Annotated in this window: 57 protein-coding genes and 3 pseudogenes (1 of these 60 only partly in view); 30 read left to right on the top strand and 30 right to left on the bottom strand. The window is 70.1% G+C overall.

Annotation, left to right across the window (positions count from 1 at the left end; all coding sequences use genetic code 11):
- A protein-coding gene (locus tag ESO89_RS10885) for a sugar phosphate nucleotidyltransferase (protein ID WP_128905531.1) crosses the window boundary here: on the top strand, positions 1-775 show its 3' portion. 404 nt of this gene lie to the left of the window's left edge; the window shows 775 of its 1,179 coding nt (coding positions 405-1,179); the start codon falls outside the window, past its left edge; its stop codon occupies positions 773-775.
- Complete coding sequence (gene glmS, locus ESO89_RS10880) at positions 775-2,586, top strand: glutamine--fructose-6-phosphate transaminase (isomerizing) (RefSeq protein ID WP_128905530.1); 1,812 nt, start codon at positions 775-777, stop codon at positions 2,584-2,586. The genes ESO89_RS10885 and glmS overlap by 1 nt, the downstream gene beginning before the upstream one ends.
- Positions 2,587-2,601: 15 nt before the next feature.
- On the opposite strand, the gene ESO89_RS10875 is transcribed toward glmS, so the two are convergent.
- On the bottom strand, positions 2,602-3,072 hold the full coding sequence (locus tag ESO89_RS10875) for an FKBP-type peptidyl-prolyl cis-trans isomerase (protein ID WP_128905529.1): 471 nt from the start codon (positions 3,070-3,072) through the stop codon (positions 2,602-2,604).
- Positions 3,073-3,344: 272 nt separating this feature from the next.
- Between ESO89_RS10875 and ESO89_RS19005 the strand changes: the two are divergent.
- A pseudogene (locus tag ESO89_RS19005) lies at positions 3,345-3,536 on the top strand (DUF726 domain-containing protein); the annotation flags it as partial.
- A gap of 72 nt (positions 3,537-3,608) precedes the next feature.
- Here ESO89_RS19005 and ESO89_RS10865 read toward each other — a convergent pair.
- On the bottom strand, positions 3,609-4,550 hold the full coding sequence (locus ESO89_RS10865) for a carbohydrate kinase family protein (protein ID WP_128905528.1): 942 nt from the start codon (positions 4,548-4,550) through the stop codon (positions 3,609-3,611).
- A 454-nt stretch (positions 4,551-5,004) separates the two neighbouring features.
- On the opposite strand from ESO89_RS10865, the gene ESO89_RS10860 reads away from it, so the two are divergent.
- From ESO89_RS10860 to ESO89_RS10845, 3 genes are all read left to right on the top strand, one after another.
- Positions 5,005-5,904, top strand: a complete 900-nt coding sequence (locus ESO89_RS10860; protein ID WP_128905527.1) for an NAD-dependent epimerase/dehydratase family protein — start codon at positions 5,005-5,007, stop codon at positions 5,902-5,904.
- Positions 5,905-6,234: 330 nt separating this feature from the next.
- Entirely contained in the window at positions 6,235-7,497 is a 1,263-nt protein-coding gene (locus tag ESO89_RS10850) for a glycosyltransferase family 4 protein (RefSeq protein ID WP_128905526.1), read from the top strand.
- Complete coding sequence (locus tag ESO89_RS10845) at positions 7,494-9,524, top strand: alginate lyase family protein (protein ID WP_128905525.1); 2,031 nt, start codon at positions 7,494-7,496, stop codon at positions 9,522-9,524. Before ESO89_RS10850 ends, ESO89_RS10845 begins: the two co-directional genes overlap by 4 nt.
- Positions 9,525-9,568: 44 nt before the next feature.
- Here the strand turns inward: ESO89_RS10845 and ESO89_RS10840 are convergent, their stop codons facing one another.
- The 4 genes from ESO89_RS10840 to ESO89_RS10820 all read right to left on the bottom strand — a co-directional run bounded on the left by ESO89_RS10840 (position 9,569) and on the right by ESO89_RS10820 (position 11,297).
- Entirely contained in the window at positions 9,569-10,021 is a 453-nt protein-coding gene (locus ESO89_RS10840; RefSeq protein WP_128905524.1) for an RNA-binding protein, read from the bottom strand.
- A gap of 21 nt (positions 10,022-10,042) precedes the next feature.
- Positions 10,043-10,231: a hypothetical protein gene (locus tag ESO89_RS10835; protein ID WP_004050211.1), complete on the bottom strand. Its 189-nt coding sequence runs from the start codon at positions 10,229-10,231 to the stop codon at positions 10,043-10,045.
- 101 nt (positions 10,232-10,332) lie between these two features.
- Positions 10,333-10,914: a DUF7524 family protein gene (locus ESO89_RS10830; RefSeq protein ID WP_128905523.1), complete on the bottom strand. Its 582-nt coding sequence runs from the start codon at positions 10,912-10,914 to the stop codon at positions 10,333-10,335.
- Positions 10,915-11,102: 188 nt separating this feature from the next.
- The gene (locus tag ESO89_RS10820; RefSeq protein WP_128905522.1) at positions 11,103-11,297 is read right to left on the bottom strand and encodes a methytransferase partner Trm112; all 195 of its coding nucleotides are present in this window, start codon (positions 11,295-11,297) and stop codon (positions 11,103-11,105) included.
- 163 nt (positions 11,298-11,460) lie between these two features.
- Between ESO89_RS10820 and ESO89_RS10815 the strand changes: the two genes are divergently transcribed.
- The gene (locus ESO89_RS10815) at positions 11,461-11,739 is read left to right on the top strand and encodes a ribonuclease P protein component 4 (protein WP_128905521.1); all 279 of its coding nucleotides are present in this window, start codon (positions 11,461-11,463) and stop codon (positions 11,737-11,739) included.
- A 21-nt stretch (positions 11,740-11,760) separates the two neighbouring features.
- Here ESO89_RS10815 and ESO89_RS10810 read toward each other — a convergent pair whose 3' ends face one another.
- A complete protein-coding gene (locus ESO89_RS10810) occupies positions 11,761-12,426 on the bottom strand; it encodes an O-methyltransferase (protein ID WP_128905520.1) in 666 nt (221 codons plus the stop codon).
- 134 nt (positions 12,427-12,560) lie between these two features.
- Here ESO89_RS10810 and ESO89_RS10805 point away from each other — a divergent pair, with 134 nt between their 5' ends.
- Positions 12,561-14,237 carry an acyl-CoA mutase large subunit family protein gene (locus ESO89_RS10805; RefSeq protein ID WP_128905519.1) on the top strand — a complete coding sequence of 559 codons (1,677 nt, stop codon included), beginning with the start codon at positions 12,561-12,563 and terminating at the stop codon, positions 14,235-14,237.
- Positions 14,238-14,270: 33 nt separating this feature from the next.
- On the opposite strand, the gene ESO89_RS10800 is transcribed toward ESO89_RS10805, so the two are convergent.
- Both ESO89_RS10800 and ESO89_RS10795 read right to left on the bottom strand, forming a co-directional pair.
- Entirely contained in the window at positions 14,271-14,585 is a 315-nt protein-coding gene (locus ESO89_RS10800) for a YbjQ family protein (RefSeq protein ID WP_128905518.1), read from the bottom strand.
- A gap of 47 nt (positions 14,586-14,632) precedes the next feature.
- Positions 14,633-15,436, bottom strand: coding sequence for a formate/nitrite transporter family protein (locus ESO89_RS10795; protein WP_128905517.1), 804 nt, complete (start codon positions 15,434-15,436; stop codon positions 14,633-14,635).
- A gap of 120 nt (positions 15,437-15,556) precedes the next feature.
- On the opposite strand from ESO89_RS10795, the gene mce reads away from it, so the two are divergent.
- Positions 15,557-15,943, top strand: a complete 387-nt coding sequence (gene mce / locus ESO89_RS10790) for a methylmalonyl-CoA epimerase (protein WP_128905516.1) — start codon at positions 15,557-15,559, stop codon at positions 15,941-15,943.
- Positions 15,944-16,045: 102 nt separating this feature from the next.
- Here mce and ESO89_RS10785 read toward each other — a convergent pair whose 3' ends face one another.
- The 3 genes from ESO89_RS10785 to ESO89_RS10775 all read right to left on the bottom strand — a co-directional run bounded on the left by ESO89_RS10785 (position 16,046) and on the right by ESO89_RS10775 (position 20,165).
- A complete protein-coding gene (locus ESO89_RS10785) occupies positions 16,046-16,564 on the bottom strand; it encodes a hypothetical protein (RefSeq protein ID WP_128905515.1) in 519 nt (172 codons plus the stop codon).
- Positions 16,565-16,624: 60 nt separating this feature from the next.
- On the bottom strand, positions 16,625-17,320 hold the full coding sequence (locus ESO89_RS10780) for a hypothetical protein (protein WP_128905514.1): 696 nt from the start codon (positions 17,318-17,320) through the stop codon (positions 16,625-16,627).
- Between the two features lie 115 nt (positions 17,321-17,435).
- Complete coding sequence (locus tag ESO89_RS10775) at positions 17,436-20,165, bottom strand: alkaline phosphatase PhoX (protein WP_128905513.1); 2,730 nt, start codon at positions 20,163-20,165, stop codon at positions 17,436-17,438.
- A gap of 219 nt (positions 20,166-20,384) precedes the next feature.
- Between ESO89_RS10775 and ESO89_RS10770 the strand changes: the two genes are divergently transcribed.
- The 8 genes from ESO89_RS10770 (at position 20,385) to ESO89_RS10735 (ending at position 25,227) form a co-directional block, all read left to right on the top strand.
- Complete coding sequence (locus ESO89_RS10770) at positions 20,385-21,065, top strand: cyclase family protein (RefSeq protein WP_128905556.1); 681 nt, start codon at positions 20,385-20,387, stop codon at positions 21,063-21,065.
- Between the two features lie 102 nt (positions 21,066-21,167).
- On the top strand, positions 21,168-21,449 hold the full coding sequence (locus ESO89_RS10765; RefSeq protein WP_053771189.1) for a 50S ribosomal protein L44e: 282 nt from the start codon (positions 21,168-21,170) through the stop codon (positions 21,447-21,449).
- 2 nt (positions 21,450-21,451) lie between these two features.
- A complete protein-coding gene (locus ESO89_RS10760; RefSeq protein WP_128905512.1) occupies positions 21,452-21,625 on the top strand; it encodes a 30S ribosomal protein S27e in 174 nt (57 codons plus the stop codon).
- A gap of 18 nt (positions 21,626-21,643) precedes the next feature.
- Positions 21,644-22,444, top strand: coding sequence for a translation initiation factor IF-2 subunit alpha (locus ESO89_RS10755; RefSeq protein ID WP_128905511.1), 801 nt, complete (start codon positions 21,644-21,646; stop codon positions 22,442-22,444).
- A 37-nt stretch (positions 22,445-22,481) separates the two neighbouring features.
- Positions 22,482-22,664 (top strand): RNA-protein complex protein Nop10, encoded by a 183-nt coding sequence (locus ESO89_RS10750; protein WP_128905510.1) that lies wholly within the window; start codon positions 22,482-22,484, stop codon positions 22,662-22,664.
- Between the two features lie 112 nt (positions 22,665-22,776).
- On the top strand, positions 22,777-23,529 hold the full coding sequence (locus ESO89_RS10745; RefSeq protein WP_128905509.1) for a proteasome assembly chaperone family protein: 753 nt from the start codon (positions 22,777-22,779) through the stop codon (positions 23,527-23,529).
- Positions 23,530-23,656: 127 nt separating this feature from the next.
- On the top strand, positions 23,657-24,823 hold the full coding sequence (locus ESO89_RS10740; RefSeq protein WP_128905508.1) for a thiolase domain-containing protein: 1,167 nt from the start codon (positions 23,657-23,659) through the stop codon (positions 24,821-24,823).
- Entirely contained in the window at positions 24,820-25,227 is a 408-nt protein-coding gene (locus ESO89_RS10735; protein WP_128905507.1) for a Zn-ribbon domain-containing OB-fold protein, read from the top strand. The genes ESO89_RS10740 and ESO89_RS10735 overlap by 4 nt, the downstream gene beginning before the upstream one ends.
- Positions 25,228-25,317: 90 nt before the next feature.
- Here ESO89_RS10735 and ESO89_RS10730 read toward each other — a convergent pair whose 3' ends face one another.
- The 3 genes from ESO89_RS10730 to proS all read right to left on the bottom strand — a co-directional run bounded on the left by ESO89_RS10730 (position 25,318) and on the right by proS (position 29,495).
- Positions 25,318-26,520, bottom strand: a complete 1,203-nt coding sequence (locus ESO89_RS10730) for a helix-turn-helix transcriptional regulator (protein ID WP_128905506.1) — start codon at positions 26,518-26,520, stop codon at positions 25,318-25,320.
- 143 nt (positions 26,521-26,663) lie between these two features.
- Positions 26,664-27,878, bottom strand: coding sequence for a hypothetical protein (locus tag ESO89_RS19000; RefSeq protein ID WP_241686197.1), 1,215 nt, complete (start codon positions 27,876-27,878; stop codon positions 26,664-26,666).
- 141 nt (positions 27,879-28,019) lie between these two features.
- Positions 28,020-29,495 carry a proline--tRNA ligase gene (gene proS / locus ESO89_RS10720; protein ID WP_128905505.1) on the bottom strand — a complete coding sequence of 492 codons (1,476 nt, stop codon included), beginning with the start codon at positions 29,493-29,495 and terminating at the stop codon, positions 28,020-28,022.
- Positions 29,496-29,624: 129 nt separating this feature from the next.
- On the opposite strand from proS, the gene ESO89_RS10715 reads away from it, so the two are divergent.
- A complete protein-coding gene (locus tag ESO89_RS10715; protein ID WP_128905504.1) occupies positions 29,625-30,227 on the top strand; it encodes an NUDIX hydrolase in 603 nt (200 codons plus the stop codon).
- Positions 30,228-30,682: 455 nt separating this feature from the next.
- On the opposite strand, the gene ESO89_RS10710 is transcribed toward ESO89_RS10715, so the two are convergent.
- The 5 genes from ESO89_RS10710 to nth all read right to left on the bottom strand — a co-directional run bounded on the left by ESO89_RS10710 (position 30,683) and on the right by nth (position 34,935).
- Positions 30,683-31,210, bottom strand: a complete 528-nt coding sequence (locus tag ESO89_RS10710) for a DUF371 domain-containing protein (protein WP_128905503.1) — start codon at positions 31,208-31,210, stop codon at positions 30,683-30,685.
- Positions 31,211-31,250: 40 nt separating this feature from the next.
- Positions 31,251-32,081, bottom strand: a complete 831-nt coding sequence (locus ESO89_RS10705) for an amidohydrolase family protein (protein ID WP_128905502.1) — start codon at positions 32,079-32,081, stop codon at positions 31,251-31,253.
- 85 nt (positions 32,082-32,166) lie between these two features.
- Positions 32,167-33,354, bottom strand: a complete 1,188-nt coding sequence (locus ESO89_RS10700; protein WP_128905501.1) for a redox-regulated ATPase YchF — start codon at positions 33,352-33,354, stop codon at positions 32,167-32,169.
- 142 nt (positions 33,355-33,496) lie between these two features.
- On the bottom strand, positions 33,497-34,051 hold the full coding sequence (locus ESO89_RS10695; RefSeq protein WP_128905500.1) for a DoxX family protein: 555 nt from the start codon (positions 34,049-34,051) through the stop codon (positions 33,497-33,499).
- Between the two features lie 200 nt (positions 34,052-34,251).
- Positions 34,252-34,935, bottom strand: a complete 684-nt coding sequence (gene nth, locus ESO89_RS10690; protein WP_128905499.1) for an endonuclease III — start codon at positions 34,933-34,935, stop codon at positions 34,252-34,254.
- A gap of 122 nt (positions 34,936-35,057) precedes the next feature.
- Between nth and ESO89_RS10685 the strand changes: the two genes are divergently transcribed.
- From ESO89_RS10685 to ESO89_RS10665, 5 genes are all read left to right on the top strand, one after another.
- A complete protein-coding gene (locus ESO89_RS10685; RefSeq protein WP_128905498.1) occupies positions 35,058-35,423 on the top strand; it encodes a hypothetical protein in 366 nt (121 codons plus the stop codon).
- 130 nt (positions 35,424-35,553) lie between these two features.
- A complete protein-coding gene (locus tag ESO89_RS10680) occupies positions 35,554-36,624 on the top strand; it encodes a VOC family protein (protein WP_128905497.1) in 1,071 nt (356 codons plus the stop codon).
- Positions 36,621-37,337, top strand: coding sequence for an alpha/beta hydrolase (locus ESO89_RS10675; RefSeq protein ID WP_128905496.1), 717 nt, complete (start codon positions 36,621-36,623; stop codon positions 37,335-37,337). Before ESO89_RS10680 ends, ESO89_RS10675 begins: the two co-directional genes overlap by 4 nt.
- An 81-nt stretch (positions 37,338-37,418) precedes the next feature.
- Entirely contained in the window at positions 37,419-37,961 is a 543-nt protein-coding gene (locus ESO89_RS10670; RefSeq protein WP_128905495.1) for a DUF2249 domain-containing protein, read from the top strand.
- Positions 37,962-38,021: 60 nt separating this feature from the next.
- Positions 38,022-38,306, top strand: a complete 285-nt coding sequence (locus ESO89_RS10665) for a transcriptional regulator (RefSeq protein WP_128905494.1) — start codon at positions 38,022-38,024, stop codon at positions 38,304-38,306.
- 26 nt (positions 38,307-38,332) lie between these two features.
- Here the strand turns inward: ESO89_RS10665 and ESO89_RS10660 are convergent, their stop codons facing one another.
- The 4 genes from ESO89_RS10660 to ESO89_RS10645 all read right to left on the bottom strand — a co-directional run bounded on the left by ESO89_RS10660 (position 38,333) and on the right by ESO89_RS10645 (position 40,888).
- Entirely contained in the window at positions 38,333-39,010 is a 678-nt protein-coding gene (locus tag ESO89_RS10660; protein ID WP_128905493.1) for a DJ-1/PfpI family protein, read from the bottom strand.
- A gap of 107 nt (positions 39,011-39,117) precedes the next feature.
- Positions 39,118-39,687: a hypoxanthine/guanine phosphoribosyltransferase gene (hpt, locus tag ESO89_RS10655; protein ID WP_128905492.1), complete on the bottom strand. Its 570-nt coding sequence runs from the start codon at positions 39,685-39,687 to the stop codon at positions 39,118-39,120.
- 114 nt (positions 39,688-39,801) lie between these two features.
- A complete protein-coding gene (locus tag ESO89_RS10650; RefSeq protein ID WP_128905491.1) occupies positions 39,802-40,581 on the bottom strand; it encodes an enoyl-CoA hydratase/isomerase family protein in 780 nt (259 codons plus the stop codon).
- An 85-nt stretch (positions 40,582-40,666) separates the two neighbouring features.
- On the bottom strand, positions 40,667-40,888 hold the full coding sequence (locus ESO89_RS10645) for a hypothetical protein (protein WP_128905555.1): 222 nt from the start codon (positions 40,886-40,888) through the stop codon (positions 40,667-40,669).
- A gap of 122 nt (positions 40,889-41,010) precedes the next feature.
- Here ESO89_RS10645 and aroC point away from each other — a divergent pair, with 122 nt between their 5' ends.
- Together aroC and ESO89_RS10635 are read left to right on the top strand one after the other, a co-directional pair.
- The gene (aroC, locus tag ESO89_RS10640; protein WP_128905490.1) at positions 41,011-42,198 is read left to right on the top strand and encodes a chorismate synthase; all 1,188 of its coding nucleotides are present in this window, start codon (positions 41,011-41,013) and stop codon (positions 42,196-42,198) included.
- 57 nt (positions 42,199-42,255) lie between these two features.
- Positions 42,256-43,728, top strand: a complete 1,473-nt coding sequence (locus tag ESO89_RS10635; protein WP_128905489.1) for a sensor histidine kinase — start codon at positions 42,256-42,258, stop codon at positions 43,726-43,728.
- Between the two features lie 49 nt (positions 43,729-43,777).
- Here the strand turns inward: ESO89_RS10635 and ESO89_RS10630 are convergent, their stop codons facing one another.
- From ESO89_RS10630 to ESO89_RS10620, 3 genes and pseudogenes are all read right to left on the bottom strand, one after another.
- Positions 43,778-43,987, bottom strand: a complete 210-nt coding sequence (locus tag ESO89_RS10630; protein ID WP_128905488.1) for a hypothetical protein — start codon at positions 43,985-43,987, stop codon at positions 43,778-43,780.
- 51 nt (positions 43,988-44,038) lie between these two features.
- Positions 44,039-44,418: pseudogene (locus ESO89_RS10625) on the bottom strand (ZIP family metal transporter); the annotation flags it as partial.
- 103 nt (positions 44,419-44,521) lie between these two features.
- Positions 44,522-45,085, bottom strand: a complete 564-nt coding sequence (locus ESO89_RS10620; RefSeq protein ID WP_128905487.1) for a TIGR04206 family protein — start codon at positions 45,083-45,085, stop codon at positions 44,522-44,524.
- A 98-nt stretch (positions 45,086-45,183) separates the two neighbouring features.
- Here ESO89_RS10620 and aglM point away from each other — a divergent pair, with 98 nt between their 5' ends.
- Positions 45,184-46,524 carry a UDP-glucose 6-dehydrogenase AglM gene (gene aglM / locus ESO89_RS10615; protein WP_128905486.1) on the top strand — a complete coding sequence of 447 codons (1,341 nt, stop codon included), beginning with the start codon at positions 45,184-45,186 and terminating at the stop codon, positions 46,522-46,524.
- Between the two features lie 57 nt (positions 46,525-46,581).
- The gene (locus ESO89_RS10610) at positions 46,582-47,448 is read left to right on the top strand and encodes a DUF7847 domain-containing protein (protein ID WP_128905485.1); all 867 of its coding nucleotides are present in this window, start codon (positions 46,582-46,584) and stop codon (positions 47,446-47,448) included.
- A 66-nt stretch (positions 47,449-47,514) separates the two neighbouring features.
- Here the strand turns inward: ESO89_RS10610 and ESO89_RS10605 are convergent, their stop codons facing one another.
- Positions 47,515-48,861: an alkaline phosphatase family protein gene (locus tag ESO89_RS10605; RefSeq protein ID WP_128905484.1), complete on the bottom strand. Its 1,347-nt coding sequence runs from the start codon at positions 48,859-48,861 to the stop codon at positions 47,515-47,517.
- A 155-nt stretch (positions 48,862-49,016) separates the two neighbouring features.
- On the opposite strand from ESO89_RS10605, the gene ESO89_RS10600 reads away from it, so the two are divergent.
- From ESO89_RS10600 to ESO89_RS18995, 3 genes and pseudogenes are all read left to right on the top strand, one after another.
- A complete protein-coding gene (locus ESO89_RS10600; protein WP_128905483.1) occupies positions 49,017-49,988 on the top strand; it encodes a phosphoadenosine phosphosulfate reductase family protein in 972 nt (323 codons plus the stop codon).
- A 295-nt stretch (positions 49,989-50,283) separates the two neighbouring features.
- Complete coding sequence (locus tag ESO89_RS10595; RefSeq protein ID WP_128905482.1) at positions 50,284-52,755, top strand: DUF5059 domain-containing protein; 2,472 nt, start codon at positions 50,284-50,286, stop codon at positions 52,753-52,755.
- Positions 52,756-52,870: 115 nt separating this feature from the next.
- Positions 52,871-52,975: pseudogene (locus ESO89_RS18995) on the top strand (winged helix-turn-helix transcriptional regulator); the annotation flags it as partial.
- A gap of 193 nt (positions 52,976-53,168) precedes the next feature.
- On the opposite strand, the gene ESO89_RS10585 reads toward ESO89_RS18995, so the two are convergent.
- Positions 53,169-54,086, bottom strand: a complete 918-nt coding sequence (locus ESO89_RS10585) for an NAD-dependent epimerase/dehydratase family protein (protein ID WP_128905481.1) — start codon at positions 54,084-54,086, stop codon at positions 53,169-53,171.
- Between the two features lie 90 nt (positions 54,087-54,176).
- On the bottom strand, positions 54,177-54,747 hold a 571-nt coding region (locus tag ESO89_RS10580), incomplete at its 5' end, for a sugar phosphate nucleotidyltransferase (RefSeq protein WP_164932779.1).

Below are 54,747 nucleotides of genomic sequence, written 5' to 3'. Positions count from 1 at the left end.
GGCCTCGGCGACGGACGCGACCGAGTACGGCACGGTCGGCGTCCGCGACGGCCTCGTCGACCGGGTCGACGAGGGAGACGCCGCCGAGTCCGGGCGAGTCAACACCGGCGTGTACGCGTTCGACGAGTCGATCTTCGACGCGCTCGACCGGACCGGGTTCGAGAGCGGCGAGCGCCCCCTCACCGGGGCGATCGCCGAGCTGGAGGGACCGGTCGTCGCCGCCGCCCCGAACGGCGTCTGGTTCGACTCCTCGTACCCGTGGGACTTACTGGAGACCAACGAGACGCTGCTGTACGCCCATCCGGAACTCGTCGCCGCGGATCAGCCCGTGGACGACTCCGCGCGGGTCCACGAGTCGGCGGTGATCGGCGACCACGTCCTCGTCGGCCCCGACTGCAAGGTCTCGGCCGGCGCGGTCGTCCGGAGCGGGACGTGCCTTCACGCGAGCACGACCGTCGGCGAGAACGCCGTCTTGGAGGGCTCGATCGTCGGTCCGGACGCCCGGATCGGCGCGGGCGCGGTCCTGCGGGACACGATCGTCGGCGGCGGCGCGACGATCGGCGACGGGACGGTCTCGCCCGGCCGGTCGGCAACGCTCGTGTTGGACGGCGTCGAGTACACCGACCGCCGGCTCGGCGGTATCGTCGCGGACCGCGCGGCGGTCGGGGCGAACGTCACGGTCACGCCCGGCTGTCGGGTCGGCCCCCGCTCGACGGTCGGCTCCGGCGTCGCGCTCAAACACGACGTTCCCGAGGGCGCGGAGGTGATGGGCTGATGTGCGGCATCACCGCCCGCGTCGGGACCGGCGAGGCGGTCGGCGAGCTCCTCTCGGGGCTCCGCAACCTCGAATACCGCGGCTACGACTCCGCCGGGGTCGCCACCGTCACGCCGGACGGGCTCGACGTGATCAAGCGCTCCGGCGAGATAGACGCGCTGTGCGAGGCGGTCGAGGCGACCGCGGTGCGCGGCGCGACCGGGATCGGTCACACCCGGTGGTCGACCCACGGGCCGCCGACGGACGCGAACGCCCACCCCCACACCGACTGTCTGGGGCAGGTCGCGGTCGTCCACAACGGGATCATCGACAACTACACCGAGCTCAGAGACGAGCTCTCGACCCACGAGTTCACGAGCGACACGGACACCGAGGTCGTGCCGCACCTGATCGAGGAGCTCCTCTCGGCCGGCTACACCCCCGAGCAGGCGTTCCGGCGCGCGGTCGACAGGATCTCCGGGAGCTACGCGATCGCCGCGGTCTTCGAGGGGAGCGACGCCGTGTACGGCACCCGGTCCGGCTCCCCGCTGGTGCTCGGCCGGTCCGGCCACAGCTGCTACCTCGCGAGCGACGTGCCCGCCTTCCTGGAGTACACCGACGAGGTCGTCTATCTGGAGGACGGCGACATCGTCGACATGGACCCGGACGGGTACGAGATCACCGACACCGACGGCGTCGCCGTCGAACGCGCGGTGGAGACGGTCGACTGGGACCCCGACGACGCGGGGAAGGGCGGCTACAACCACTACATGCTCAAGGAGATCTACGAGCAGCCCACCGCGCTCCGGCAGTCGATCCGGGGGCGGAGCGACCCGCTGGCGGGGCGCGCCGAACTGGAGGAGCTCGCGGACGGCGCCTTCGAGGGGATCGAGTCGGTCCACCTCGTCGCGATGGGCACGTCGTACCACGCGGCGCTGTACGCGCAGGCGCTGCTCGCCAACCGGGGAATTCCCGCGCAGGCGTTCCTCTCCGGCGAGTACGGGTCGAGCCCGCCGCCGACCGACGACCGGACGCTCGTGATCGCGGTCACCCAGAGCGGGGAAACCGCCGACACGCTGTCGGCCGTCCGGAGCGTTCAGGGGACCGGCGTTCGCACGCTCTCGGTGACGAACGTCGTCGGATCGACGATCACCCGCGAGTGCAAGGACACCGTCTACATCCGCGCCGGCCCGGAGATCGGCGTGGCGGCGACCAAGTCGTTCTCCTCGCAGGTGGCGACGCTGGTCCTGTTGAGCGAGCGGCTGAGCCACGACATCGTGGGCGGGACCCCGCGGGCGACCGCGGAGCTGCTGGAGGCGCTGTCGGTGCTGCCGGACGACGTCCAGCGCATCCTCGACGAGTCGACGGCGGAGACCGTCGCCGCCGAGTACCACGACAGCGACTCGTACTTCTTCATCGGCCGGGGCGTCGGGCACCCGGTGGCGATGGAGGGGGCGCTGAAGTTCAAGGAGATCACCTACGACCACGCCGAGGGGTTCTCGGCGGCGGAGCTCAAGCACGGGCCGCTGGCGCTCGTCACCGAGAACACGCCGGTGTTCGCGGTGTTCGCCGGACGGGACGACACCAAGACGCTCCACAACGTCAAGGAGATCCGCGCCCGCGGCGCGCCGGTGGTCGCGGTGGCCGCCGAGGGGACCGACCGGATCGAGGAGTACGCCGACCACGTCCTCGAAATTCCGGACACGCACCCCGACGTGGCGGGCGTTCTCGCGAACGTCCAGCTCCAGCTCGTCTCGTACCTCGCCGCGGACGAGCTCTCGCGGCCGATCGACAAGCCGCGGAACCTCGCGAAGAGCGTCACCGTCGAGTGACGCGGCCCGCGGTATTCAGTTGACGTCGACGATCTCCACGTCGAACGTCAGCGTTTCGCCGGCGAGGCGAGGGTTGAAGTCCACCCGGACGACCTCCTCGTCGACGTGGACGACCTCGCCCTGGCTGCCGTTCTGGGCCTCGAGGTAGGTGCCCTCCTCGGGCGTCTGGCCGCCGAGCATCTCCCGGAGTTCCTCGGTTTCGAACTCCTGAATCTGTTCGTCGCTGGGCTCGCCGTAGGCCTTCTCCGGCGGGATAGTCAGGGTCTCCGTCTCCCCGGCCTCCAGCCCGATCAGCCCCTCCTCCATCCCCTCGATGACCTGTTCGTCGCCGATTTTGACCGTCAGCGGCGCGTACTCCCGGTCGGGCTGGGCCTCGGCGAGGCCGGTCTCCTCGGCGACGGACTTCCGGGAGGTGTCGAACACCGTTTCGTCGTCGAGTCGGCCAGTATACTCCAGCGTCACAGAATCGCCAGTAGCTATCGACATACGAACACGAGACGTGCCACACGGAAAGTCTGTTGCATCGAGAGACGTCATCGCCGCCGCGTCAGGTGTTTGATCGCTCAGATCGATGATCCGACATCTCACCGGACACCTCTGCGGGCGATCCCGATGGACCGGACGACCCCGATGGACCGGACGACCCCGATAGATCGGACGGCCCGGCGGGAGGAGCGGACTCGGACCGCGCCGCCGACGCCCCCGGCGGGCTCGTCACCCGCCGCCGGCTCCTCCTCGGGGTCGCGGGCGGCGTCGGCCTCCTCGGCTGGGTGTACCGCGCCTCGGACCGGACCCGCGCGGTCGGTCACGGGGGGATCGCCGACTCGGCGAGCGCGCCGGCCGGCTACGCGGACGTCGATGTCACCGATCTGGTCGCGGACCACTACTCGTACGTCCAGCCGGAGGAGGGATGTCTGCCGCGGGCGGTCGACCGGATCGGCGTCGAGTGAATCGGTCGTGGGAACCGACTCCGGCGGTCTTCGTCGCTTCGCTTCCGGACCTCCTTCGCTCACGGTTCCCGATCAAAACGGACGGCCCGTCGCCCCGAAGCCGTCGGTGTCGAACGGACCGACCGTCGAAACCGCCGCCGCGCCGGCCGCGTTCCCGATCCTCGCCAACTCCCCGAGCTCCGAGACGCCGCTTTGCCGCGCGGCGAGGACCGCCCCGGCGAACGCGTCGCCGGCGCCGGCCGTGGTCGCGACCGCGGCCGCCGGCGGAGTCGCAGTCGCCCGCTCGGCGATCTCACCGTCGTCCACGGTTACCGCGGTCGTCTCCGCCGCGCCGTCCGTGACGAACGCCGTCGTCGCGTCGTCCGACGGAAGCAGTTCGAGCAGCCCCGCCGGCGTGCGATCGACGCCTGCCACCGCGAGGTCGTCCGTCCCGGCGAAGATCAGGTCGCAGTGGCGAAGCACGTCCCGCAGCGCCCGCCGATAGGCGTCGGGGGCGGACCACTGGCTCTCGCGTCCGTTCAGGTCGAACGAGACGCGGGTGCCGCCCGCCGCGGCCGCCTCGGCGAGCCGTCGCACCGCAGTCCGGTTCACTTCGGCCGGTAGCGTGACGCCCTCCAGGTGGACCCACTCGGAGGAGGCCGCGAGCGTCGCCGGATCGGCGGGCGGGGTGAAGCCGTAACAGCTCCCCGCGATCCAGGCGTTCCAGCGCTCCCCGTCCTCCGTCGGGACGTACAGCGTGAGCGGTGACGTCGCGTCGACCCGGGTCACGTGCGTCGTGTCGACCGGACTCTCCGCGAGGCGCCGGGCGGCCAGATCCCCCATGGCGTCGGTCCCGACGTTCGTTACGAGGCCGGTCTCGCCTCCGAGCGAGGCCGCCCACCGTGCGACGTTCGCCGCCGTCCCGCCGACGTGCCACTCGAACCGACTCCCGGGCGCCATGGTCGTCCCGTCCGCGGGATAGAGGTCGATCGTCGTGTCGCCGACGACCAACACGTCCCGTTTGCCGTCGCTCATCGCCCCGATTCCGCTCGCTTGCCGGGGTCGCGTTCCCGACGAGCGTCGCCGTCCGTGTCGATCACCGGTTCCGACTGCCGTAATTCATCCATGTGGTCCCCGTCGTCCGGCGCGTACTCGCGGCACGTACCTGTGTCTTTTCACCAGACGACGTCGTCTCCGACGCCGATCGGTCCCGAGTCGACTTGACCTCTTCCGAACACGACGCGACCTTCCAGCAGCTTAATACCGCTAGCCGGCGAAGGTGACCGTGGGACTCCGGTCGCAAAAACCGCAAACCAGCTTGTGTGCCAGCACCTGTGTTTTGCAACGTCCGGGTCCCGCTTTTGGACGCCGAGCGACCGCCCCGTGGTTCGCCGCGATCGGTTGGGCGACTCGGACCTCGGCGATCACTCGCTTCGCCCCCGAAAGGCACCGCCTACTAAACCCGTGGTCGGGCCAACCGGGAGCCATCATGGACGCACAGCGCGTGCTCGTTACGGGAGGCGGCGGATTCATCGGCGGCGCGCTCGTCGACTCGCTCCGCGGTGACGCCGAGGTCAGCGTCCTCGACGTGGCGCCGGCGCCCGACGTGCCGGACGACGTTCTGGCGATCGAAGGCGACATCCGAGACCGGGAGGTCCTCGACGAGGCGGTCGCCGGGGTCGACGTGGTGTTCCACCAAGCCGCCCTCGTGAGCGTCGCCGACTCGGTGGAGCGCCCGCTGGAGAGCCACTCCGTCAACGCGACCGGCACGCTGCGCGTGCTGGAGGCCGCCCGGAGGCACGACGCGCGCGTCGTCTTGGCGTCGAGCGCCGCGATCTACGGCGACCCCGAGGGCGTCCCCGTCCCGGAGACGGCGACGTTCGCGCCCGCTTCGCCGTACGGGCTCCAGAAGCTCGCGGCCGACCACTACGCCCGCCTGTACCACGAGCTGTACGGCGTGGAGACGGTCTCGCTCCGGTACTTCAACGTGTACGGCCCCGGCCAGACCGGCGGCGACTACGCCGGAGTCATCGACGCGTTCCTCAAACAGGCGCGCAACGGCGACCCCCTGACGGTCCACGGGGACGGCGAGCAGACCCGCGACTTCGTCCACGTCGACGACGTGGTCCGGGCGAACCGCCTCGCGGCCGAGACCGACGCGGTGGGGTCCGGGTACAACGTCGGCACGGGCGAGTCGGTGACGATCACCGAACTCGCCGAGCGCGTGCGGGGGGCCGTCGGGAGCGACTCGGCGATCGTCCACACCGACGCCCGCGAGGGCGACGTCCGACACAGCAAGGCGGACATCTCGCGGGCGCGCGACCGGCTCGGCTACGAGCCGACCGTCGACCTCGCGGCGGGGCTCGACACGCTCACTCGAGGAGAGTAGGGCGGCGCCCGCGCCGGCTTAGCGACTCCGTAACAATACCCCCGAGCGCGGTACGCCGGGACAGTGACACGCCGCGTCCGATCGGGACGGGCGATCGCCCCGACCATGAATCTACGCCTCGCTCCGCTCCGCCGCCGACCGACGGATAAGCCGACCGACAATCCGACCGATCGTCTGGTCGGTCGAGGACAGCCCACCGAACGACGCCCGATCCGACGATCCTCACCGACCCGACGATCCTCACCGACCCGACGATCCTCACCGACCCGACGATCCTCACCGACCCGACGATCCTCACCGACCCGACGATCCTCACCGACCCGATAACGGATGACGGACGATTCCCCACGCGTCGTCGTCGTCTCCCAGCACTACCCGCCCGACCGGTCCGGCAACGCCTCGCGGGTGAGCGACACCTGTTCGCACCTCGCCGAGGGCGACTGGGGCGTCACGGTAGTCGCCCCGCCGCCGGCGTTCCCCCACGGCCAGTTCGACCGATCTTGGAAGCGCGAGACGACGGAGACGGTCGACGGCGTCACCGCCCACCGGCTCTGGTCGTGGCAGCCGGCCTCGGAGGACCCCGGCTTCCTCGCTCGGATGGCCTACTACCTCCTGTTCCCGCTGCACGCGCTCTGCTGGGTGCTGGTCCACCGCCGCGAGTACGACGCGATCGTCACCTCTTCCCCGCCGATCTTCACGGGGCTGGCCGGGCTCCCGTTCGGCCTGCTGACGGACACGCCGTGGATCGTCGACGTCCGCGACCTCTGGATCGACGCCGCCGTCGGGCTCGGATTCATCGACGAGGGAGGCGCGATCGAGCGCGCGAGCCGGTGGTACGAGGGGTTCGTCCTCCGGACCGCGGACCGCGTCACCGTCACGACCCGGGTGCTCGGCGAGGACCTCGTCGACCGGTACGGTCTCGACGAGGGGACCGTCCGCCACCTGCCGAACGGGGTCGACACCGAGACGTTTCGGCCGTCGGACGCGGACCGGGAGGCGACGACCGACGCGGACCGGGAGGCGACGACCGACGCGGACCGGGAGCCGACGATCGTCTACGCCGGCAACGTCGGCCACGCGCAGGATCTCGCCGCCTGCGTCCGCGCCATGTCGTCGGTCGCGTCGCCGGACGCGACGCTCCGGATCATCGGCGACGGCGACACGCGAGACCAGCTGGAGCGGCTTGTCGCCGAGGAGGGGCTCGGCGACCGCGTCGAGTTCGTCGGGCTCGTACCGCGGGAGACGATTCCGGAGCTCCTCGACGGCGCGATGATCGGCGTCGCCCCGCTGAAACGCGACGACACGCTGGAGTACGCGGTGCCGACGAAGGCGTACGAGTACATGGCCTGCGAGCTCCCGGTCGTCGCCACCGGCGTCGGGGAGATCGAGGCGCTGATCGACGAGTCCGGCGGAGGCCTGTTTGTCGACAACGACGCGGACCGACTCGCGACCGCCTTCGACGATCTCCTGTCGGACGCGGAGCGACGGGACGCGCTCGGCGCGAGCGGGCGGACGCACATGGTCGAGCGCTACGACCGCGGGGTCGTCGCTCGCGAGCTCGGCCGGGTCCTCGACGAGGTGGCCGGGCGATGAGCGACCCGTTCCGAACGCCCGCGGAGCGACGCGAGACCGGAGGGGAGGCGCCGGCGAAGTCGGAGGAAACGCGCGGCGGAGCGGAACGAAACCGCGGCGGCTCGGACGACGGACGAGGGCTGCTCCGGCGCCCCGGGGACTGGTCGGTCGCGGCCCACACGATCTCCAACATGAAGCCGGTGCAGCTCGCCGGCATCCTCGAACGCCGGCTCCGGCACGCCGTCGTCCCGCGGCTCCCGATCGACTTCGACGAGCGGTACGACCGACGCGTCCCGGACGACCTCTCGGTCTCGCCCGCCCCGATCCGCGCCAACCTCGATCGGCTCCGGGAGAGCCTCTCCGAGACCGAGCGCGCCGACTACCGCTCGGCTGCCGACGAGGCGGCCGACGGCCGGTACACGTTCCTCGACCGGACGATCGACTTCGGCGACCGCATCGACTGGGAGCGCGAGGAGATCGACGAGCAGCCGATCTTCTGGCGGCTGAAGCTCGCCTCGTTCGAGGGGTTCGAGCGGCTCGTGCTCGGTCACGAGTCGTCGTCCGGGCTCGACGACGTCCGGTCGCGGCTCGAAGCGCAGGCGTACGACTGGGACGCGTCGAACCCGATCGGCGAGGAGGCGTACCTGCGCCGGTCGTGGACCCCGCACTCGGTGTCGCTTCGAATACTCGGCTGGTCCCGCTACGTCGCGTGGTGTGACGGCGACGAGGAGGCCGAGGTCCCCGACCGGCTGGTGCGGATGACCTACCGGAACGCGCTGTTCCTCGCGAACCACGTCGAACGCGAGATCGGGGGGAACCACCTGATCGAGAACGCCGCGGCGCTGATCGCGGCGGGCGTGCTCTTCCGGGACCACGACACCGGGTGGGTGCGGTCGGGGCGGAACCTGCTCAAGCGCGCCGGCAGCGAGCAGTTCCTCGCCGACGGCGGGCACTTCGAGCGGAGCCCGATGTACCACGTCACGGTCCTCCGGCGGTACGCGACCGCGACCGACCTCCTGTCGGCGGTCGGGCTCCCGACGATCGCGGTCGGGACGGTCGCCGAACACGCCATGGGCTTTCTCTCGTCGCTCGTCGAGCCCTCGGGGGAGATCCCCCTGCTGAACGACTCGGTCCGCGGGGAGGCGATCCGCGCGGCCTCCTGTCTGGCGTACTGTCGTGTCTGCTCGCTGACGCCGACGGTTCGGTCGCGGCGCCACCCCGAGGGCTCCGGCTACCGGACGCTCTCGGCGGGCGACGGGACCCTCCTCTTCGACGTCGGCGACGTGGGGCCGCCGCACCTCCCGGCGCACTCGCACAACGATCAGCTCGGCGTCCTGTTGTGGATCGGCGGTCGACAGGTGCTCGCCGACACCGGCGTGTACGACTACGGGGCGAACGCGCGCCGGCAATACGCACGCAGCGCGGCGGCCCACAACACCGCGCAGTACGACGGGCTCGAACCGATCCGGACCGGCGGCAGCTACATGCTGGGCAAGCGCACGAGCGTCACGGTCGAGGTCGACGAGGGCGACCGGATCGCCGCCAGCCACGCCCGGAACTCGTTCCGCGGTCCCTCGTACGAACACCGGCGATCGGTGGCGACGAGGGCGACGGCGTCGGGGAAAGGTTCGGGGACGGCATCGAGGAGAGGTTCGGGGACGGCGTCGGGGAAAGGTTCGGGGTCGCCGTCGGGCTGGCGGATCATCGACCGGGTCACCGGCGCCCCGGACGCGACGTACACCGTCCGCTACCACTTCCACCCGGACGTCGACGTGTGCGGGTCGCCCGTGACGCCCCCCGACGCGGCGTCGGACGCCGATCCGGACCCCGCGAGCGAACCTCGGTCCGGGACGGACGGGCTCGCGATCCGCGCCGACGGGGAGCGGCTCGCGTCGATCCGGTTCCCCGGCACTGAGCGCGTGCGACTCACGGAATCCCCGTACTTCCCCGAGTACGGCCGGGAGCGGCTCCGTTCGATGATCGCGGTCACGAAGCCGACGGGCGAGGAGGTGCGGACGCTCCTGTCGGTGGACTCGGACGGCGGGTAGTCGAACCGGGAGGGAGAGGCCCCGTCGAAAGCCTCAGCCGGCGTTCACGGGTCTTCGCCGTCGCCGTCGTCCGCCAGCCGCCCGAGCGTCTCCCGGGCGTTCTCGACGGCCGCCTCCTTCTTCGCCGGGTACGCCTCGACCTTCGCCCGGACGGTGATCCCGGGGCCGAGGCGGACCTCACCGCGGAACGCGGCCTGCTTGTCGACGCGGAGGAACAGCGCGCAGTTGTCGTCGACCCGCTGGTCCAACTCGTCGATCACGCGGTCGACCTCGTCGAGCCCGGAGAGCCGGTCGAGGACGTGGCGCATCCCGTCGGCGTTCTCGATCCGAGCCGAGAGCACGACGATCCGGTCACCGTGGTGGCCGACGTTCTCGACGCGGTCCAGTTCGGCGTCCTCGGGGAGGAACGTCCGGAGGGCGTCCGCGACCCGCTTTTCGTCCTCGGTGGCGTACGCGAACGTCCGGAGGTCGACGTAGTGGAAGGGAACTTTGGCCATGCGGGTCGGGAAAAGGGGCGGTTACTCCTCGCTCTCGACGGCGTCGAGGGCGTCCTCGGGGACGCCGGTCTCCTGCCCGTCCTCGAAGCTGACCGTGTAGGTCGCGTCGCCGAACATCGTCTCCATCACCTGCGTGATCGTGCCCGTCTCGCCGTCGTACTCGCTGTGTTTGTCGTGGAGCACGACCTCGTCTTCCTTCTCGAAGCTCATGCGTCAACCTTCCGCTGGAACGTTTAAAAGCGCCCGGATTCGCGACGGTCGGCTGGCGGAGTCGCCGGCGAGAGAGACGCCGCCGCTCCCGCCCGTTCCCATCACCACGCCGCCAGAAGCGCCGCCCCGAGCGACACCGTCAGGACGACGGCGACGACCACCGAGACGACCGCGCTGTCCAGCGCGAGCGCGACGGCGACCCCCGCGGCCAGCGCGAGGAACGCGGCGATCGCCCCGGCCACGCCGCCCCGCTCGATCAGCCGGTCGACGGCGTTCGCCGCGCGCTGGGACGGCGCGGGCTCCGGCGGGCGTTCCGGCGGCTTCGTGAACGCCTCGTCGACGGTGACCTCGTCGGGGGTGGCGTCCTCGGGCGAATCGATCCGGAGGTCGACGTATTGGGTCTCGGACCCGTAGCCGGTGACGATCTTCAGCTTCCCGTGGGCCGGCTCCGTCACGTCCCCGACGGAGACGTGAACGCGTCTGGTGGCCTCGTCCTCGACGAAATGGTTCGTCTCGGCCACCGAGACGACCCGGTCGAGGTCGTCGTCGAAGTGCAGGTGGACGTGCGTGGAACGGCCCGCGTTCTCGAGGGCGACGGCGAACGGGCCGGTCGACTCGAACCGGTCCGGCGCCCGGATCGAGTGAACGGCGTCCCCGTTCAGTTCGACGGAGAGTGTCGACACATGCGGGTCGACGCACTCGCACTAAAAAAAGATGCAGTACGAAACGGGGGGCGGTCAGTACGGAACGGGGGGCGGTCAGTACGGAACGGGGGGCGGTCAGTACGGAACGGGGGGCGGTCAGTACGGAACGGGGGGCGGTCAGTACGGAACGGGGGGCGGTCAGTACGGGATTTGGAAGGTGACGCGTCCTACGCCGCCGCCTCCTCGCGCATGTCCGGCGGGAGGAGGTTTGGGATGCCGTCCTCGATCTGGTAGCCCTCGCCGCACTCCGTGCACGTGAGCGTCCCCGCGAGGATCTCCTCGCCGTCCCGCTCGTCGACGTCGAGTTCCAGATCGGCCTTGTCGAGCGGGCAGCAGATCACGTCCATCAGGGATTCCTTCATGCCGCGTCGTTCGCGCGGACAGCTAAAAAAGCGTGCGGGTTGGCTGGCGCGGTTGGAGCGGTGGATCGGCGAGAGGGGTTGAGCGCCGGGCGACGGGGAGGCGGCGATCTGGCGGCCACCGTCGATGGCAACGACTTTGCCGGTCCGTCACGCCCGACGAGGTATGGGGGTTCCGTCGGAACGGATCGACCGGCTGTTCGCGCTCGCCTGCGAGGCCGTCGTCGACGACGAGTACGACCGCGCGCGGGAGTACGTCGCGCTCGCGCGCCGGATCGCGGAGCGGAACCGCTCCGGCGTCCCCGCCGAGTTCTCCCGGAAGACCTGCGACGACTGCGGCGTCTATCTCCGCCCGGGGAAGACGAGCCGCGTCCGGCTCCGCCCCGGGCGGGTCGTCGTCCGGTGTCGCGAGTGCGGGTCGACCGCGCGGTACCCGTTCGACTGATCGGGGCGATCGACCGCGTCCTCACTTCACCTTCGTCGACACCGCGATCCCGGAGCCGACGGGCAGGATCGCGGTCTCGACCGCGTCGTCGGAGCGCACGGTGCCGACGTACTCGCCGATCCCCCGGGTCTCCCCGTCGACCTCGGGGTCGGGCAGCGGCGCGCCGTCCTCGAAGTGCGCGACGAGGTCGCCGAAGTCGATCGGTCCCCTTGTGATGTTGTCGGCGACGATCACGCCCCCCGTCCGGACCTTCGGGAGGACCGTGCGGTAGGCCTCGGCGTACCGGCTCTTCTGGTGGTCCACGAGGACGATGTCGAAGGGGCCGTCGTAGCGCTCGACCGTCTCCATCGCGTCGCCGACTTCGAAGGTGACGCTGTCGGCGTAGCCGCCGTCGGCGGCGAACTGAACGCCGCGTTTCGCCTCCTCCTCGTCGAACTCGGTGCAGACCACGGCGTCGGCGCCGCCGCGCAGGAACCACGTCGCGGAGTAGCCGAAGCCGGAGCCGAACTCGAAGACGCGCTCCGCGTCGGTCAGGCGGGCGAGCAGCCGGAGGACCGCGCCCGCCTCCGGCCCGATGATGGGAAAGCCCCAGTCGTCCGCGAGGGCGGCCATCTCCGCCTGCGTCGCGGTGTGCTCGGGCGCCGTCGCGGCGAGGAAGCGCTCGGTGGCGTCGGGGAGAACGTCCATGCCCCGCGTTCGACCGGACGGCACTTGAAACCGACCGTCGGCGGGGGTCCGGGGCGTTTGAGACGGATCGAGGCGAGCGACGTGAATCACGCCCCCGAAAAGTGTTAAGTCGCGCTCGCGCGACCCGTTTAGTAATGTACGATCCTGCGGAACTGGACGCGATCCGGGACGCCAAGGAGTCGTGGGAGGAGGGGACCTACGGCGAGACGGTGGACCGGTTCGGGGAACGCACGGAGTCGTTCACCACGGACACGGGCGGACAGGAGGTCGACCCGCTGTACACGCCCGCCGACGTGGGCGACCACGACTACCGCGAGGACGCCGGATTTCCGGGCGAGGAGCCGTACACGCGCGGCGTCTACTCGACGATGCACCGCGGGCGGCTCTGGACGATGCGTCAGTACGCGGGGATGGGCACCGCCGCGGAGACGAACGAGCGGTTCAACTACCTCATCGATCAGGGATCCTCCGGGCTCTCGATGGCGTTCGACCTCCCGACGCAGATGGGGTACGACTCCGACGCCGCGATGGCCGAGGGCGAGGTGGGGCGCTCTGGCGTCGCCATCGACACCTTGGACGACTTCGAGACCGTCTTCGACGGGATCCCCCTCGACGAGGTGTCCACGTCGATGACGATCAACGCCCCCGCCGCCGTCCTCCTCGCGATGTACGTCGCGATGGGGGACGAACAGGGAGTCCCCAGAGAGCAGCTCCGCGGGACGATCCAGAACGACATCATGAAGGAGTACGTCGCGCGGAACCTCTACATCTACCCGCCCGAGCCCTCGATGCGGCTCATCACGGATATCTTCGACTTCTGCGCCGCCGAGACCCCCAACTTCAACACCATCTCCATCTCGGGGTACCACATCCGCGAGGCGGGCTCGACGGCGGCCCAGGAGGTCGCGTTCACGCTCGGCAACGGGATCGAGTACGTGCAGGCCGCGATCGACGCCGGGCTCGACGTCGACGAGTTCGCCCCGCAGCTCTCCTTTTTCTTCAACGCCCACAACAACATCTTCGAGGAGGCCGCGAAGTTCCGCGCCGCCCGCCGGATGTGGGCGCAGATCATGGAGGAGCGATTTGATGCACAAAATCCCAAATCGAAACAACTCAAGTTCCACACCCAGACCGGCGGCTCCACCCTGACCGCCCAGCAGATCGAGAACAACGTCGTCAGGGTGTCGTACCAAGCGCTCGCGGCGGTGCTCGGCGGCACCCAGAGCCTCCACACCAACGGGAAAGACGAGGCGCTGGCGCTCCCGACGGAGAAGTCGGTCCGCACCGCGCTCCGCACCCAGCAGATCCTCGCCCACGAGTCGGGCGCCGCCGACACGATCGACCCGCTCGCGGGGTCGTACTACGTCGAGAACCTCACCGACGGGATCGAGGAGGACGCCTTCGAGATCATCGAAGAGGTCGACCGCCGCGGCGGCATGCTGGAGGCCGTCAAGAGCCAGTGGGTCCAGCGGCAGATCCAGGACGTGGCCTTCGAGCGCCAGCGCGAGATCGAGGACGGCGAGCGCGTCATCGTCGGCGTCAACGAGTACGCGGTGGACGAGGAGCCGGAGATGGACTTAGAGGAGGTCGACCCGGAACAGGAGCGGAACCAGCGCGAGCGCCTCGAAGCGGTGAAGGCCGACCGCGACGGCGACGCGGTCGACGACGCGCTGGCGGCGCTCCGGGACGCGGCCCGAGGCTCCGAGAACGTCATGCCGCACATCGTCGACGCCGTGAAGGCGTACGCGACGGTGCAAGAGGTCTCCGACGTGCTCCGCGACGAGTTCGGGGAGTACAAGCCGGGGAGGTAGGTCGGGTCGACGCGTCACCGGGCGTTGGCCCCGCTACCGCAGCCGCACCGCGGTCCCGTACGCGAGGATTTCGGCGCCGCTGTCGGCGATCGAGGAGGTCGTGAACCGGACGTTGACCACGCCGTCCGCTCCGAGTGCCTCCGCCTCCTCGATCATGCGCTCTTGCGCCTGATCGCGGGCGTCGGTCATCAGTTCGGAGTACCCTTTCAGCTCGCCGCCCGCGAGGTTGCGGAGTCCCTGCGTGATGTCGCGGCCGACGTTGCGGGCGCGGACCGTGTTCCCGCGGACGAGCCCGAGCGTCTCGACCACTTCCTCGCCGGCGATCGAATCCGTGTTGGAGAGGTCCATATCGCCCCGTTTCAGGGGGAGATCACTTAACTATCGACGAGAACCTCTCAGTTCGCGCCGCGGACGACGTGCCCGTACTTCAGCAGCGCGACGAACACCGCGCCGCCGAAGGCGTTGCCGAGCGTCGCCAGCACCAGGAAGCCGACGTAGTCGATCACGGTGATCGCGGGCGAGACGAACAGCCCGAACAACACTTCGACGTTGCCAGCGATCGAGTGCGGGAGGTGGAGGAGGCCGATCGTTCCGGCGACGATCAACACGAGGAGGATCCGGCTCGTCGTGTCTCGCGCCGCCGTCACGAGCCACGCCAGAAGCCCCATCAGCCACCCGGCGAAGACGCCGCCGACGAACAGCCACGGGAGGTCGTGGTTGACGAGCTTCAACGCGATCGTCTCGAACGACTGGGGGTCGACGACGCCGAGCCCCGGCATCAGCAGGATCACGAGCAGCGTGAACAGCAGGCCGCCGACGAGGTTCCCGACGTACACCAGCCCCCAGAGCCGGCCCAGATCGCGGATCGAGGCCTGTCTGTCGAGGACCGGGATCACCGCCAGCGTCGTGTGCTCGGTGAACAGCTCCGATCGGCCCAAGATCACGAACATGAAGCCGATGGAGTAGACGCTCGCCAACAGCAGCTCGGTCGCGAGGTCGCCGAATCCCGCCGGCGAAAGGGTCAACACGACCGCCATCATCAGCGGGCCGAACCCGATGTCGAGCCCCGCCGACAGCCCCGAGAGCAACAGTCCGGAACGCTCCCGGTTCATCTCGTGGAGCCCGCTCTCGAGCAGCGAGTCGAGGATGCTCCGCGAGGTCATCTGCTCCGTCGCGGTGTCAGTCTGTGAGTCGCTCACTGGTGTGGGTCTCTCTCGGCTACTCACGGGACGCATCCAAACCTTTGGATCCCGGTGGGGAAGTGGGGGAATCGACTCCCGCTCGGGCGTTATAAGTCGACGGCGGTCGATCCGGGACGCATGCGATTCGACCACGTCGGCGTCGCGACGCGCGACGCCGCCGACCTCGCCGACCTGTTCGACGGCCTGCTCGACGCCCCGATCGCCCACGAGGAGACGTTCGACGGGATGCACGCCGCTTTCCTTGAACTCGACGACGGGGGCTACGTCGAACTGCTCGAACCGACCGCGGGCGGCGCGATCGCCGACTACCTCGACCGCGAGGGGCCGGGGATCCACCACGTTGCGCTCGCGACCGACGACCTCTCGGCCGCGCTCGACCGCGCTCGAGACCTCGGGGTCGATCTCGTCGACGAGGAGCCGCGTCCGGGGGCGTGGGGCCACGAGGTCGCCTTTTTGCACCCGGGCTCGACGGGCGGCGTGCTCGTGGAGTTCGTCGAACACTGAGGTCGATGGGCCCGAACCGAACCGGGGCGTCTCACCGGGACACCGACCTCGCCGATCGGCGGGCGGTGAAAATGCATCCGGGCCGCGGAAGGCCGTCGGGTCTCAGCCCTTGCTTTCCGCCACGCCGCGCTCCGTGGCTCGCTCGCGTATCAGCCGCGCGCGCTTCCGAACGCGGGCGACGTAACGGTCGATCTTCTCGATCTTCTCGCCGTAGTACGAGGCAATCCAGTACCGATCCGTGTCCGGTTGCGTGAGAAGGTAGCCGACGAGCGTGTCACGGCCGGCTTGGATGATCGCCGGCGGGACGCCCCGGTCGCCGGTGCCGGCCTCCTGAAACCCGTTCACGTCGAAGTACACGTCGGCGTACAGCTCCGCGGTGTCGGGGTCGTCGAACGTGATTCCCTCGTGGTGCGGGGCCTCGAACCGGTAGATCGGATCGCCGTCCGGAGACGCCTCCTCGCGGATTCGCACACCGAAGGCGTAGGCGGCGTGTATCGATCCGGCCTCGTCTGCCGGGGCGTCACCGTTCGCTGGTGTGTCGCCGTCTTCCGGTGTGCCGCTATCCGTCGATACGTCGCTGTCCGTCGATGCGTCAGTGGGTGCGTGGTTCGTCTTTGACATCGTGGGTCTGATGGTTGCTTCGCGTCGGCTGCGGGCCGATCATCGCAGTCGAGGGGAACGCTACGAGCGGCGGCGCGCGACGAGGAAGGCCGCCGACACGGCGATTGCGCCGAGCAAGACGACGAGCCCGACCGCGAGGCCGCCATCGGTCCCGCCGAACTCGTCGACCGGGCTCGTCGAGGCCGCGTCCGCGCTCTCCGTGTCGGGCGACGACGACGCCTGACCGACGGTCAGTGTCCCGACCTGCGTCGTCGGCTGGATTCGGTCCCCGTCGTTGGAATCGACCTGGCGGGGTTCGACGGTCAGTTCGGCTTCGCCCGGCGCGTCGCCGGCGATCTCGACCGTCGCGAGGGTCACGTCCGACGCCCCGGGATCGATCGTCGACCCCATGTCGGCCGCTTCGAGCGTGACGGTTCGCCCCTCGTCGCCGATCGCGGGATCGGTCGTGAGATCGAACCGGTCGGGATAGCTCGCGGACTCGATGTGCGCCACGTCCGGGTCGGCGACGGTCAGATCGATGTTGTACCCCGCGAGGCCGTTCGGCGCCGTCGTGAGAACCACGTCGACCGTGGCGGTGCCGGACGCGGAGAGTTCCGCGTCGGTCACGCTGACCGCCGGGCCGTCGGTTTGAGCCGCCGCGAGTCCGGCTCCCGCGGTGAGGAGCGCGAGCGCGGCGAGGGCGACCACGAGGGTCGTCGACGTCGGGCGAAGGGGCGTTTCGGGGGATTCGGAGCGCGTCTGGGTGCGTTTCGTCATTGGTGTGTATGGGATGGGTGTCTCAGAGAGGGGCGCGAAGCGGCCCCGGGTGTGGAGCAGAGCCGAGCCGATCGAGGCGGGGACCGAAGCGATCCGCGGGAGCGCGTCGGTCCGACTAGTTGACCTCCGCGTAGAGGTTCACCACGTCGTCGAAGTCGAGCCGGTCGTTCTGGTTGAAGTCGAACGCCCGCGCGTTGGACGTGACACTGTCGCTTTCGAGGTTCTCGAACAGCAGTTCGATGTCCGCGTAGTCGACGCGGCCGTTGCCGTTGACATCCTCGTAGCGGCCGTCTCCGTCGGGGTCCGTCGGAGAGCCGCCGCCGGAGCCGATGTTCGCGGGGCCGGTGATCGCGAGCCCCGAGCGCGCTTCGACATCGACCGGCCCGCCGTCGTCGTCGTCGAGCGCTCCCGCGGTGTCGATGTCGGTGACTCCGGCGCCGCGCCCGGTGAGCGAGAGCGTCGCCAGCGTGAAGTCGGTGTCCGCCGGCTCCAGCGAGTCGTCGATGTCGGCGAACCGGAACGAGGCCGTCGCGCCGTCGTCCGTGATGGTCGGCGGCTCCGAGAGGCCGACCGAATCGGGGTAGCTCGCGCTCGTGATCCCGACGACCTCGGGGTCGGCGACGCTCACGGTGAACTCGCCGCCGGCGATGCCCTCGGGGATGTTCCGTGCGACGACCTCGGCCTCGACGGCGCCCCCTTGACCGACCGCGACGGAGCTGACGTCGAGGCGGACGTTCGGCTGGAAGACGTAGAGCCCGTCGTTCGGGTACGACCGGGCGGGGCCGCCGAACCCGTCCTCACAGCAGAGCACGCGTCCGTCGCGCATCGTGTACACGTTGTCGATGTTGCGGAGCGCGTCGTCCGCGTCCTCGGGCGAATCGGTGAAGTCCGGGCCGGCGATCACCGGTTCGAGCGTCGAGACGTCGTAGTCCGGCTCCAGCTCGGCGCGGTAGACGATCCCGCCGTCGACGCGATCGAGCTGCACGTCGCCCTCCTCGTCGGCGAGCCCGTCGTTGAACTCGGAGATGCCGAAGTAGACGAAGTCGCCGGGCTCGGAGTCGTCCACGCTGTCGACCCCCTCGGCTTTGTTGAACTCGATCGAAGCGCCGATCTCCTTGGCCGCCGCGCGCGTCTCTAAGAAGGGGACGCGACGGAGATCCTCGTCGACGCCCTCCGGACCGTTCTCCTCGTACTGGGTCGCCCACTCGACGATCTCCTCGCTGGTGATGTAACTCCGGTTCCCGTTGTGGATGACCTCGATGTCGGCCTCCCGGACGGCGGCGGTCGGGTCAGTCTGCCAGTCGGTGTCGGCGTGGGTCTCCAGGTAGTCGGCCTGCGTCACGTCGTCGTACTCGGCGATCCACGACTCGACCTCGCCGTTGGTGGCGCTCCCGAGCGGGAGCCACTCGACTTCGAGCGGCGTCTGGGCGGGGGAGTTCCGCTCACCGGCTTCCGAGGCGTCGGCGGCGTCGTTGGTGATCTTCGGGGCGAACAGCGTCCCCGCGATGTCGCCGGTGTCGTCGTACTCGTCGATCGGCTCGTCGGCGACGAACTTGTAGATACCCTTGCTGTCGCCGTCCGAACAGCCGTAGACGGTTTTGCGGTCGCCTTGGATGTCCGGCGCTTCCCACGCGGCGCGACCCATCACCCAGTACTTGATCGGGTTCGGCGGGTCGCCCGCCGGGTCGCGGATGTCGACGAAGTACCCGTACCGGTACGGGTTCGGGTACACGTCGGCGATCGGCGTCGTCGCGAGGTTGTTATCGCCGGCCTCGTCGACGGGGTTCGCGCCGAGGTGATACGCGAGCGCCTCGACGCCGAGTTCCGACCAAGCCCCCTGCGGGGCCCACGCCTCGGCGATGTCGCCGTTCTCCGCGTACGTGTTGATGGCGTCAACGATTCCGGTCGGGTTCGGTCGGTTCCAGAACTGACAGCCGCCGAGTAGCCCCTCGCCGCTCCCGGCCTCCACGATGTCACCCGCCGTCGCTCGGAGGTGGAGTCGCGGGTGACCGTAGTTCTCTTCGGCGGAGATCATGGTCCCCCAGGGGCTGAGATCACCGTAGCAGTTGGTCCGTGTTCCGCCGATCTCACGGAACGGCTCCGTGTTGACGAGGTTGATCGCCGAGCCTGTGGGGACCGCTGATGACACTCGGTGCCACCGTGGCTCCGTGTTGACGAGGTTGATCGCCGAGTCGGGGTCCGCGTTCCAGCCGCCGTTTTCGTCCTGACTCAGCGGCACGCGCGAGATGCTCCCCGGAACGTTCTCCCAGTTGGTGAACAGATAGCCCTCGGTCCCGTCCTCGTTCGTCGGGACGAACTGGTTGCAGTCCGGGCCCTGCCCGGCACCGCCCTTCGCGCCGGCGAAGTTCTCGGTCGTGATGTCGGTGCCGTCCGGCGTCTGGGGAACCCCTAGGCGCTCCTCGCCCCCGTTGATCGGTTCTCGTCCCTGTACGAGCACCTCGTAGTCGCCGGCCGCGGAGCGGACCTGTCGCTGTTTCTCCTCGGTGTCCGGGACACCGATCTCTTGGAAGTCGTCGTTGCTCCCGTCGAACTCGAACTGGAAGCCGCTGACGTACCCCACCGCCGCGCGCCCGAACGGCTCGGGGTTCCCTCCCTCGGGGTGTTGTAAGCTGTACAGAAGCGATCCGTCCTCGAACACGAACGGTCCCGTCACCTCCGCGCCGAACGCGGTCGTCGAGAATCGCTTCAGATCCCCTCGGACGCCCGGCGCCCCCGGCGTGTCTGACTCCGATACCTCCTCCGCACTCGCTACGCCCGCGACGCTGGCACCCAGCGCGGCGGCGACTGACGCACGCATCAACCCTCGGCGGTTCATGTCCACCATGCGAGTGAGAGTGACGACGAAACCGGGATGAAGTTTTATAATTCTTATATATACGCCGTGAGTCTATCCGTGTCGCGTAATATTTTAACACACCGATCAATCGGCCTCTGTTCCGCTATATATCTCCTCGAAGCGCCCGACGAACCGGGGCCCGACGGTCGAGGTCGAGACGACCGCGCCTCCGCCGGCCTTTAACCGTCGGCAGTGTCAGGGACCACCGTGTTCCGCAACCTCTCGCGGCCGATCGAGACGGGGATGCCGACGTATCCGGGCGACCCCGACGTGACGCTCGCGCCCGACGCGACCCACGAGGACGACGGCTACGCGACGGGCGAACTCCGGACCGGGACGCACGCGGGAACCCACGTCGACGCGCCGCGCCACACGCTCCCGGAGGGCGAGGCGATCGACGAGTGCGGCGTCGGATCGTTCGCGTTCGACGCTCGCCTCGTCGACTGCCGCCCCGCGGAGCCGCGGGAGCCGATCGCGCCCGAGGCGCTCCCCGAGCCGACCGCCCTCGACCCCGAAGTCGACCTCCTCGTTCTCCGCACCGGGTGGGCGTCGCACTGGGGCACCGACCGGTACCGCGATCACCCGCACCTGACCGCGGCGGCCGCCGAGCGCTGCCGGGAGGCGGGTGTCGGAGTCGGGCTCGACGCGTTCGGTCCGGACCCGACGCCGTCCGCGGGGGGAGACGCCGAATCGCTCGCGAGCGACGGCGAGGAACCCGACGGCACCCCCGCCCACGACGCCCTCCTGAGCGACTCGCTGCCGATCGTCGAGAACCTGTGCGGGCTCGACGACCTCCCCGCGCGGTTCCGGCTGTACGCCTTCCCGCTCCGGCTCCGCGAGGGGGACGGGTCGCCGGTGCGCGCGGTCGCCGAGTGGGCGGAGGAGTGAGAGGCGGTGAGAGAGGGGACCGAGAGGGCGCACCACCGCACGCGAGCCAGACCAAACCCGTTTTAAGCGTCGGCGACGAACCGCGATTCAAGGTCGATATCCATGGAGATGCCACGTCGTTTCAACACGTACTGTCCACACTGTGACTCCCATCAGGAGCACGAGGTGGAGAAGGTTCGATCGGGTCGGGCGACCGGAATGAAACGCGACGCGCGCCAGCGACGCCGCGCGCTCGCGACGATCGGCAACGCCGGCGGGTACTCGAAGGTGCCCGGTGGCGACAAGCCGACCAAGAAGACCCACCTGAAGTACCGCTGCGGCGACTGCGGCAAGGCCCACATGCGCGAGGGCTGGCGCGCCGGCCGGCTCACGTTCCAGGAGTAAGCATGGCGGGAAGCTTCCACCGCGTCGCCTGCGGCGACTGCGAGAACGAACAGGTCGTCTTCGGCAACGCCTCCTCCGTGGTGTCGTGTGCGGTCTGCGGCACGACCCTCGCGACCCCGACCGGCGGGGAGGCCGAGTTCCACGGCGAGATCGTCGAAACCGTTGAGGCACGGTAACCGCCTCACTACCCCCGTATGAAGTACAGCGGCTGGCCCGAACCCGGCGAGTTAGTGGTCGGCGACGTCGACGAGATCGCCGACTTCGGCGTGTTCGTCGACCTCGACGAGTACGAGGACAAGCGCGGCCTCTGTCACATCAGCGAGGTCGCCTCCGGCTGGATCAAGAACGTCCGCGACCACGTCCGCGAGGGACAGACGGTCGTCGCGAAGGTGCTCGACGTCGACGAGTCGGCGAACCAGATCGATCTGTCGATCAAAGACGTCAACGAACACCAGCGCAAGGACAAGATACAGGCCTGGAAGAACTCGCAGAAGGCCGACAACTGGATGCTGATCGCGCTCGGCGAGGACGTCGACGACGACCGCTACACCGCGGTCGCCAACGCGCTGCTCGCCGAGTACGACTCTCTGTACGACGCCTTCGAGGCGGCCGCGATCAGCGGCGACGAGGCGCTCGAAGCCGTCGACATCGACGAGGACGCCCGCGACGCCGTCGTCGAGGCCGCCCGCGACAACGTCTCGGTCCCGTACGTCGACGTGACCGGCTACGTCGACCTGGAGTCCACGGCTCCCGACGGCGTCGACGACGTGAAAGCGGCCCTCGAAGCGGCCGAGGGCAACGGCGAGATCCCGGACGGGGTCGACCTCGAGGTCGGCTACGTCGGCTCGCCCGAGTACCGGATCAAGGTCCGCGCGCCCAACTACAAGACGGCCGAGGACCAGCTTGAGGCCGCCGCGGCCCGCGCCCGCGAGGCCATCGAGGCCGCCGGCGGCGTCGGCGAGTTCCACCGCGAGCGCCGCGAGGACGACGAGTAGTCGCCCGCGGTTCGTCCCATACCGCTTTTTCCTACCCGTGAAATCCGACATCCGCGTCTGTGCGAACTGGGAGACCGCCCACGACCGACCGGTGTACGCGCTCGGCGACCGCTGTCCGGAGTGCGACGGTCCGACCGAGAACAGCGCGCCGGCGCCGTTCGGCCCCGAGGACCCCTACGGGGAGTACCGGCGCCGAGCGCGGCGGCGGGCGTCGGAGTAGCGCGCGGTCCGCCCGCGCCGCCCGTCATGTCGGATCGAACCGCCGACCCCGAGCCGCACGCGTAGCGCCGGAATAGCCACCCTCTTGTGAGCCCCGCCCGGAGTACCCCGGTATGGACGATATCGAGATCGACGAGGTCGCGACGCCGGAGCTCGACGACCCGGTGCTCATCGAGGGGCTGCCGGGCGTCGGCCACGTGGGGAAGCTCGCGGCCGAGCACCTGTTAGAGGAGTTCGACGGGGAGCTGGTTCGCCGCGTCTACACCACGGAGTTCCCGCCGCAGGTGAACGTCGACGGGGACGGGGCCGCGGAGCTGACCTGCGCGGAGTTCCACGCGGTCGAGACCGACGGCGCCGACCTGCTCGTGTTGACCGGCGACCACCAGGCTGGCTCGAACAAGGGCCACTACACGCTCACCACGACGTTCCTCGACGTCGCAGAGGCGTTCGGCGCGACGCGCGCGTACGCGCTCGGCGGCGTGCCGACCGGCGAACTCGTCGAGGAGTACACCGTGCTCGGCGCGGTCTCAGACGGTGACCTCATCGAGGGGCTGGAGGCGGTCGGCGTCGAGTTCCGACCGGACGAGCCCGCCGGCGGCATCGTCGGCGTCTCCGGGCTCGTGCTCGGCCTCGGCGGCCGACGCGGCTTCGACGCCGCCTGTCTGATGGGCGAGACGAGCGGCTACCTCGTCGACCCGAAGAGCGCCCGCGCGGTGCTGGAAGTGCTCGCGGACCGGCTCGACTTCGCCGTCGACTACGAGAGCCTCGAGGACCGCGCCGAGGAGATGGAGGAGGTCGTCGGCAAGATCCAGGAGATGCAGGACGGACCGGCGGTGCCGGACGACGACCTGCGGTACATCGGTTAACGATCTGCGGTCCCTCGACGAACGATCCGCGGTATCTCGGCTCGCTCCGGCCCCCTCGACGGTTCGATGTCGGCGGCTCTCCGCCGCTTCCGGCAGGGATAAACCGATCCCAGAGTATCGTTCATGTATGACCGACGTACGCGTCGCCGGAGTCGGGCTCACGCGCTTCGGGAGCCACCCGGACCGGACGGGTCGGGACCTCTTCGCGACGGCCGCGCTGCGCGCGTTCGAGGACGCCGGCGTCCCCCGCGAGGACGTGGAGGAATTGAACTACGGCAACTTCATGGGCGCGCTCGCAGAGCATCAGGGGCATCAGGCGCCGCTGATGGCCGAGGCGGCCGGCGTGCGCTGTCCCTCGACCCGCTACGAGGAGGCGTGCGCCTCGGCCGGCGTCGCGGTCCGCGAGGCGGTTAGGACCGTTCGCGCGGGCGACGCCGACGTGGTGTTAGCCGGCGGGATGGAGCGCATGACCAACCTCCCGACCGACGAGGTGACCGAGGGGCTCGCCATCGCCGCCGACGACCTGTTCGAGGTGCGGGCGGGAGTGACGTTCCCCGGCGCGTACGCGCTGATGGCGACCGCCTACTTCGACGCCTACGGCGGGGAGCGACGCGATCTGGCCCACATCGCCGCGAAGAACCACGAGAACGCGCTCGAAAACGAGTACGCCCAGTACCGCCGGGAGGTGCCCGTCGAGGAGGCGCTCGACGCCCCGCCCGTCGCCGAGCCGCTCCACCTCTACGACGCCTGCCCGATCACCGACGGCGCGAGCGCCCTCGTGATCGTCTCCGAGGAGTACGCCGCCGAGCACGACGTGGACGCCCCGGTCGCGGTGACGGGCACCGGACAGGGGACCGACCGGATGGCGCTCGCGGACCGCGAGCACCTCGCCCGCACCCCCGCCGCCGACGACGCCGCCGACGCGGCCTACGCCGACGCCGGGGTCGGTCCCGACGACGTCGACGTGGCGGAGGTCCACGACTGTTTCACCATCGCGGAGGTGCTCGCGCTGGAGTCGCTCGGCTTCTTCGACCCCGGCGAGGGGATCGCGGCCGCCCGCGAGGGGATCACGACCGCCGACGGCGACCTCCCCGTGAACCTCTCGGGCGGGCTGAAGGCGAAGGGCCACCCGGTCGGCGCGACCGGCGGCTCGCAGATCGCGGAGCTCACCAGACTGTTGCGGGGCGACCACCCGAACAGCGAGCACGTCGCCGACGCCGAGGTGGGGGTCGCGCACAACGCCGGCGGGACGGTGGCCAGCGCGGTCGTCCACGTGCTGGAGGTGGCGGAATGAGCTCCCCCGCCGACAACGCGGCCTACGACGAGTGGCTCGACGCCCTCGCCGGCGGCGAGGGGTACGCCCTCGTCTGCCCGGGGGGCCACGGGTCGCTCCCACCGCGCCGAGTGTGCCCGGAGTGCGGGTCGACGGCGCTCTCCGAGGAGCCGCTCGCCGAGACCGGGACCGTCGAGACGTACAACGTCGTCCACGTCGCCGGACCGCGGTTCGCCGACGACACCCCGTACGTGAACGCGGTCGCCGACTTCGGACCGGTCCGGCTCACCGGCGTCCTGCACGGGGTCGACCCCGAAACCGACGCCGTCGCGGTCGGCGACTCGGTCGCGGTCGGCGTCGAGGCGCGCGCGACCGACGGGGAACCGCTCGTCGTCCTCCGGCCCGCGGACGGGGCAGAGGGATAGCCGTCCGACCGGCGGGCGCCGGGAGACCGTGCGGCTCTCGAAGTGAAAGGGAGAGCGTCGAACGGCGGACGTGAACCGAGCCGCGTCGTCTCACTCACCGCCGGCGTCGCCGGCGTCGCCCTCGACCCCGGCGTCGTAGTCGGGCAGCGAGAGGACGTTCTCGCGGCCCAGCCGGAACCCGTCGAGGTCGCCCTCCTCGCGGAGCCCCGTCACGACCTGACTCGTCTTGGCCGCGGTCCAGTCGAGCTCCTCGGCGACCCGCTTCTGTTTCATCCGCCCGCCGTTGGCCTCGACGAGCCGGAGCACCTGTTCCTCGTTGCTCAAGAGATCCTCGTCGATCGGCGGCGCCGAGCCGGACCCCTCGTCGCCGTCGGAATCGTCTTCGCCTCCGGTCCCGTCTGCGGCGCCTCCGGTCCCGTCCGCGCCGCCTCCGGTCCCGTCCGCGCCGCCTCCCTCGTCGGCGTCGGCCGCGACCGCCCCGTCCTCCGGGTCCGCCGCGTCTCCCGCCGGCTCGCCGGGGGTCGCAGCCGGCTCTCCCGACGACCGGCCGGAGCCCGAACCGCCCCACGGCCGGCGCCGGTACCCGATCGCCGCGACGGCCGCCACGAGCGCTCCGACCGCCACGAGCAGGACCGGACCGGCGGCGCGGCCCTCCGGCTCGATCGCCACGCGCGGTTCGCCTTCCGTGAAGTCGACCGGACCCTCCCAGACGACCGCGCCGTCGCGGGTCTCGGTCGGCGACGGCGACGCGTCGCCGAGCCGGTAGCCCTCCTCCCACGAGACGATGAGCGACGAGGTCTCGTCGAGGAACAGCGCGTCGATCGCGTCGCCGACGACGAGCCGGTCGCCGTCGACGGCCGCGAAGCCGCTCCACTCGAACCGGTACGTGAGAACGCCGTACGACTGCGGGAGCTCGCGCCGCTCGGCGGTCACCGTGACGTTCGTGACGTTCATCTCGCGACCCGTCGCGTTCTCGGCGGCGTCGGCCGTCGCGCGCATCCGCTCGCCGAACCGCCCCGTGTACGCGTCCGGGTCCGACTCCACGTCCGCGCGGAGCTCCTCGAAGGCCTGCTCCTCGTCGTCGCTCGCGAGCCGGACCCGGTACTGCGTTTCCCAGACCGCGTCGCCGTCGGGTTCGACGGAGACCTCGATCAGGAGGTCGTCCGGGTTGACGTCCATCTGGTCGAAGCCGCCGGCCGGGAAGCCCGCACCGCCCTGAGCGGCCCCGACCGACGCGAGACCGGCGCTGGCGACGACCGTGACGATGACGAGAAGGAGCACCGTTCGCTGCACGAGCGGACGGTTACGAGGCTCGGATAAATCGGTTCCCATCTCGCGAGCGAGATCGAGACGCATTCCGACGGCGAGCGACCCAAACGCGGGCGTCGTTTCGGCCGCTCGGGGTCATCCGGCGGCGCGGCCGGGCCGATATCGACCTATCCATGGACGCTGCCGACGGCCCTCGGTCCGCCGTCGTTGCTGTCGCTGCCGCCGCGGGCGCCGCGGGCGCCGCGGGCGTCGTTGCCGTCGTTGCCGCCGCGGGCGTCGTTGTCGCCGTTACCGTCGTTGCCGCCGCGGGCGTCGCTGCCGTCGCTGCTGTCACGGTTGTCGCTATCGCCGGTGCCGTCGTTGCCGTCGCTGTCTCCCCCACGGGCGGGCGGGGACGGATCGTCGCGCGGGGGTGTCGCGCTCCCACCGTCGGAACCGTCTCTTCCGTCGTCGCCGCCGCTCTCGCTCGTGGTGTTTCCGGTGTCGTCCGCCGGGTTCCCGGTCGGGTTCGTCGAGTTGTCAGTCGCGTTCACAGAGCCATCGGCCGCGTTCGACGGATCGCCGTCGGCGCCCATCCCGTTACCGCGGCCGGGCGTTCCGTTACCGGGCGTCCCGTTACTGGGCGTTCCGTTACCGGGCGTTCCCTCACCCACTCCCGGACCGCCACCTGTCTCCGGCCCGTCGCCATCGTCCGGGTCGACGCCGTTGTTCATGCCGTCGCTCGGGCCGGTGCCCGTGTCTTCCGGCGGCCCGCGGCCCCCGGACGCCAGCGGACCGCCCGCGTCGTTGCCGGCGACGCCGCGGGCGACGGCCGCGACCTCGGGGCCGCTCGCCTCGCTCGCCCGTTCGCGGAGCTCGTCGAGCCGCGCCCCGCCGAGCCCCCGGTTCGCTCTCGCCGCCTCCGGGAGCTCGCGAGCGACGTCGGCGCTACGGTTCGCCTCGCGTTTGACGGTCTCGGCCCGGGCGCCCGTCTCCGCCATCCGCGCGGCGAACGCGCCCTGACTCAGGTCGCCGGCGTCGCGGCGCTCGCGGAGCTCCCGCTGGCGCCGCTCGATCTCGGCCAGCCGCTCCTCGGTCCGGTTCAGCCGGTCGGCGACCAGGTCCGCCCGCTCCTCGGGCGTCTCCGTCCGGTTGAGGCCGACCTCGAACGCTCGGGACTCGACCTCGCCGGCGATCTCGGCGCGCTGGACGCCGATCACGCCGGAGAGGCGCTCGCCCGGACTGATGTCGGTCCCGTTCGCCGTCTCGCTGCCCCCGTCCGTCTCGTTCGCCGCTACCGGGTCGTCCTGCGCGACGGCCGTCCCGACGGGGCCGGCCGCGGCGATTCCGGCGACGCCGACCAGCACGACCGCGACGGCGACGAGCGCGATCCATCGGTTCATTACCCGACGGTACGCGACGTAACCCTATATACACCGATCTCCGTTAAGCCGGATCAACGCGGATTAAACGAGGGACGGCGGCGAGGTGGCGAAAAGCGCCCGGCGTCCGGGGGCGTCGCCGCCGAGGGCGACCGGGTCGGCTCAGTACGACTTCGCGAAGTACGCCGTCCGCTCGGCGTCGTCGTCGCAGATCGCGCAGGTCTCGTCGTGGTCCGCTCCGACGAGGGGGTCCTCGTCGTCGAACGGGACCATCACGATCTCGGCGGCCATCGGCTCCTTGATCGGCTCCTCGCAGTCCTCGTCGCCGCACCACGGCGCCTTCACGTAGCCGCCGTGCTGGCCGAGCGTGCCGAGGATGTCGGCGCGGTCGTCGGCCTCGCGGACCTCGCCGTCGAGGGTCTCCTCGGCGGCGGCGTACAGCTTCGCGTACACCTCGTCGAAGTGGTCGCGAACCGTCTCGACGACCCCGTCGCGCTCCTCAACGACGCTCTCGCCGTCGGGCCGGTGGACGAGGGTGAGCTCGCCGTCCTCGACCTCGTGGGGACCGATCTCGATCCGGAGCGGGACGCCGTTGAGCTCGTGTTCGTTGAACTTGAACCCGGGATTGCGCCCGTCGCGGTCGTCGAGTTCGACGCGGATTCCCGCGTCGTCGAGGTCGTCGGCGACGCCCTCGGCGTACTCCAACACGTCGTCTTTCGTGTCCTCCTGCCAGATGGGGACGACGGCGACCTGCTCGGGGGCGACGCCGGGCGGGAGCACGAGCCCCTGCTCGTCGGAGTGGGTCATGATCAGCGCGCCGAGCGCGCGCCACGAGAGCCCCCACGAGGTGGTGTGTGCGAGCCGCTCCTCCTCGTCCTCGTCGGAGAACGTGATGTCGAACGCCTCCGCGAACGACTGCCCGAGGTGGTGGGAGGTGCCCGCCTGCACCGACTTGCCGTCCGGCATCAGCGCCTCGACGGTCGTCGTCGTCTCCGCGCCCGGGAACGTGTCGTGGTCCGGCTTTTGCCCCTTCAAGACGGGCATCGCCAGCAGGTCCTCGTAGACGGAGGCGTACTGGTCGAGCCGCGTCATCGTCTCCTCCCACGCGTCCTCGCTCGTCGCGTGAGCGGTGTGGCCCTCCTGCCAGAGGAACTCCTTCGTGCGGAAGAACGGCTTCGTCTCCGTCGCCTCCCAGCGCACGACCGAGCACCACTGGTTCACGCGCAGCGGGAGGTCGCGGTGGCTCCGCACCCACTGGCTGATGTACGGGGTGATGATCGACTCGGAGGTGGGTCGGACCGCGAGCCGCTCTTCGAGCTCCTCGTTGCCCGCCTCGGTCACCCACGCGACCTCCGGGTCGAACCCCTCGACGATGTCCTTCTCGCGTTCGAGGTACGACTCGGGGATGAAGAGGGGGAAGTAGGCGTTCTGGACGCCGGTGTCCTTGAACTTCGCGTCGAGAAACCCCTGCAGCCGCTCCCAGACGGCGTACGCGCGGGGGCGGGTGACGATGAACCCGCTCATCCCCTCGGGGCCGTAGTCCGCCAGCCCCGCCTTCTGTACGACCTCGGCGTACCACTCGCCGGTGTTGTGTGACTTGGACTCGGTGATACCGAGCTCCTGGTCGTCGTCGCTCATTGTCCTGTGAAGGGTGGGTCGCGGGCTTAAAACGTCCGAAGCCGTGTGGTCGTTCGGATACTGCCGCGCTCGTTTCAGATCGCCGGAACGCGGAGAAACGTTAACCCCGTCCGGGGACCTACGCCCGGTATGGACCTGACGGGGCTGCGCCGGCACACGCCCGAGGAGGTGACCCGGGCGCGCCGCGAGGCCGCCGTGCTGGCGCCCGTCATCGAGCGGGCCGGCGAGGCTCACCTGCTGTTCACCAAGCGCGCCGCCCACCTCGGCGAACACCCCGGCCAGATGAGCTTCCCCGGGGGCGGTCGCGAGCCCGTCGACCGCACCCTGACCGACACCGCGCTCCGGGAGGCCGACGAGGAGGTCGGCATGCGGTCCGACGAGGTCGACGTCGTCGGGCGGCTCGACGACACGCGGACCTCCTCGGCCTACCGAATCCGCCCGTTCGTCGGCGTCGCGCCCGACCGCGAGTACGTCCCCGACGAGTCGGAGGTCGCGGAGGTGGCCGTGCTCCCCGTCGGCGAGCTGACCGACCCCGCGAACTACGAGTCGGAGCGTCGCGTCGGCCACCCGGAGTACGGCGACCACCGGGTCCACTTCTTCCACGTCGGCGGCTACACCGTCTGGGGCGTGACGGGTCGGATGGTCGTGCAGCTTTTGGAGCGGACGACCGACTGGCGCACGCCCGAGGAGGTCGATCGAGTGGTCGGGGCGGACGCGGAGCTGCCGATTTAAGCGGTTGACGGCGGGTAGGTGGTGAGCGTCTCCCTGTCCCCATTCGATCGCTTATAAGCGACTGACTGCTGATCGGCGGCGAACACCGCCGAATCCCCAGTTGTTCGCCTATAAATGGTTACTGATGACTCTGCGGTGACGGCCTCCAAAGCCCCAGCCGGCTCCGGTCGAGGGGCTCGCTGCGCTCCTCAGTCGCTCGTTTCACTCGCTCCTTGCGGTGCTTACGTCGCCCGTCTTCCCGGAGCCGGCTGCCCCTTTGAGTCCCGCCCCGCACGGCACCGCCTCCTCACGCCTCCCCAGCCTCGCGGCTCCCTTCGTCGCCGGCGCTACGCGCCGGCTGCATGAGGGACCTTCGGTCCCTCTCTGGTCGCCGCGTCCCTCGCGCGTGCTGACTCGCGCCGACCGCGAGCGGCCCCGCCGTTCCCAGTTGTTTATAAGTTCCAGAGACGCGCACCTCACTCGGCAGGATCGACCTCCAGCCGCAGCGTCAGGGGTGCCCCCTCCGCGAGCGCGTCTACGAGGTCGCGGTCGAGGTCCGCGGCGGCACCGTCGCCGTCGACGAAAATGGTGCGCTCGTCGTCGGTGTAGTCGCTGGTCCGACCGACCATCGATCGGTCGTCGAGGAGCGCGAGGTCGGGGTCGCCGCGGCCGACGAACTCGTCGACGTGGGACGGGTCGTCGGAGTCGACCCCGTCGTCGCCGGGGTCGCCGACCGCGAACCGCGCCGTGATCGTCGCGCCCGAGTCCTGACACGACTCGCGGAACTCGGGTGAGAAGTCGCGGGGCGCGCGGTCGGCCTCGACGCCGACGATGCAGTCGCCCGCGGGGGTGAGCCAGTCGTCGGTCGTGAGTTCGACGGTGCTCGCGTGCTCGGCGGTGACGTGTTCGTGCCCGACGGCGCGGACGACCTCGACGAGGGGATCGGCTCCGGGCTGGCCGGCGCTCTCGACGTCGTTCGATTCGGCGCTCTCGGCGTCGCTCATGCTCGTCGAGTCCGAGACGGCGCGCCAAGTGCCCGTCGCTTCAGACCTCCGCGCCCTCGGCGAGCGCGGGGATCAGCCGGGCGGGGTTCTTCGCGAACACGCGGCGCATCAGGTCCTCGGAGACGTCGAGGGTGAGCACCTCCATCACGCCGACGTTCGGATGTACGTCGGGCGCGCCCGAGCCGAAGAGGACGCGGTCGGGGTGTTCCAAGACGCCGCGTTCGAGCACCTCGCGGTACCGCACGGCGCTCGTCTCGACGTACAGCCGGTCGTACTCGCCCAACAGGTCGAGCGTCTCGTTCATCAGGTCGGCGTCGAGGGGGTAGCCGCCGAAGCTGGCGAGCACGATCGGCATGTCGTACTCGAGCAGTTCGCGCTCGACCGCCTCGGGCGGGAACCGCCTGCCGGCGTGGACGATCACGGGGAGGTCGGCGTCCTCCAGCCGAGTGAGCACGTCCTCGTTCGGAAGCCCGTCGGCGTGCGGGACGAGGGTGAACCCGTGAAACCGGTCGTCGTAGGAGTACTGCTCGACGTCGTCCGGGCGGGCGTGGTGGTCGTCGCGCTCGGCGCGGAGGTTCCTGACCGCGGCGAGGGGACCGCTTCCCGGATCGCGGGGGCCGTTGAGTCGGGCGAACGCGACGAACGGGCGATCGATCGAGAGCCGCGCGACCGCATTGTTCGCGCGCAGGTAGCTCTGTCCGGCCGCCCGTTGCCCGGGACTCGCGACCGCGCGGACGACGCCGGCCTGTAACATCTCGCGTTCCAGCAGCTCGGGGGAAATGTCCCGCCCGTGGGTCGCGACCGACGACTCGTCGGGATCGAGCGTCGCGCGCGTGTCGACGATCCGGAAGTCGTGTTCCAGCCCGAGCATCTACGGCCCCGTCTCGGGCGATCCGCATGTGCCTGTCGGTCTCACGCTCGCCTCGCGCTCCCGCGGAGGTCTCCGCCCACCTCCCTCACGGCCCCGCGGTCGAGACGATCTTCACCACGTCGCCCTCCGAGAGCTCGTGGTCCTCGCCGATCCGCCGCGAGGAACGCGCGTCGACCGCGTGGAGGTACCCCTCGCCGATGTCGGTGTGGACCGCGTACGCCAGATCCGGCGGGGTCGCCCCCGACGGGAGGAGGAACGCGTCCGGGAGGACGTTTCCGGTCCCGTCCGTCCACTTCGAGGCGTCCTGCACGGGATAGACGGTGATCCTGTCGAGCAGGTCGTCGACGGCCGCGTTCAGCGCGGTCTGGACCCCCGTGCCGCCGTGTTCGGCCATCGCGCCGCGGATCGCTTCCAGCCCCTCGCGCTGGCCGTCGGAGACGCCGCCGACCACGTCGAACCCCTCGTCGCCCGGGTCGTAGTCGAGAACGCCCGCCTCCGCGGCGCGCCGGAGGGCGAGCTCCCCGTCGGCCGTGGCGGGGACCACCGGCTTGTCCGTCCCCTCGCGGAGCCGGTCGACCGCGCCCTCGGGCGCGGCGTCGACCTTGTTGGCGACGACGACGATCGGCTTGGTGCGGCGCCGGACCGCCCGGGCGAGCGCCTCGCGGTCGTCGTCGGTCCACGCCTTCGGATCGTCGGGGTACTCCAGCTCGCGGAGGACCGCCGTCACGTCGTGCTCCGTCGCGCCGAACCCCGTCAGCAGGTCGGTGACCGCCGCTTCCAGGTCGAAGTCGGGCGAGCGCGACTGGCGCTCGACGCCCTCCCAGTTGCGGTCGACGATCCCCGCGAGCCACAGGTCCATTTCCTCCTCGATGAAGTCCACGTCGTCGAGGGGATCGTGCGCACCGACCTCGACGGGCTCGCCCTCCGCGTTCGTCGCGCCCGAGGCGTCGACGACGTTGAGCACCGCGTCCGCGTTCGTCAGCTCGTCGAGGAACTGGTTGCCGAGCCCCTTCCCCTCGTGGGCGCCCGGGACCAGCCCGGCGACATCAAGCAATTCGATCGGGACGTACCGCTTCCCGTCGCGGCAGTTCTCCGCGCCGCAGCGCTCGTCGCGGTCGAGGCAGGGGCACTCCGTGCGGACGTGGGTCACGCCCCGGTTGGCGTCGATCGTCGTGAACGGGTAGTTCGCCACGTCGACATCGGCCATCGTGGCGGCGGTGTAAAAGGTGGACTTGCCGGCGTTCGGCTTGCCCGCCAGCGCGACCGTGATCATGGTGTGTGCGTTGCGGCCGCGCGAAAAGCGCCTTTCGGTCGGCCCCGATGAGGCCGGAGCGGCTGAAGCGCGGTCGCGGCGCGTGATGCAACGCCGCGGCGGCGGGACCGTCCGGACGCGTCCCGCGCGACGGCGTCCCCGTTCAGGCGAGGACGTAGCGGAGCGCCGGGAACTTCTCGACGAGCGCCTGCCCGCCGACCTCGATCCGCTCGATGTAGGCGTCGAGGCCGAGGACGCGGCCCGCGCCGAACGCGGCGACCGTGAGGAACACGATCGCGTACACCAGCGTCGAGTCGAACAGCGCGAGCGCGTCGCCGCTCCACCCGCCGAGGTAGAACAGCGTCATCTGCATCGCGCCGCCGAGCGCGGCCAGCCGGACGAACGCCCCGGCGATGAGTGCGACGCCGATGAGCAGCTGCGTGACCGGAACGAACACGTTCACGAACTCCATCAGCGCCGCGTTCGACGCCATCACGGCGTACAGGCCGCTGACCGGGCTCGCGGGGTCGACGTTCGCGAGGTAGCCCGCGGCGTCGAACGGCCACTCCGAGACCTTCCCGAGGCCGGCGAACAGGATCATCCCGCCGATGGTCGCCCGAAGCAGGACGATGAACAGCGCCGACAGCGAGTGCGCCTTCCCCAAGAGCGTAACGCCGCCGATCTCTCCGCCGAACTCGTTTGTGGTTTTCGTGGACATAGTGTCTCTCCTCACTTACGGATACGCCGGCCGTATGAATAAACCCGGAAGCGAGTTCCCTTCCGGAGAGAACGGATCGGCGATCTCCCCCGATCGTTTGGGTCTTTAAGTGCTAATCCCGAACACGTTGCCCGACTTTATCATGCCCCGGTGTGCGCCGACCCCGCACCGACCCCGCGCCGACCCCGCGCCGGCGCGGTTCACCACGGCTCGCCGCTCGCCAGATCCACGCCGCCGTCGCCCTTCTCGGAGGGGCAGATATCCGCGAGCACGCAGTCGCCGCAGTCCGGGTTGATCGCGGTGCAGGTCGCGCGGCCGTGGTCGATCATGAGGTGCGTGAACTGCTGCCAATCCTCTTCGGGAACCACGTCGAGGAGGTCCTGCTCGATCGCCTCCGGACGCTCCTCCTCCGTGATTCCGAGCCGGCGGGTGAGCCGCTGGACGTGGGTGTCGACGACGATCCCCTCCACGACGTCGTGACCGTGCTGGAGCACGACGTTCGCCGTTTTGCGGCCGACGCCGGCCAGCTCCGTCAGTTCCGACATCGTGTCGGGGACCTCGCCATCGTGTTTCTCGGCGATGTCGGCGCAGGCCGACCGGATGTACTTCGCCTTGTTGTTGTAGTAGGTGATCGAGTTGATCGCCTCCGCAAGCTCCTCTTGGGGCGCGTTCGCGTACTCCTCGGGCGTCTCGTACGCCTCGAACAGATCGACGCACACCTCGTTCACGCGCTCGTCCGTGCACTGCGCGGAGAGGATCACGGCGATGAGCAGCTCCAGCCGGTTCGAGTAGCTCAGCGAGATGGTCGAGTCGGGATACTCCTCGTAGAGTCGGTCGAGGACCTCCCCGACCTGCTCTTCCCGCGGCTCCAGTGGCGTGCCCATATCGATTTCTCCGCGCGGGCGCCATTGAACGATCCGGAAGCGGTACGCATCGTCGATCTGGCCCCCGCTGGATCGACGCCCCGAACCGGCAGATTCACATCGCCTCTCCGACACGTCTGGGCGTGTCCCGGTCCCGCGATCGAACCCGCCGCCGCCCGGCCTACCGCCGACGACCACAGGAGTTCTACTGGCTGTGGATCGCCGCGACGGCGACGTACGGGGTCGGCGATATCGTCTCGACTATCGCCTTCCTAGTGTACGTCCCGTCGATCCGGGAGGCGAACCCGCTCGTCGCGTTCGCGCTCGACGCGTTCGGGCTCGGCGGGCTGGTCGCCCTGAAGATCGCCGTGTACCTGGTCATGCTCTGGATCAGCGTCCGTGGCGCCCGCGAGGGCGACGGCCTCCTCTACTACTTCCCGCCGGTCCTGCTGACGGTCGTCGGGACCTATCTCACCGCGAGCAACGTTCGGTTGCTGTTGATCGCGTAAGGCGGTCGGCGGGACCCCTCCCGATCCACCTCTCCGCTTGCCCCCTTCACCCACACCGCGCCCCCTTCCCCACACCGCGCGCCCTTCTCCGACCGACACCGGTTTGCGCCGGCGCGGCCCATATCCGGGCATGCTCTCGGACACTCCGGGCCTCCACCACGTGACGGGGATCGTCGGCGATCCCGGTGCGAACGCCGCGTTCTACGCGGAGACCCTCGGGCTCCGGCTCCTGCGCCGGACCGTGAACTACGAGGACAGCCACCAGTATCACCTCTACTTCGGCGACGCCGCGGGCTCGCCCGGCTCCGTGTTCACCGTCTTCCCGGACCCCCACGGCGACCCCGGACGCACCGGGAAACCGGGGTACGCCGCCGTCGCCTTCGCGGTCCCGGCCGGCTCGCTCGACTACTGGCGCGAGCGGCTGGCCGATCGGGCGGTCGCGGTCGAGGAGATCCCCGCCACCGACCGGTTCGGCGACGACGCGATCTCCGTCTCCGACCCCTCCGGCACTCGGGTCGAACTGGTCGAAAGCGACGTCGACGGCGACCCGTGGATCGCCGATCGCGCCGGCGACGCTGCCGCCACCACCGTCCCCGAGTCGGACTCCGTCCCCGAGTCGGACTCCGTCCCCGAGTCGGACCCCGTTCCCGAGTCGGCCGCGATCCGCGGGCTGTACGGCGTCACCGCGCTCCCCGCGGACCCGTACGGGACGGCGAGCGTGCTCGACACGCTCGGGTTCGCGTACGAGGCGGAGACCGGCGACCGGGTCCGGTACCGCGCCCCTGGCGACCGCGCGACCGTCGTCGACCTCCTCGACCGGGACGCGCCGTACCTCCGCGAGGGGCCGGGCGCGCTCCACCACGCCGCCGTGCGGGTCCCCGACCGCGAGGCGCTGCTCGACTGGCACGACCTGTTCCGCGACCGCGGCTACGACATCTCTCGGGTGAAGGACCGCCACTTCTTCCACTCGCTGTACGTGCGCGGCCCCGGCGGGCTCCTCGTCGAGCTCGCGACGGAGGCGCCCACTCCCGATGGCCCGCAAACCGCCGGGCTCGCGGACCCCGACGCGACCGGCCACGCGACGGAACTGTACCTCCCGCCGTGGTTCGAGGACGACCGCGAGCTGATCGAGAGCCAGCTCCCCGCCTTCGAGATCGGGAGGGGCGGGGACGCGAACACCCGAACGGACGCCGATCGATGACCCGGAAGCTCTCCGGCGTCGAAGGGCCGCACGCCGACGCCACGCTGGAGACCGGCGGTGCCCCGGCCGCGGCCGCGGAAGTCGCGGTCGTGCTCGTCCACGGTCGCGGCGGGACGGCCGAGGGACTGCTCCGCCTCGCCGACGAGTTCTACCGACCGGGCGCGACGCTGCTCGCCCCGAACGCGGTCCGCTCGAACTGGTTCCCGGCGGGTCACGACGCGCCGATCGCCGCCAACGAGCCGGCGCTGACCTCGGCGGTCGACTGCGTCGCCGCGACGGTCGACGCCGCCGGCGATATCGGGATTCCTCCCGAGCGCGTCGTTCTCGTCGGCGTCTCGCAGGGCGGCGCGGTCGCGAGCGAGTTCCTCCGGCGCCGCCCGCGGCGGTACGGCGGCGCGTTCGTCGTCTCCGCGGCGCTTCCGGGCGAGGACCTGTCGGAGCGTTCGGTGGTTGATGAGGGAGGGGCGGAGAACGAGACCGGGAGCGGGGACCTCGATGGCACCCCGATCGCGATCGACAGCAGCGAGGACGACCCGTACGTCCCCGTCGAGCGCGTCCGGGCGACCGCGGCGGCATTTCGCCGGGGCGGCGCGGCGGTCGACCGCCGGATCGACGAGGGCGACGGCCACGGCCTCTCGGACGCGACGATGGCGCGGATCGGGGATCGGGTCGGGGCGCTACTCGGCGACGCTGCCCCGCCGGACGCCGAGTGACGATACCGAACCGCAACGTCCCGCGAAGCCGAACGTGTTCGCGACACGGCCCATTCCCCTCGGAGACCGAGGGGACGCACGATGCTCGAACTCGACGCCAGGGAGATCCCGCCGAGCGAGCGACACGACCGGATACACGAGGTGTTCGCGGAGCTAGAGCCCGGCGAGACGCTCACCGTCGTCAACGACCACGAGCCCACGCCGCTCTATCACGAGATGGCGGCCGAGGTGCCCGCGTTCGACGCCGACGGCTACGCCGTCGAGCGCGAGGAGCCGTCCCGGTTCATCGCCGAGTTCCCGAAGGTCGAAGCCGAGTCGGCCGCGGCGAAGGTCCGAATCGCGGACCTCGGCGGCGAGCCGCACGCGGCGGCGTTCCCGGGGCGCGAGCCGAAGACGGTCCGGCTGTCGCTGGACGCCGGCCAGAGCGTCCCCGAGCACACCCACCCCGACCGGACGGTCCTGTTCCACGCGCTGACGGGGGCGTTCGAGGTCCGGCTCGACGGCGAGGAACACGCGGTCGAGGCCGGGGAGATCGTCCGCTTCGACGGTGAGACGGCGGTCGAACCGACCGCGACCGAGGACGCCACCGCGCTCGTGGTGCTGGCGCCGAAACCGGACGAGTGAGGCGGGGAGAGAAGTTGACCGCGCCGTCGGTGTTTTGTATACCGCCGTCGAATTCGGTCCATGGAGACGACCCGCCAGCGCATCGCCGACCGGCTCCGCGAGGGGCCGGCGACCGCGAGCGACCTCGGGGAGACGCTGTCGCTGCCGACCCCCGTCGTGTACGATCACGTCGAGCACGTCTCGCGGTCGGTCGCGGACGACGGCGACGACGCGGAGCTTCTGGTCGCGCCGCCCGAGTGCCGCGACTGCGGCTTCGACGGCTTCGACGACCCGATCAACGAGCCCTCGCGGTGCCCGGAGTGTAAGAGCGAGCGGATCGAGGAGCCGGCGTTCGTGATCCGCTGACCGCCGCCGTTCGGTTCGAAAACCGCCTACAGCTCGTCCAAAAGCGTCGCCGCCGCGTCGGCCGAGGAGCCCGGCCCCCGCGCGGTGATCAGGTCGCCGTCGACCGCGACGCTCGTGTCGGCGTCGAGTTCGGCGTCCCAGTCGGCGCCCGCGAGGACGACCTCGTCTTCCACCCAGTACGGGAGCTTCCGACCGTCCGGCATCACGTCGTCGTCGTCGACGATGTCCGCCTCCCACGCGTTCGGGAAGCCGGTGACGGAGCGCCCCTCGACGAGTGGCGTTCCGTCGGCCTCGCGGGTGAACGCCAGGATTCCGACCGCGTGGCAGACGACGAGCGCGACGCTCTCCTCGCCCGCGACCGCGTCGAGCAGGAGCTGCCGGGCGTGTCGGTCCTGATTCACGTCCCAGACGGTGCCGTGACCGCCGGGGAACACGACCGCGTCGTACCCCGCGGCGTCGACGGCCGCGACCGGCTCGGGGTCGTTGAGTTCCGGGTGCTCCTCGTCGACCTCGCGGAGCTCCGCGACTCGTTCCTCGCCTCCGGCGGCCTCCGGGTCGAGCGACCGCTCGTCGACGACCGGCGGCGATCCGGAGGGGGTCGCGACGGTCACGTCAACGCCCTCGGCTTCGAGGGTCGTCAGCGGCTCGATGCACTCTTCGGCCCAGTACCCCTCTTCGCTCACGACGAACAGCGCTTCAGTCATGCGTACCTCGCCATTCACGACCGCGATACATAAGGCACCCGCGCCCGGCAGCGACGACGGGCGGCGCGGGGTTTATCGGTGTCTACCGCCGATCCGCCAGCAATCGATTACTCGTCGCCGTGGGCGTCGACGATCACGACCTCGCCGTCATCGACGGTGACGTTGATCAGCGTTTTCACGTTGTAGTCGGTGTCGTCGAGCTCGTTGTCTCCCGCCTTCTTGATCACGGCGACCACGTCGACGACCTCGGCGCCGACCTCGTCGGTGAGCGCGTCGAGGATCGCCTTCATCGTGCCGCCGGTCGAGAGCACGTCGTCGAGGACGAGGACGCGGTCGCCCTCCTCGACGTCGTTGATGTACATCTCCGACTCGGAGTAGCCGGTCTCCTGGAACAGCGGGACCTCGCCGTCGAGGCCGTACTGGCGCTTGCGGATGACGACCAGCGGGATGTCGGTCATCAGGGAGAGCGCGGTGGAGATGTGGATTCCCATCGCGGCAGGGGTGACGATCTTGTCGACGTTCTCCAGCTCGGCCTTCCGGATGATCCGGATGACGATCTCTCGGAGGAGCTCCGGTTTGAGCATCGGAACCCCGTCGCTGATCGGGTGTACGAAGTACTGGTACTCGCCTTTCTCGATGATCGGCGCGTCGAGGAGCGACTGCCGCAACTGGTCCATGTCGTCGGTACTCGGGCGGATTAATAAAGCGTGGCGATTGGCCCGCCCCGTGAACACCGATCGCACGGGGCGTGACGGGGGTTCGCGGGCCGCGCGCTCCGAACCCCGATTGCGCTACTCGAACTCCGGCTCCCGCTTCTCTAGGAACGCGCGCATCCCCTCGCGCTGGTCGTGGGTGCCGAACAGGCCCGACCACGCTCGCCGCTCCAAGGCGAGCCCGCCCGCCTGCGACCCGCCGCGGGCGGCGTTGAGCGCCTCCTTCGCCGCGCGGGTCGCGAACGCCGGTTTCGCGGCCAGCTCCCCCGCCAGTTCGGCGATCCGGTCGTCGAACGCCTCGTCCGCAACGACCTCGCCGACGAGACCGATCTCCGCGGCCTCGCTCGCGTCGATCCGTTCGCCGAGGAAGACGAGCCGCTTCGCGGTCTCGTCGCCGACCAGCCGCGGGAGCCGCTGGGTCCCGCCCCAGCCGGGGACGATCCCGAGGTCGATCTCGGTCTGGCCGAGCACGGCGCTCTCGGCGGCGACCCGGAGGTCACAGGCCAACGCGAGCTCCGAGCCCCCGCCGAACGCGTACCCGTCGATCGCGGCGACCGTCGGCGCCGGGAACGACTCGATCGCGTCCGCGACGCGGTGGCCAAGCTCGGCGTACGCCTGCGCTTCCGGCGTCGACAGCTCGACCATGTAGGAGATGTCCGCGCCGGCGACGAACGCCTCGTCTCCCGCGCCGGCGAGCACGAGCGCGCGTGGCTCGGCCGCCTCCGCCTCGGCGAGCGCCTCCTCGATCGCTTCGAGCGTGTCGACGGTGAGGGCGTTGAGCTGGTCCGGCCGGTCGACGGTGATCGTCGCGGCGTCGGTGTCGTCGTCGACGTCGAGCGTGATCGTGTCCCACGTCATACCGGCCCCTCGCTCGCTGACGTGAAAACCGTTCGGCAGTCGGAGGCGAGGCAGGGCCGGAGCCGGCCGCGGCCGGAGAGACGCGTCAGATCTCCTCGCGGCTGTCGATCTCGCTGTAGATGAACCACGCGGTGGAGTACGCGCCGATGAAAAGCAGGTAGCCGAACACGAGTCCGACGAGCTGGCGCGAGCCGAGTCCGCCCGGCAGCGTCCGCGAGAGGATCGTCAGCGCGACGACGAAGACGACGAGGGAGAACAGCCCGGAGAGGGCGTACACACCGAGGTCCGAAGTGAGTCGATCGCGCACGCTCACGTCAACGCAGCCCCCTGATAAACCATCATCGGTCGCGGTGAGGTATCGGCCGCGGTGAGACGTCGGTCGGTTGCGCGGATTGCAACCCCTATATGCCCTCGGCCATACGGTCGCGTATGAACGGGAACCGGTTCGGTCGGCTCTTTCAGGTGACGACGTACGGCGAGAGCCACGGCGACGCGATGGGCGTGACGGTATCGGGCGTGCCCGCCGGCGTCGAGCTCGACGAGGAGGCCATTCAGGCGCAGCTCGACCGGCGCAAGCCGGGGCAGTCGATGATCACGACCTCCCGGGGCGAGCCCGACGAGGTCGTCGTCAACTCGGGCGTGCAGGACGGCTACACCACCGGCACGCCGATCGGCATGGTGATCCAGAACAAGGACGCGCGCTCGGGCAAGTACGAGCCGTACGTCACCGCGCCGCGCCCCTCCCACGGCGACTACACCTACTCCGCGAAGTTCGGCACGCGCAACTGGGGCGGCGGCGGGCGCTCTTCCGCGCGCGAGACGGTGAACTGGGTCGCCGCCGGCGCGGTCGCCGAACAGGTGCTCGACGCCTCCGAGTACGACGTGGCGATCAAAGCCCACGTCAACCGCATCGGTGACATCGAGGCCGACGAGGTGAGCTTCGAGCAGCTTCTGGAGCGCAGCGAGGAGAACGACGTGCGGTGTGCCGACCCCGAGGCCGCCGCCGAGATGCAGGAGCTGATCGAACGGTATCAGGAGGCGGGCGACTCCATCGGCGGCTCCATCTACTTCGAGTGCCGGGGCGTCCCGCGCGGGCTCGGCGCTCCGCGCTTCGACGGCTTCCCGTCCCGGCTCGGGCAGGCGATGTTCTCCATCCCGGCGACCACGGGCGTCGAGTTCGGGCTCGGAAAGGACGCCGTCAACGTGACGGGCAGCGAGCGCAACGAGGACTGGACCTTCGACGACGGCGAGTCCTTCGACCACGTCGAGAGCGAGGAGGACGACCCGGTCCCCGTCGGCAACGACCACGGCGGGCTCCAGGGCGGGATCACGACCGGCGAACCCATCTACGGCGAGGCGACGTGGCACGCGCCCACCTCGATCCCGAAGAAACAGCGCTCCGCCGACTGGGAGACGGGCGAGGAGACGGAGATACAGGTCGTCGGCCGCCACGACCCCGTCCTCCCGCCGCGGGCCGTCCCCGTCGTCGAGGCGATGCTCTACTGCACCGTCCTCGACTTCATGCTGCTCGCCGGCCGGATCAACCCCGACCGCGTCGACGGCGAGCCGGGGCAGTACGACACCGACTACCACCCGAGCAGTCCGGACAACGAGTGATCGCTCGTCGGAACCGGTAATTGTAAACGGAGCTACCAGAGATAACCGAGCCGTACGATGGGTCCTTCGCACTCCGCCGACCGCTCGTCCGACGAAGACGGCGCCGAGGACGCCGCCGAACCGATCGGCCTCGGGGACGGCTCGGCCGACATAGAGCTGCGAACGTTCCGAGAGGTCGTGCGCAGCGCCGGCCACGCGATATACTGGACCGACACCAGCGGCACGATCCAGTACGTGAACGCCGCGTTCGAGGAGCAGACCGGATACAGCGCCGATGAGGCCGTCGAGAGCAACGCCAACATCCTCCAGTCCGGCGTCCACGACCAGCAGTTCTACGAGCGGCTCTGGGACACGATCCTCTCCGGCGAGGTCTGGCACGGCGAGATCGTCAACGAGCGGCGCAACGGCGAGCGCTACGTCGCCAAGCAGACGATCTCGCCGATCACGAACGCGGACGGGAAGATCGTCCGCTTCGTCGCCGTCAACGAGGACATCACGGAGCTCCGCGCGTCCCGGGAGCGCGCCGAAAAGGAACGCAACCGGTTCGAGCAGCTCCTCGACGCGGTTCCGGTACCGATCGTCCTCTCCGAGTTCAGCGGCGGCGACCCGCTCGTCGAACAGACGAACCGCGCGTTCAGAGAGCAGTTCGGCTTCGGCGAACAGCGGCTGGTCGGCTCGTCGCTGGACGAGTTCATCGTCGACGCGGACGACGCGGACGCCGCGAGCGAGATCAATGAACGGATTCGGGACGGCCAGCGGGTCCATCGGGAGGTCGTCCGCCGGACGGCGAACGGCGAGCGCCGCACGTTCCTGTTGGTCGCGACCCACCTCGCGGGCGACGACCGCGACGAGGCGCTCGGCGCGTACCTCGACATCACCGACCGAAAGCGGACGGAGGAACAGCTCCGGCGGAAGAACCGTCAGCTCGAGGAGTTCGCGGAGGTCGTGAGCCACGACCTTCGGAATCCCCTCAACACCGCAACCGGTCACCTGGAGATGATCGAACCGGAGTGCGAGGGCGACCCCCACATGGAGGCGGTGGCGAACGCCCACGCGCGGATGGAGGACCTGATCGAGAACATCCTGTCGCTCGCGAAACAGGGACAGCTCATCGACGAGAAGGAGACGGTCGAGCTCGGCGCGTTCGTGTCCAGCTGCTGGCAAACGGTCGCCACGAGGGGCGTGACGCTCCGAAACGAGGCGTCGGGGACGGTGCGAGCCGATCCGAGCCGACTCCGGCAGCTGTTCGGCAACCTGTTCCGAAACAGCGTGGAACACGGCGGCAGGGACGTGAGCGTCACCGTCGGCGACCTCCCGGACGGATTCTACGTCGAGGACGACGGGCCGGGAATCCCGGAGGCGAAGCGCGACGACGTCTTCGAGTCCGGCCACACGACCGCCGAGGCCGGGACCGGCTTCGGGCTCGCCATCGTCCACGAGATCGTCGAGGCGCACGGGTGGTCGGTCGCCGTGGCGGACGGAGCGGCGGGCGGCGCCCGCTTCGAGTTCACCGGCGTCGATCGCGACTGAGCGGTATCTCGGCGTTCTGTGGCCGCTGGCAGTCGCTCCGTCTCTGCTCTCACTCTCCCGGCGACCACTCGCAGGCGTCGCCCGCGGTGAGGTCGTTCTCGTCGACGTGCGCCGCGAGGCACGCGTAGTTACAGAAGTAGGCGGGCGAGCCGCAGTCGTCGTCGCAGTCGCGCACGCAGATCGGATCGTGCTCGAAGATCCGCGAGCCGCAGTAGGCGCACGTCTGGCCGGGGTCGGGCGTGGAGACGGTCGTGGACATGTCCGAGGACAGGGCGCGCCCGGTTGAAAAGGCGTCGCGGTCTCGTGCGGTTCACACCACGACGACCGCGTCGACGACGACGAGGAGGACGAAGCCGACGAGAAACGCCCCCGTCGCGGCGTCGGCGTGGCCGTGTCCGTGCGAGGAGGGGATCAGCTCGCGGAACACCACCGCGAGCATCGCGCCCGCGGCGAACCCGGAGGCGACCGGGAACAGCCCGGTGGCGAGCCCGACGAGCGAGAACCCGAACACCGAGGCGACGACCTGCGGGACGAGCCCGGAGAGCGTGGTGTACCACGCACACGCAGGTTCGACATCCCGGTGTCCGCCATCGGCACCGCGAAGGCGAATCCGTCCGGCACGTTCCGGAGACCGATCACGACCGCCAGCACCAGCGCGACCTCCGCTAACCCCGACGCGAACGCGACGCCGGTGACGGTCACGACGGTCGCGAGGGTCGTCATGGAACGCGGTTTCCGCCGCGGACACATAAATGCGGCCGACGACGGCGCGACCGAGAGGCCGCCGCCGCGGTCAGCGCTCGAACGCGGCCCGGAGATCGCGCCCGTAGACGCCGGCGACGACCGCCAGCGTCGCGAGCGCGCCGACCGGGATCACGGCGAGCCACCCGGACGTGGTCCCGACCCCGAACCGGGTCGCGACGCCGACGGAGACCCACAGGCTCGCGGCCGCGGCGAGCGCGAGGAGCCCGCCGGTGACGCGTCGGTCCTCCCGTCCGAGCGCGACCCCCGCCGTCGCGCTGGCCGCCGCGAGGAGGTGAAACCCGATCGCGAGCGGCCACGCCCGGATCGACGCCGGGAGCGCCCCGAACGGGCGCGGCTGTTCGAGGAAGTACGCCCAGACGGGGTAGCCGCCGGCGCCGAGCGCTCCGGCGGGCCCCGCCGTGTTGAGGAACCCCCAGAGGCTCACGACCGTGAGGTCGCCGCCGGGGATCACGGCCATCGGGACCGCGAGGAGGGCGACGACGAGGAGCCACGCGTTCCGCCGGGTGGCGCGGGCGTCGCGGCCAGCGCGGTCGTCGGACTCCGGTCGCCGCGTCCTCGTCGCCGCCGATCCCGGTCCCGATCCCTCGGACATACCGTCGCCTCGGCGGGCCGCGGGTAAGTATCGTCCGGAGACGGTCTCGCGTCTGGAGACGCGCAACGCTCTTTGTGTCGGGGGTCGCTTGCTTCGGTATGCGAGTCACCGTCGTCGGAAGCGGCTACGTCGGAACGACCCTCGCGGCTTGCCTCGCGGACGCGGGTCACGACGTGACCGCCGTCGACATCGATCCGGACGTGGTCGCGGCGCTCAACGACGGGCACGCCGCCATCCACGAGCCCGGCCTCGACGACCTGCTGGCCGAGCACGCGGGCGACCGGCTCCGCGCGACGACCGACTACGAGAGCGTCCCCGACGCCGACGTGACGTTCCTCGCGATCGGGACCCCGTCGAACGAGGACGGGAGCATCGATCTGGGAGCGCTCACCGCGGCCGCCGAGATGACCGGCGAGGCGCTGGCAGAGGGTGGGGAGGGCGACGACGCGTCGCCCGCGGACCGCGACGACCGCCACCTCGTCGTCGTCAAGAGCACGATCACGCCGCCGGGCGTCGCGCGGGTTCGCGAGGCCCTCCTCGCGGGCGCTGGCGACGCGGCCGACCGCGTCGAGCTCGCGACCAACCCGGAGTTCCTCCGCGAGGGCACCGCCGTCGACGACTTCCAACACCCGGACAAGGTCGTCTTCGGGACCGAGGCCGAGTGGGCGACGGCGCGGCTGGAGGCGCTGTACGAGCCCCTCCTCGCCGCGACCGACGGGAACGTGCCGGTCGTCCGGACCGACCCCGAGACGGCCGTGATGATCAAGTACGCCAACAACGCGTTCCTCGCGTCGAAGATCTCGCTGGCGAACGATCTGGGCAACATCTGCAAGCGGTTCGGGATCGACGCCTACGAGGTGATGGACGCGGTGGGGCTCGACGACCGGATCGGGGCGAAGTTCCTGCGCTCGGGGGTGGGCTATGGGGGCAGCTGCTTCCCCAAAGACGTCGACGCCATCCGCGCCGCGGCCCGCGAGGCGGGCTACGAGCCCGCGCTCCTCGACGCCGCGGTCGCGGTGAACGACGGCCAGCCGGAGCGCATGCTCGACCTGCTCGACGCCCACGCCGACGTCGCGGGCGAGCGCGTCGCGGTGCTCGGGCTCGCCTTCAAGCCCGGCACCGACGACATCCGGAACTCCCGGGCGATCCCGGTCATCGAGGGGCTTCGAGAGCGGGGCGCCGAGGTCGTCGGCTACGACCCCGTCGCGGCCGAGAACACCCGCGAGCGGTTCCCCGATATCGAGTACGCGGACTCGGCCGCGGCCGCGCTCGACGGGGCGAGCGCGGCGCTCGTCGTCACCGACTGGGACGAGTTCGCGGCGCTCGACGACGCGTTCGACGCGATGGGCGGCGCGGCGGCGGAGGGGCCGGTCGTGATCGACGGCCGTCGGGTGATCGAGCGGCGCGAGGGACTCACCTACGAGGGGCTCACCTGGTAGCCGGTTTTCTCGACTCCCGTCCTCTTGATTTATGTACCCCGAGGGAGATCGTCGGGTATGGCGGCCCTCCAATCACTTCGTCCCGCGGTCGGTGGCGTCGTTCGCAACCCGATACTCGTGCTCATCACGGCGCTGTACGGGCTTTTTCAGCTCCCGAACCTGCTCGTGCAGTCGACCAGCCCGGTGCTCGCGTCGGCGATCTCGCTCGTCACGTTCGGCGTAATGATCCTCGTCCTCCCGTTCTTCCAGGGCGGGATGCTCGGGATGGCCGACGAGGCGATCGCGGGCGAGACGCGTCTCGGCACGCTGGTCGCGGTCGGGAAGGCGAACTACGTCCCGCTGCTTCTGGGCTACTTCGTCCTGCTCGCGGTGAACATGGTCTTCGGGTTCATCGCGTTCATGGGCGTGCTGATCGTGGTCATCGGCGGGTCGGTCGCCGGGATGGATGGGAGCGGAATGGGCGGCGCCGGCGCGGGCGTCGAGGCGCCGGCCGTCGGGTTCGACCCCACGCTGCTCGTGATCGTCGGCGTCGTCGCGGTCGGGCTCGTTCTGGCGTACCTCCTCGTCACCTTCTTCGTCCAGTTTTACGCCCACGCCGTCGTCCTCGACGACACGGAGCTCGTCGACGGGTTCCGCCGGAGCGCGGGGCTCGTCCGGTCGAACCTCCTCAGCGTCTTCGGCTACACCGCCCTGCTCACGGTCGGCGGCGTGATCATCGGCGTGTTGGCTGCGGCCGGATCGCTCGTCTTCGGCCCGCAACAGCCTGCCGGGTCCCCGTTCGCGGAGGTCGTCTCGATCGAGCCGACCCCGGCGGTCGTCGCCGCGCTCGCGCTCGGCTACGTCCTCCTGACCGGAGTGGCCGGCGCGTTCTACGCGACGTACTCGGTCGCGTTCTACCGGCGAATCAGCGGGACCGCGGCGTAACGCGGCTGCGTTCCCGCCGCGCGAGACCGACTTTTAAAAAGTGGATCGGATACGCGGGACGGCCAGCTACGCGTTCAGCAGGCTCTCGCCGTCGAAGTCGCCGTCGTGCTCGACGTCCAGCAGGTCGAGGATCGTCGGCGTCACGTCGAAGAGGTTCGAGCCCTCGACGTCGAGGTCGGCGTCGGTCGAGTACAGAAGCGAGTTCTCGAACTTGTGCATCCCGTTGCGCGGCCCCTCGGTGAAGACGGCCTCCTTGCCGCCGAAGCCGGACTTCAGGTCGAAGCCGTCCGCGGGGATGACGACGAGGTCGGGCGCGATCTCGTCGCGGTCGCCGTCGAAGACGGTCTCGCCTTTCACGATCCGCTTGCACACCTGTCGGCCGTCGGGGCCGGTGAGCGATTCGAGGTCGGCGATGAGCTCCTCGCGGACCGCCTCGTACTCCGACTCGGGGACGACGCCCTCCGGCTCGCGACCCTCCAGATTGAGGTAGAAGCGGCCGGGGATGAGCGAGTACGCCCGGGTCTCGTCGTCGATGTCGGTAAGCGAGTCGTGGTCGTCGCCGTCGTACGAGAGCCACCCCTCGTCGGCGAGGAACTGGTTGCAGTTCACCTCCCACTCCAGCTCGGTGAACCCGTGGTCGGAGGCGACGATCAGGGTCGCGTCGTCGTCGAGCCGGTCGCGGATCTCGCCGATGTACCCGTCGAGCGTCCGGTAGAAGTCGAGGAACTCCGCCTTGTACTCCCCGTCGTTCTCGTAGTCGCCGAACAGGAAGTGGTTGATCCGGTCGGTGCTCATGAAGACGCCGAAAAAGAGGTCCCAGTCGTCCTGATCGAGGTAGTGGGTGAACACGTCGCGGCGGGCGTCGAGCGTCGCGTGCGCGTTCTCGATGAAGTCGGTCTTGTCGTCGTCGTGGCCGAGCTTCGCGTTCACGTCGATCCGGTAGTCGCGGTCTTCGAGGACCTGCCGAACGTCGTCGTCGCTCGCGGCCGCGTCGAGCCCGGGCGAGAGGAACCCGGAGACCTGCCGCTGAATCCGGCTCGACGGCGGGAACGTGACGGGGACGTTGAGCACGGTCGCGTCGCGGCCGTCGTCGGTGACGCGGTCCCACAGCCGGGTCGCCGACACGTGTTTCCCCATCGGGACGTACGTCTCGTAGGAGTCGATCTCGCGGTCCTGGAAGCCGTAGACGCCGGTCGCACCGGGGTTTACCCCGGTCGTGAGGCTCGGCCAACACGCGCTCGACTCGGGCGGCACGATGCTCTCTAACCGCCCCGCGGAGCCCGCCTCGGCGATGTCTGTCAGGTTCTCGAAGACCTCCGGGTGCTCCTGCACGAGGTCGTACGGTACGCCGTCGATGCCGAGGAAGACCACGCGCCCGTCGTCGCCGCCGCGCAGCCGATCGAACAGTCCCATGGACGAGGGGTGACTTCGAGTCGACATATCCCTTGTGTTCTGGCGAATGACGCCGCGATCCGCCGCTCGCGGCGAGTCATGCCGCCGTTCGGGCGCGCTGGCAAGCCGCGCCGATTCAGAAGGCCTATTCCCCTCGGCGGAGACACATCCGGCGTATGACCGACGACTTCCCGGCGAGCGTCGACGTCGACTACGCCGACGGCGAGGGCGAAGATCCGGCGGACTACCCGTCGCTGCAACACAAAATCGAGAAGGCGATCGAGGTCACGCGCCGCGGGTTAGAGCAGTACGACAACCCGGCCGTGATGTGGACCGGCGGGAAAGACTCCACGCTGACGCTGTACTTCATTAACCAGGTGGCCGAGGAGTTCGGCTACGAGAAGCCGACCGCGGTGTTCATAGACCACTTCCAGCACTTCGACGACATCACCGACTTCGTCGAGCACTGGGCCGACGAGTGGGACATCGACCTCGTGTACGCCCGCAACGAGGACGTGGGCGCGTACGTCGACGAACACGGTCTCGAACCCGGCGACGACATTCCCGTCTCCGAGCTGAACGAGCAGAACCAGCACCACATTCGCGACATCCTCGAGTTCGAGGAGGACACGTTCCCCTTCCTCTTGGACACCTACGTCGGGAACCACCTGCTGAAGACGGTCGCGCTCAACAACGCCCTCGAAGCCCACGACATCGACGGCGTCATCTCCGGCGTCCGCTGGGACGAGCAGGAGGCGCGCGCCGACGAGACGTTCTTCTCGCCGCGCCACGACCCCGACCTGTTCCCGCCGCACGACCGCATCCAGCCCATCCTGCAGTTCGCCGAGGCCGACGTGTGGGACGCCTTCTGGAACTACGTCGTCCCCGACACCGTCGCGGCGTTCCCCGACGAGGGGTACGTCCCGCAGGCCGACGACGACCTCCCAGAGGGCGTCACGCAGGAGGACGTGCCGATCTCCCCGAAGTACTTCGCCGGGTTCCGCTCGCTCGGCAGCGAGGTCAGCACGGAGAAAACGACCGAGGAGCCCGCGTGGCTCCAGAACCTCGAAGACACGACCGAGCGCGCCGGCCGCGCCCAGGACAAGGAGGACCTGATGGAGCGCCTGCGCGACCTCGGTTACATGTAACGCTCGGCGGGATGCTTTCGGCTCGACGGTGACCGTTTCACCGAACGCCGATCTGCTGTTTTTCCGCCCCTCGACGCTCCGTTGTCCCTCGGCGCTCCGCTGGCCGTTGACGCTCCGCTGGCCGTTGACGCTCCGCTGGCCCTCGGCGCTCGATCGGCTGAGAGAATCGTCGAGAGACGTCCGCTCGTCGTTCGAACGCGACACTTCCGAGGCGGGAATGCCCGCCCTTCGCAGATTTTTAGGCTGTCCAAAAAAACCGACGGGTTTATGTATTTTAGGCGTGCCTAAAACAGACATGGTGCAACCGAGCAGACGCGACCTGTTGGCGACGGGCGCAGCGGCGCTCGCCGGCGGGTTCGCCGGCTGTAACACTCGGGCAGACGAATCGAACGAGGAGCCAGAACCGACGGAGAGCCGGGCGGAGCAGACGGGCCAGCCGACCGCGTCCGTGGATGCGGCCGTCGCCGCGGAGTGGAACGCGATACGCGCCCGCCTGTGGGACGCGCTGTCGGCGGGCGTCGCCGGGGAGTCCGGAACCGGGGCGGCGGTCGCTCGACAGACGTTCGCTCGGTTCGAGGAGGCGTCCGGCGAGCACGGCGCCCACGAGACCTTGGAGACGACGAGCGAGACCAACTACGCGGAGTTCGAGGAGGCGCTCGGCGAGCTCCGGACGGCGGGCCTGGAGGCCGACGACATCGACCGCGCCCGCGAGGAGGCGACCATCGCCGACACGCAGCTCGCCGAGGCGCAGCGGGCGCTCGCCGGCGAGACGACGGCCCAGTTTCTCGATCTCCAACTGCTCGGGGTGACGGCCCGGAACGCCGGGTTCCTCGCGGCCGCGGACGAGTTCGAGGCGGCGGCAACGGTCGCCGAGGGCGTCGCGGGCCGGTTCGAGGACGCGCCCGTCCACGACGCGCTCGAATCGGCCGACGGCGAGACCTACGAGGCGTTCGAGGACGCCCTCGGGTCCGTCGTCGACGCGGTCGAGAACGAGGACGCCGAGGCGGTTCAGTCGAGCGCGGCCGCGGCGTTCCGGGCGGCGATCGACGGGAGCTACGACCTCGGGGAGACCGAACGCGCGGCGGGCGCGGGGCACATCGCGGCGCTCCAGGCGCGGGGGTGGGACGCCGCCGCGGTGGCGTCGATGGGTGGCCCGTCGTCGTCGTTCGCGCACGCCGCCGCCCTCACGGTCTACCGGGCTCGCGTCGCGGACGCGCGGTGGCTCGCGGCCCGCGGCGAGACCGACCGCGCGGCGACGGTCGCGAGCGACGTCTTCGCGCACTTCGAGGGAGCCCGCGCGCACGAGGCGCTCGAGGAGGCCGACGGCGAGGCGTACGAGGGGTTCGAAGCGGGGCTCTCCGACCTGCAGTCCGCCGTCGAGAGCGGGGACTCGTCGGGGATCGACGACGCGGTCGCGGCGATCGACGAGCACCTCGTGGCCGGCGTCGGGGCGCTCGCCGGCGCGAACGCCCCTCTGCTTGAGGCGGCGTTCTTCCGGTCTCGGTTCGCCGATGCGCGCGAGCGGTATCGGCTCGGCCAGCACGCCGTCGCCGCCTCGATCGCCGAGGACGTGTTCGGGCGCTTCGAGGAGAACGAGCTCGACGTCCACGAGACCGTCGAGTCGACGAGCGAAGAACTGTACGCGCGGTTCGAGGAAGAGCACCTCGCCGGGCTGATCGACGCGTTCGAGAGCGGCGACGACGCCGCCGTCGACACCCACTACGAGGGCGTGCAGTCGACGCTGCGCGAGTTCGCAACGGCGGCCGGCTCGACGCCGACGGTCAGCGGGGGCGAGGGGGCCTACATGGCGGCTCGCGGGTTCGACGCCGCCGTCCTCGACGCGCTTGGCGAGGACGGGCGGTCGCAGGCGATCGCTCAAGAGGCGTTCGAACGCTTCGAGTCGGGCGCCGGCGGCTACCACGAGGCGCTCGAGGAGGCCGACGACTCGGTTTACGAGGCGTTCGAGGACGCCCTCGGGGCCATCGGGACGGCCGCGGACGACGGCGACGACGTGTATCCCGCGGCGACCGAGTTCAACGCCGAAGCGGTGGCGTCGATCTACGCGATCGTCGAGTCGGGCGGCGGATCGCAGGCGGACGCCGCGGCGACGATCGCGCGGGACGCCTTCGCGCACTTCGAGGAGGCGCGCGTCCACGAGCTGCTCGAAGAGGCCGACCGCAACGCCTACGAGACGTTCGAGGCGGGGCTCGACGCCTACCTCACCGCCCTTCAGGAGGGCGGCGATGTCGGGGCGGCCGCCGACTCGTTCGCCCGCGGCGCCCAGTACGCCCAGTTCGCGCTCGTCGACGGCGTCGAGGAGCTCCCGCTCGATATGGACCTCGCCGGCGCCGCCGCCGGGGGCTCCGAATCGGGCGGGGACGACGGCGGCGAGTCGGACCTCCGAGGGGGGCCGAACGTCGTCGAGGGCGTCCCCGAGGACGCCGACCACGTCGTCGAGATTCGGACCGTGGCGTTCGAGCCCGCGGAGCTGACGGTCTCCGCAGGCGACACGGTGGCGTGGACGTGGGCCGCCGGTGAGCCGCACAACGTGGTCGCGTACGAGGACGGGACCCCCGACGGGGCCGCGTACTGGGCCACCGGCGGGTTCGACTCCGAGGAGGCGGCGCGAACCGGCTGGGAGAACGGCGAAGGCGCCGTGCAGTCGGGGCAGTCGTACGTCCGCACCTTCGAGACGACCGGCACGCACGAGTACTTCTGCGTGCCGCACGAGGCCGCCGGCATGGTCGGTAAAATCGTCGTCGAGTGACCGGGTTATCGCGTGCGGAGGCCACCGCGCTCCGCGAATCGTTCGACCCCGACGAACGGGAGCGCATCCGCGAGACGGTCCGGAGCTCCTCGACCTCCTCGGAAAGACGCACACGATGGCGGTGTTGAGCGAGTTCGCGTTCGCGGAGGGCTCGCTCCGGTTCAGCGACATCGAAAGCGAACTGGACATCGCCCCGAACACGCTCTCGACGCGGTTACAGAGGCTGACCGCGGCGGGGCTGTTGGACCGCACCGCCTACGACGAGGTCCCGTCGCGTGGAATACACGCCGACCGAGAGGGCGGAATCGCTGTTCCCCGTCTTCGCTCACCTCCGCCACTGGGCGTTCGAGTACGGGCTCTGACCGGGGTTTTCGGAGGCCGCGGCAACGCGGCGACGACGCCGCGTCCCAGACCTACTCGTCGAGGTACGGCTCACAGACGAGTTCGACGCCCTCCTCGAAGTCGATTTCGGGCTCCCAGCCGGTGGCGTCGCGGAATTTCGAGTAGTCGGCCATCGTGTCGTGGACGTAGCCGTCGAAAGGGCACTCGATGTACTCCGGATCGATGTCGGTGCCGAGCGCGTCGTTGATCAGGTCGACCATCTCGTTGAACGAGTAGGCCTCCTGGGTGCCGACGTTGTACACGCCCGTGAGATCGCGGTCGGCGGCGAGCTCGCAGGCGCGGGCCACGTCCGAGACGTGGGTGAAATCGCGGGTCTGGGTCCCGTCGCCGAACAGCTCGGGCGCCTCGCCGTTGGCGATCGCGTCCGCGAACTGCGCGACCGTGTTCGCGTACTCCCCTTTGTGCTCCTCGTTGCCGCCGAACCCCTGGTAGACGGAGAAGAAGCGAAGCCCGGCCACGTTCATCTCGTGGTGGTTGGCGTAGTACTCGGCGTAGCGCTCGCGCGCGAGCTTCGAGGCCTCGTAGGCCGTGCGCGCCTCCACGTCCATGTCCACGGGCGAGGGCTCGGTGCGGCTCCCGTAGATCGAGGAGGTCGAGGCGTAGACGACGGTCTCGCAGCCTTCCTGCCGGGCGCGCTCGACCGCGTTGACGAACCCCTCGACGTTGACGCGGCAGCCACGCTGGGGATCGGTCTCGTGCATGTTCCGCGAGGAGAGCGCGGCGAGGTGAAAGAGGACGTCGACGTCGGCGGGATAGTCGTCGTCGAGCACCGAGGCCTCGACGAACTCCACGCCGTCGTCGAGGTTCTCCGGCGTCCCGAGGTACGTGTCGTCAACGGCGATCACGTCGTTGTCGGCCGCGAGGCGGTTCGCGAGGTTCGAGCCGATGAAGCCCGCGCCGCCCGTGACCAGAACGCGCTTGTTCTGCATGGGTGTGTATCGTCGGGGGGAGGGAATTATGGCTTCGGTTCGATTGAGGGAGTATCACCCCCCTTCAGCCACTCCGGACCGGAGTCGGGCCTATCCGTCGACGACTGCTTCGTCGGCGTCGTCGTCGCTTTCGGCTCCGTCGTCGGACTCGCCCTCGCTCGCTAGGTCGTCGAGCCGGTTTTCGGCGCGGTCGCGATCTTCGGGGTAGCCCACGTCGATGCGCCACCCGTCGAGCCGGATCGCGTCGATGGTGCGGCCGGACTGGATGAGCAGATCGATCGCGTCGGGGAGTTCGTACTCGCCGCGGTCGGAGGGCTGGACGAGGTGGCACGCGTGGAAGATCGCGGGCGTGAACGTGTAGAAGCCGGTCATCACCAGATTCGACGGTGGGTCGTCGGGCTTCTCGACCACCTCGACCACCTCGCCGTACTCGTTGGTGTCAAGGACACCGTACCGGGATGCTTCTTCGTAGGGCACTTCCTCGACGAGGAACGCCGCGTCGGCGCGATCTTCTTGTTGCCGGCTGGCCACGTCTTCGAGGTTCCCCCGAAAGACGTTGTCGCCCAGCATCAGCATGAAGTCGCCGTCGACGTGCGGTTCGGCTTGGAGGATGGCGTGCGCCAAGCCGAGCTGCTCGCGCTGGTGCGTGTACGTGATCGGC

Origin of the sequence: Halorubrum amylolyticum (assembly GCF_004114995.1) — an archaeon.
GTDB classification, from domain to species: Archaea; Halobacteriota; Halobacteria; order Halobacteriales; family Haloferacaceae; genus Halorubrum; species Halorubrum amylolyticum.
The sequence above is the reverse complement of the archived record's forward strand: the minus strand, read 5'-3'. Positions and strand labels throughout refer to the sequence as shown.

Coding starts and splice junctions, on each gene's coding strand:
- glmS (WP_128905530.1), top strand. CDS start 775: ATGTGCGGCATCACCGCCCGCGTCGGGACCGGCGAGGCGGTCGGCGAG.
- ESO89_RS10820 (WP_128905522.1), bottom strand. CDS start 11,297: ATGAAGGAATCCCTGATGGACGTGATCTGCTGCCCGCTCGACAAGGCC.
- ESO89_RS10595 (WP_128905482.1), top strand. CDS start 50,284: ATGGTGCAACCGAGCAGACGCGACCTGTTGGCGACGGGCGCAGCGGCG.
- ESO89_RS10695 (WP_128905500.1), bottom strand. CDS start 34,051: ATGTCCACGAAAACCACAAACGAGTTCGGCGGAGAGATCGGCGGCGTT.
- hpt (WP_128905492.1), bottom strand. CDS start 39,687: ATGGACCAGTTGCGGCAGTCGCTCCTCGACGCGCCGATCATCGAGAAA.
- ESO89_RS10745 (WP_128905509.1), top strand. CDS start 22,777: ATGGACGATATCGAGATCGACGAGGTCGCGACGCCGGAGCTCGACGAC.
- ESO89_RS10775 (WP_128905513.1), bottom strand. CDS start 20,165: ATGGTGGACATGAACCGCCGAGGGTTGATGCGTGCGTCAGTCGCCGCC.
- ESO89_RS10755 (WP_128905511.1), top strand. CDS start 21,644: ATGAAGTACAGCGGCTGGCCCGAACCCGGCGAGTTAGTGGTCGGCGAC.
- ESO89_RS10620 (WP_128905487.1), bottom strand. CDS start 45,085: ATGTCCGAGGGATCGGGACCGGGATCGGCGGCGACGAGGACGCGGCGA.
- ESO89_RS10840 (WP_128905524.1), bottom strand. CDS start 10,021: ATGGCCAAAGTTCCCTTCCACTACGTCGACCTCCGGACGTTCGCGTAC.
- ESO89_RS10845 (WP_128905525.1), top strand. CDS start 7,494: ATGAGCGACCCGTTCCGAACGCCCGCGGAGCGACGCGAGACCGGAGGG.
- ESO89_RS10785 (WP_128905515.1), bottom strand. CDS start 16,564: ATGTCAAAGACGAACCACGCACCCACTGACGCATCGACGGACAGCGAC.
- ESO89_RS10635 (WP_128905489.1), top strand. CDS start 42,256: ATGGGTCCTTCGCACTCCGCCGACCGCTCGTCCGACGAAGACGGCGCC.
- mce (WP_128905516.1), top strand. CDS start 15,557: ATGCGATTCGACCACGTCGGCGTCGCGACGCGCGACGCCGCCGACCTC.
- ESO89_RS10680 (WP_128905497.1), top strand. CDS start 35,554: ATGCTCTCGGACACTCCGGGCCTCCACCACGTGACGGGGATCGTCGGC.
- ESO89_RS10860 (WP_128905527.1), top strand. CDS start 5,005: ATGGACGCACAGCGCGTGCTCGTTACGGGAGGCGGCGGATTCATCGGC.
- ESO89_RS10865 (WP_128905528.1), bottom strand. CDS start 4,550: ATGAGCGACGGCAAACGGGACGTGTTGGTCGTCGGCGACACGACGATC.
- aroC (WP_128905490.1), top strand. CDS start 41,011: ATGAACGGGAACCGGTTCGGTCGGCTCTTTCAGGTGACGACGTACGGC.
- ESO89_RS10810 (WP_128905520.1), bottom strand. CDS start 12,426: ATGGACGTTCTCCCCGACGCCACCGAGCGCTTCCTCGCCGCGACGGCG.
- aglM (WP_128905486.1), top strand. CDS start 45,184: ATGCGAGTCACCGTCGTCGGAAGCGGCTACGTCGGAACGACCCTCGCG.
- ESO89_RS10705 (WP_128905502.1), bottom strand. CDS start 32,081: ATGCTCGGGCTGGAACACGACTTCCGGATCGTCGACACGCGCGCGACG.
- ESO89_RS10805 (WP_128905519.1), top strand. CDS start 12,561: ATGTACGATCCTGCGGAACTGGACGCGATCCGGGACGCCAAGGAGTCG.
- ESO89_RS10650 (WP_128905491.1), bottom strand. CDS start 40,581: ATGACGTGGGACACGATCACGCTCGACGTCGACGACGACACCGACGCC.
- ESO89_RS10835 (WP_004050211.1), bottom strand. CDS start 10,231: ATGAGCTTCGAGAAGGAAGACGAGGTCGTGCTCCACGACAAACACAGC.
- ESO89_RS10670 (WP_128905495.1), top strand. CDS start 37,419: ATGCTCGAACTCGACGCCAGGGAGATCCCGCCGAGCGAGCGACACGAC.
- ESO89_RS10600 (WP_128905483.1), top strand. CDS start 49,017: ATGACCGACGACTTCCCGGCGAGCGTCGACGTCGACTACGCCGACGGC.
- ESO89_RS10675 (WP_128905496.1), top strand. CDS start 36,621: ATGACCCGGAAGCTCTCCGGCGTCGAAGGGCCGCACGCCGACGCCACG.
- nth (WP_128905499.1), bottom strand. CDS start 34,935: ATGGGCACGCCACTGGAGCCGCGGGAAGAGCAGGTCGGGGAGGTCCTC.
- ESO89_RS10585 (WP_128905481.1), bottom strand. CDS start 54,086: ATGCAGAACAAGCGCGTTCTGGTCACGGGCGGCGCGGGCTTCATCGGC.
- ESO89_RS10665 (WP_128905494.1), top strand. CDS start 38,022: ATGGAGACGACCCGCCAGCGCATCGCCGACCGGCTCCGCGAGGGGCCG.
- ESO89_RS10660 (WP_128905493.1), bottom strand. CDS start 39,010: ATGACTGAAGCGCTGTTCGTCGTGAGCGAAGAGGGGTACTGGGCCGAA.
- ESO89_RS10760 (WP_128905512.1), top strand. CDS start 21,452: ATGGCGGGAAGCTTCCACCGCGTCGCCTGCGGCGACTGCGAGAACGAA.
- ESO89_RS10710 (WP_128905503.1), bottom strand. CDS start 31,210: ATGAGCGACGCCGAGAGCGCCGAATCGAACGACGTCGAGAGCGCCGGC.
- ESO89_RS10875 (WP_128905529.1), bottom strand. CDS start 3,072: ATGTCGATAGCTACTGGCGATTCTGTGACGCTGGAGTATACTGGCCGA.
- ESO89_RS10800 (WP_128905518.1), bottom strand. CDS start 14,585: ATGGACCTCTCCAACACGGATTCGATCGCCGGCGAGGAAGTGGTCGAG.
- ESO89_RS10815 (WP_128905521.1), top strand. CDS start 11,461: ATGGGGGTTCCGTCGGAACGGATCGACCGGCTGTTCGCGCTCGCCTGC.
- ESO89_RS10700 (WP_128905501.1), bottom strand. CDS start 33,354: ATGATCACGGTCGCGCTGGCGGGCAAGCCGAACGCCGGCAAGTCCACC.
- ESO89_RS10630 (WP_128905488.1), bottom strand. CDS start 43,987: ATGTCCACGACCGTCTCCACGCCCGACCCCGGCCAGACGTGCGCCTAC.
- ESO89_RS10850 (WP_128905526.1), top strand. CDS start 6,235: ATGACGGACGATTCCCCACGCGTCGTCGTCGTCTCCCAGCACTACCCG.
- ESO89_RS10780 (WP_128905514.1), bottom strand. CDS start 17,320: ATGACGAAACGCACCCAGACGCGCTCCGAATCCCCCGAAACGCCCCTT.
- ESO89_RS10735 (WP_128905507.1), top strand. CDS start 24,820: ATGAGCTCCCCCGCCGACAACGCGGCCTACGACGAGTGGCTCGACGCC.
- ESO89_RS10765 (WP_053771189.1), top strand. CDS start 21,168: ATGGAGATGCCACGTCGTTTCAACACGTACTGTCCACACTGTGACTCC.
- ESO89_RS10715 (WP_128905504.1), top strand. CDS start 29,625: ATGGACCTGACGGGGCTGCGCCGGCACACGCCCGAGGAGGTGACCCGG.
- ESO89_RS19000 (WP_241686197.1), bottom strand. CDS start 27,878: ATGAACCGATGGATCGCGCTCGTCGCCGTCGCGGTCGTGCTGGTCGGC.
- proS (WP_128905505.1), bottom strand. CDS start 29,495: ATGAGCGACGACGACCAGGAGCTCGGTATCACCGAGTCCAAGTCACAC.
- ESO89_RS10610 (WP_128905485.1), top strand. CDS start 46,582: ATGGCGGCCCTCCAATCACTTCGTCCCGCGGTCGGTGGCGTCGTTCGC.
- ESO89_RS10740 (WP_128905508.1), top strand. CDS start 23,657: ATGACCGACGTACGCGTCGCCGGAGTCGGGCTCACGCGCTTCGGGAGC.
- ESO89_RS10605 (WP_128905484.1), bottom strand. CDS start 48,861: ATGGGACTGTTCGATCGGCTGCGCGGCGGCGACGACGGGCGCGTGGTC.